Annotated in this window: 50 protein-coding genes, 1 tRNA gene, 2 rRNA genes and 2 pseudogenes (2 of these 55 running past the window's edge); 23 read left to right on the top strand and 32 right to left on the bottom strand. The window is 57.1% G+C overall.

The genetic code is table 11. The features are described from left to right. The 4 genes from K3728_18105 to K3728_18090 all read left to right on the top strand — a co-directional run. Window positions 1-2,001 (top strand): 23S ribosomal RNA (locus tag K3728_18105); it begins 830 nt to the left of the window's first position. Window positions 2,002-2,159: 158 nt separating this feature from the next. Further along, a 5S ribosomal RNA gene (gene rrf / locus K3728_18100) occupies window positions 2,160-2,274 on the top strand. 76 nt (window positions 2,275-2,350) lie between these two features. Then, window positions 2,351-2,427 (top strand) — tRNA-Met (locus K3728_18095). A 417-nt stretch (window positions 2,428-2,844) separates the two neighbouring features. After that, window positions 2,845-4,146 carry a hypothetical protein gene (locus K3728_18090; GenBank protein ID UWQ95548.1) on the top strand — a complete coding sequence of 434 codons (1,302 nt, stop codon included), beginning with the start codon at window positions 2,845-2,847 and terminating at the stop codon, window positions 4,144-4,146. Between the two features lie 91 nt (window positions 4,147-4,237). Here the strand turns inward: K3728_18090 and K3728_18085 are convergent, their stop codons facing one another. The 8 genes and pseudogenes from K3728_18085 to K3728_18050 form a co-directional block, all read right to left on the bottom strand. Continuing rightward, window positions 4,238-5,386 carry a hypothetical protein gene (locus tag K3728_18085; protein ID UWQ95547.1) on the bottom strand — a complete coding sequence of 383 codons (1,149 nt, stop codon included), beginning with the start codon at window positions 5,384-5,386 and terminating at the stop codon, window positions 4,238-4,240. A 53-nt stretch (window positions 5,387-5,439) separates the two neighbouring features. Next, window positions 5,440-5,760 (bottom strand): hypothetical protein, encoded by a 321-nt coding sequence (locus tag K3728_18080; GenBank protein ID UWQ95546.1) that lies wholly within the window; start codon window positions 5,758-5,760, stop codon window positions 5,440-5,442. A gap of 326 nt (window positions 5,761-6,086) precedes the next feature. Next, window positions 6,087-6,881, bottom strand: coding sequence for a hypothetical protein (locus K3728_18075; GenBank protein ID UWQ95545.1), 795 nt, complete (start codon window positions 6,879-6,881; stop codon window positions 6,087-6,089). Between the two features lie 18 nt (window positions 6,882-6,899). Then, entirely contained in the window at window positions 6,900-8,048 is a 1,149-nt protein-coding gene (locus tag K3728_18070) for a tyrosine-type recombinase/integrase (GenBank protein ID UWQ95544.1), read from the bottom strand. Window positions 8,049-8,236: 188 nt separating this feature from the next. Next, window positions 8,237-9,883: a recombinase family protein gene (locus tag K3728_18065; GenBank protein ID UWQ95543.1), complete on the bottom strand. Its 1,647-nt coding sequence runs from the start codon at window positions 9,881-9,883 to the stop codon at window positions 8,237-8,239. 1,327 nt (window positions 9,884-11,210) lie between these two features. Beyond that, a pseudogene (locus K3728_18060) lies at window positions 11,211-11,354 on the bottom strand (UDP-3-O-(3-hydroxymyristoyl)glucosamine N-acyltransferase). 30 nt (window positions 11,355-11,384) lie between these two features. Beyond that, window positions 11,385-12,980: a L,D-transpeptidase family protein gene (locus K3728_18055; protein UWQ95542.1), complete on the bottom strand. Its 1,596-nt coding sequence runs from the start codon at window positions 12,978-12,980 to the stop codon at window positions 11,385-11,387. A gap of 330 nt (window positions 12,981-13,310) precedes the next feature. Further along, window positions 13,311-13,595, bottom strand: a pseudogene (locus K3728_18050) (transposase). A gap of 608 nt (window positions 13,596-14,203) precedes the next feature. Here K3728_18050 and K3728_18045 point away from each other — a divergent pair. The 5 genes from K3728_18045 to K3728_18025 all read left to right on the top strand — a co-directional run bounded on the left by K3728_18045 (window position 14,204) and on the right by K3728_18025 (window position 19,897). Next, window positions 14,204-14,845, top strand: coding sequence for a L,D-transpeptidase (locus K3728_18045; GenBank protein UWQ95541.1), 642 nt, complete (start codon window positions 14,204-14,206; stop codon window positions 14,843-14,845). A gap of 244 nt (window positions 14,846-15,089) precedes the next feature. Continuing rightward, window positions 15,090-17,432 (top strand): cation-translocating P-type ATPase, encoded by a 2,343-nt coding sequence (locus tag K3728_18040; GenBank protein ID UWQ95540.1) that lies wholly within the window; start codon window positions 15,090-15,092, stop codon window positions 17,430-17,432. Between the two features lie 34 nt (window positions 17,433-17,466). Continuing rightward, entirely contained in the window at window positions 17,467-17,988 is a 522-nt protein-coding gene (locus tag K3728_18035; GenBank protein ID UWQ95539.1) for a TRAP transporter small permease subunit, read from the top strand. After that, the gene (locus K3728_18030; protein UWQ97624.1) at window positions 17,978-19,345 is read left to right on the top strand and encodes a TRAP transporter large permease subunit; all 1,368 of its coding nucleotides are present in this window, start codon (window positions 17,978-17,980) and stop codon (window positions 19,343-19,345) included. The genes K3728_18035 and K3728_18030 overlap by 11 nt, the downstream gene beginning before the upstream one ends. Before the next feature lie 54 nt (window positions 19,346-19,399). Continuing rightward, window positions 19,400-19,897, top strand: a complete 498-nt coding sequence (locus K3728_18025; GenBank protein ID UWQ95538.1) for a L,D-transpeptidase family protein — start codon at window positions 19,400-19,402, stop codon at window positions 19,895-19,897. Window positions 19,898-19,936: 39 nt separating this feature from the next. On the opposite strand, the gene K3728_18020 is transcribed toward K3728_18025, so the two are convergent. From K3728_18020 to K3728_17990, 7 genes are all read right to left on the bottom strand, one after another. Then, the gene (locus tag K3728_18020) at window positions 19,937-20,719 is read right to left on the bottom strand and encodes a ZIP family metal transporter (GenBank protein ID UWQ95537.1); all 783 of its coding nucleotides are present in this window, start codon (window positions 20,717-20,719) and stop codon (window positions 19,937-19,939) included. 280 nt (window positions 20,720-20,999) lie between these two features. Next, window positions 21,000-22,373 carry a M23 family metallopeptidase gene (locus tag K3728_18015; protein ID UWQ95536.1) on the bottom strand — a complete coding sequence of 458 codons (1,374 nt, stop codon included), beginning with the start codon at window positions 22,371-22,373 and terminating at the stop codon, window positions 21,000-21,002. Beyond that, window positions 22,370-22,996 (bottom strand): SCO family protein, encoded by a 627-nt coding sequence (locus K3728_18010; protein UWQ95535.1) that lies wholly within the window; start codon window positions 22,994-22,996, stop codon window positions 22,370-22,372. The genes K3728_18015 and K3728_18010 overlap by 4 nt, the downstream gene beginning before the upstream one ends. Next, window positions 22,996-23,463, bottom strand: coding sequence for a copper chaperone PCu(A)C (locus tag K3728_18005; protein UWQ95534.1), 468 nt, complete (start codon window positions 23,461-23,463; stop codon window positions 22,996-22,998). The genes K3728_18010 and K3728_18005 overlap by 1 nt, the downstream gene beginning before the upstream one ends. Window positions 23,464-23,487: 24 nt before the next feature. Then, window positions 23,488-24,147 (bottom strand): thioredoxin domain-containing protein, encoded by a 660-nt coding sequence (locus tag K3728_18000; protein UWQ95533.1) that lies wholly within the window; start codon window positions 24,145-24,147, stop codon window positions 23,488-23,490. After that, window positions 24,144-24,566 (bottom strand): disulfide bond formation protein B, encoded by a 423-nt coding sequence (locus K3728_17995; protein UWQ95532.1) that lies wholly within the window; start codon window positions 24,564-24,566, stop codon window positions 24,144-24,146. The genes K3728_18000 and K3728_17995 overlap by 4 nt, the downstream gene beginning before the upstream one ends. Continuing rightward, window positions 24,563-25,138: an SCO family protein gene (locus tag K3728_17990; protein ID UWQ97623.1), complete on the bottom strand. Its 576-nt coding sequence runs from the start codon at window positions 25,136-25,138 to the stop codon at window positions 24,563-24,565. The genes K3728_17995 and K3728_17990 overlap by 4 nt, the downstream gene beginning before the upstream one ends. A gap of 209 nt (window positions 25,139-25,347) precedes the next feature. On the opposite strand from K3728_17990, the gene K3728_17985 reads away from it, so the two are divergent. The 5 genes from K3728_17985 (at window position 25,348) to K3728_17965 (ending at window position 28,799) form a co-directional block, all read left to right on the top strand. Continuing rightward, window positions 25,348-25,776 carry a helix-turn-helix domain-containing protein gene (locus K3728_17985; protein ID UWQ95531.1) on the top strand — a complete coding sequence of 143 codons (429 nt, stop codon included), beginning with the start codon at window positions 25,348-25,350 and terminating at the stop codon, window positions 25,774-25,776. Window position 25,777: 1 nt separating this feature from the next. After that, entirely contained in the window at window positions 25,778-26,104 is a 327-nt protein-coding gene (locus K3728_17980; protein ID UWQ97622.1) for a YnfA family protein, read from the top strand. A 69-nt stretch (window positions 26,105-26,173) separates the two neighbouring features. After that, complete coding sequence (locus K3728_17975; protein UWQ95530.1) at window positions 26,174-26,944, top strand: transglutaminase family protein; 771 nt, start codon at window positions 26,174-26,176, stop codon at window positions 26,942-26,944. Further along, complete coding sequence (locus K3728_17970; GenBank protein UWQ95529.1) at window positions 26,934-27,863, top strand: cation diffusion facilitator family transporter; 930 nt, start codon at window positions 26,934-26,936, stop codon at window positions 27,861-27,863. Before K3728_17975 ends, K3728_17970 begins: the two co-directional genes overlap by 11 nt. Window positions 27,864-28,049: 186 nt before the next feature. After that, window positions 28,050-28,799, top strand: a complete 750-nt coding sequence (locus tag K3728_17965; protein ID UWQ95528.1) for a DUF1624 domain-containing protein — start codon at window positions 28,050-28,052, stop codon at window positions 28,797-28,799. Between the two features lie 209 nt (window positions 28,800-29,008). Here the strand turns inward: K3728_17965 and K3728_17960 are convergent, their stop codons facing one another. Further along, window positions 29,009-29,512 (bottom strand): disulfide bond formation protein B, encoded by a 504-nt coding sequence (locus K3728_17960; protein UWQ95527.1) that lies wholly within the window; start codon window positions 29,510-29,512, stop codon window positions 29,009-29,011. Window positions 29,513-29,931: 419 nt separating this feature from the next. On the opposite strand from K3728_17960, the gene K3728_17955 reads away from it, so the two are divergent. Continuing rightward, the gene (locus K3728_17955) at window positions 29,932-30,609 is read left to right on the top strand and encodes a hypothetical protein (protein UWQ95526.1); all 678 of its coding nucleotides are present in this window, start codon (window positions 29,932-29,934) and stop codon (window positions 30,607-30,609) included. Window positions 30,610-30,659: 50 nt separating this feature from the next. On the opposite strand, the gene K3728_17950 is transcribed toward K3728_17955, so the two are convergent. Then, a complete protein-coding gene (locus tag K3728_17950; protein ID UWQ97621.1) occupies window positions 30,660-31,112 on the bottom strand; it encodes a DUF305 domain-containing protein in 453 nt (150 codons plus the stop codon). A 265-nt stretch (window positions 31,113-31,377) separates the two neighbouring features. Between K3728_17950 and petA the strand changes: the two genes are divergently transcribed. Further along, a complete protein-coding gene (gene petA, locus K3728_17945; GenBank protein ID UWQ95525.1) occupies window positions 31,378-31,938 on the top strand; it encodes a ubiquinol-cytochrome c reductase iron-sulfur subunit in 561 nt (186 codons plus the stop codon). A 119-nt stretch (window positions 31,939-32,057) separates the two neighbouring features. On the opposite strand, the gene cueR is transcribed toward petA, so the two are convergent. Together cueR and K3728_17935 are read right to left on the bottom strand one after the other, a co-directional pair. Continuing rightward, on the bottom strand, window positions 32,058-32,462 hold the full coding sequence (gene cueR, locus K3728_17940) for a Cu(I)-responsive transcriptional regulator (protein ID UWQ95524.1): 405 nt from the start codon (window positions 32,460-32,462) through the stop codon (window positions 32,058-32,060). Window positions 32,463-32,493: 31 nt separating this feature from the next. Continuing rightward, window positions 32,494-35,016, bottom strand: coding sequence for a heavy metal translocating P-type ATPase (locus K3728_17935; GenBank protein ID UWQ95523.1), 2,523 nt, complete (start codon window positions 35,014-35,016; stop codon window positions 32,494-32,496). A 151-nt stretch (window positions 35,017-35,167) separates the two neighbouring features. On the opposite strand from K3728_17935, the gene K3728_17930 reads away from it, so the two are divergent. Beyond that, window positions 35,168-35,362: a heavy-metal-associated domain-containing protein gene (locus K3728_17930; protein ID UWQ95522.1), complete on the top strand. Its 195-nt coding sequence runs from the start codon at window positions 35,168-35,170 to the stop codon at window positions 35,360-35,362. A gap of 43 nt (window positions 35,363-35,405) precedes the next feature. Here K3728_17930 and K3728_17925 read toward each other — a convergent pair whose 3' ends face one another. The 7 genes from K3728_17925 to K3728_17895 all read right to left on the bottom strand — a co-directional run bounded on the left by K3728_17925 (window position 35,406) and on the right by K3728_17895 (window position 41,186). Beyond that, a complete protein-coding gene (locus K3728_17925; protein ID UWQ95521.1) occupies window positions 35,406-35,993 on the bottom strand; it encodes a L,D-transpeptidase in 588 nt (195 codons plus the stop codon). Window positions 35,994-36,135: 142 nt separating this feature from the next. Continuing rightward, the gene (locus K3728_17920) at window positions 36,136-36,882 is read right to left on the bottom strand and encodes a DsbA family protein (GenBank protein UWQ95520.1); all 747 of its coding nucleotides are present in this window, start codon (window positions 36,880-36,882) and stop codon (window positions 36,136-36,138) included. Continuing rightward, window positions 36,875-37,363: a cytochrome c gene (locus tag K3728_17915; GenBank protein ID UWQ95519.1), complete on the bottom strand. Its 489-nt coding sequence runs from the start codon at window positions 37,361-37,363 to the stop codon at window positions 36,875-36,877. The genes K3728_17920 and K3728_17915 overlap by 8 nt, the downstream gene beginning before the upstream one ends. After that, window positions 37,360-38,733 (bottom strand): multicopper oxidase family protein, encoded by a 1,374-nt coding sequence (locus K3728_17910; protein UWQ97620.1) that lies wholly within the window; start codon window positions 38,731-38,733, stop codon window positions 37,360-37,362. The genes K3728_17915 and K3728_17910 overlap by 4 nt, the downstream gene beginning before the upstream one ends. Before the next feature lie 83 nt (window positions 38,734-38,816). Further along, window positions 38,817-39,710 (bottom strand): cytochrome c, encoded by an 894-nt coding sequence (locus K3728_17905; protein UWQ95518.1) that lies wholly within the window; start codon window positions 39,708-39,710, stop codon window positions 38,817-38,819. Window positions 39,711-39,725: 15 nt separating this feature from the next. Beyond that, on the bottom strand, window positions 39,726-40,292 hold the full coding sequence (locus tag K3728_17900) for a cytochrome c (GenBank protein ID UWQ95517.1): 567 nt from the start codon (window positions 40,290-40,292) through the stop codon (window positions 39,726-39,728). A gap of 429 nt (window positions 40,293-40,721) precedes the next feature. Beyond that, the gene (locus K3728_17895; GenBank protein ID UWQ95516.1) at window positions 40,722-41,186 is read right to left on the bottom strand and encodes a cytochrome c; all 465 of its coding nucleotides are present in this window, start codon (window positions 41,184-41,186) and stop codon (window positions 40,722-40,724) included. Between the two features lie 674 nt (window positions 41,187-41,860). Between K3728_17895 and K3728_17890 the strand changes: the two genes are divergently transcribed. Together K3728_17890 and K3728_17885 are read left to right on the top strand one after the other, a co-directional pair. Next, window positions 41,861-42,634 carry a DsbA family protein gene (locus tag K3728_17890; protein UWQ97619.1) on the top strand — a complete coding sequence of 258 codons (774 nt, stop codon included), beginning with the start codon at window positions 41,861-41,863 and terminating at the stop codon, window positions 42,632-42,634. Window positions 42,635-42,672: 38 nt separating this feature from the next. Then, window positions 42,673-44,766 (top strand): thioredoxin family protein, encoded by a 2,094-nt coding sequence (locus K3728_17885; GenBank protein UWQ97618.1) that lies wholly within the window; start codon window positions 42,673-42,675, stop codon window positions 44,764-44,766. Window positions 44,767-44,783: 17 nt separating this feature from the next. On the opposite strand, the gene ccmI is transcribed toward K3728_17885, so the two are convergent. From ccmI to K3728_17855, 6 genes are read right to left on the bottom strand one after another with little or no spacing between them, the layout of a single operon-like run. Then, complete coding sequence (ccmI, locus tag K3728_17880; protein UWQ95515.1) at window positions 44,784-45,932, bottom strand: c-type cytochrome biogenesis protein CcmI; 1,149 nt, start codon at window positions 45,930-45,932, stop codon at window positions 44,784-44,786. After that, on the bottom strand, window positions 45,929-46,414 hold the full coding sequence (locus K3728_17875) for a cytochrome c-type biogenesis protein CcmH (GenBank protein UWQ95514.1): 486 nt from the start codon (window positions 46,412-46,414) through the stop codon (window positions 45,929-45,931). Before K3728_17875 ends, ccmI begins: the two co-directional genes overlap by 4 nt. After that, a complete protein-coding gene (locus K3728_17870) occupies window positions 46,411-46,968 on the bottom strand; it encodes a DsbE family thiol:disulfide interchange protein (protein UWQ95513.1) in 558 nt (185 codons plus the stop codon). The genes K3728_17875 and K3728_17870 overlap by 4 nt, the downstream gene beginning before the upstream one ends. A 4-nt stretch (window positions 46,969-46,972) precedes the next feature. Then, window positions 46,973-48,973 (bottom strand): heme lyase CcmF/NrfE family subunit, encoded by a 2,001-nt coding sequence (locus K3728_17865; protein UWQ95512.1) that lies wholly within the window; start codon window positions 48,971-48,973, stop codon window positions 46,973-46,975. 7 nt (window positions 48,974-48,980) lie between these two features. Beyond that, a complete protein-coding gene (locus tag K3728_17860; protein ID UWQ95511.1) occupies window positions 48,981-50,444 on the bottom strand; it encodes a HAMP domain-containing protein in 1,464 nt (487 codons plus the stop codon). Further along, window positions 50,441-51,166, bottom strand: coding sequence for a response regulator (locus K3728_17855; protein ID UWQ95510.1), 726 nt, complete (start codon window positions 51,164-51,166; stop codon window positions 50,441-50,443). Before K3728_17855 ends, K3728_17860 begins: the two co-directional genes overlap by 4 nt. A gap of 304 nt (window positions 51,167-51,470) precedes the next feature. Here K3728_17855 and K3728_17850 point away from each other — a divergent pair, with 304 nt between their 5' ends. The 4 genes from K3728_17850 to K3728_17835 all read left to right on the top strand — a co-directional run. Then, window positions 51,471-51,905: a calcium-binding protein gene (locus K3728_17850; GenBank protein UWQ97617.1), complete on the top strand. Its 435-nt coding sequence runs from the start codon at window positions 51,471-51,473 to the stop codon at window positions 51,903-51,905. Between the two features lie 259 nt (window positions 51,906-52,164). Further along, the gene (locus K3728_17845; GenBank protein UWQ95509.1) at window positions 52,165-52,554 is read left to right on the top strand and encodes a hypothetical protein; all 390 of its coding nucleotides are present in this window, start codon (window positions 52,165-52,167) and stop codon (window positions 52,552-52,554) included. Beyond that, window positions 52,551-53,255 carry a TVP38/TMEM64 family protein gene (locus K3728_17840; GenBank protein ID UWQ95508.1) on the top strand — a complete coding sequence of 235 codons (705 nt, stop codon included), beginning with the start codon at window positions 52,551-52,553 and terminating at the stop codon, window positions 53,253-53,255. The genes K3728_17845 and K3728_17840 overlap by 4 nt, the downstream gene beginning before the upstream one ends. Continuing rightward, on the top strand, window positions 53,252-55,311 hold the 5' portion of the coding sequence (locus tag K3728_17835; GenBank protein ID UWQ95507.1) for a heavy metal translocating P-type ATPase. Its footprint extends 280 nt past the window's final position; the window shows 2,060 of its 2,340 coding nt (coding positions 1-2,060); its start codon is at window positions 53,252-53,254; the stop codon falls past the right edge of the window. The genes K3728_17840 and K3728_17835 overlap by 4 nt, the downstream gene beginning before the upstream one ends.

The following is a 55,311-nucleotide window of genomic DNA, read 5'->3' as shown; positions in this document are numbered from 1 at the left end:
TCTCCGCGAAATCTATTTAGGTAGAGCGTCGACCGAATACCACGGGGGGTAGAGCACTGGATGGGTAATGGGGCCTCACCGGCTTACCTGATCCTAACCAAACTCCGATATACCCGTGAGTACTAGTCGGCAGACACACAGTGGATGCTAACGTCCATTGTGGAGAGGGAAACACACCCTGACCTCCAGCTAAGGCCCCTAATTCATGGCTAAGTGGGAAAGCAGGTGGGACGACCAAAACAACCAGGAGGTTGGCTTAGAAGCAGCCATCCTTTAAAGATAGCGTAACAGCTCACTGGTCTAAATAAGTTGTCCTGCGGCGAAGATGTATCGGGGCTCAAGCCATGAGCCGAAGCTGAGGATGCACATAGTGCATGGTAGCGGAGCGTAGTGTGACTAAACCAATCTCTCTTTATCGCCTTTCGGGGTGATCCGGAGAGAAGGGTTTTTCTGTGAAGCCGGGGCGTGAGCCATCCGGTGGAGAGATCACTAGTGAGAATGATGACATGAGTAGCGACAAACAGGGTGAGAGACCCTGTCGCCGAAAGTCCAAGGGTTCCTGCTTAAAGTTAATCTGAGCAGGGTAAGCCGACCCCTAAGGCGAGGCCGAAAGGCGTAGTCGATGGGAACCAGGTTAATATTCCTGGGCCAGCCAGTAGTGACGGATCGTGAAGGTTGTTCACCCTTATTGGATTGGGTGGGCCGCTAATCGGTTCCTGGAAATAGCTCTGGCATAAGATCGTACCCTAAACCGACACAGGTGGACTGGTAGAGAATACCAAGGCGCTTGAGAGAACTATGTTGAAGGAACTCGGCAAAATACCTCCGTAAGTTCGCGAGAAGGAGGCCCAGTTTCTACGCAAGTATTGACTGGGGGCACAAACCAGGGGGTGGCGACTGTTTACTAAAAACACAGGGCTCTGCGAAGTCGCAAGACGACGTATAGGGTCTGACGCCTGCCCGGTGCCTGAAGGTTAAAAGGAGGAGTGCAAGCTCTGAATTGAAGCCCAGGTAAACGGCGGCCGTAACTATAACGGTCCTAAGGTAGCGAAATTCCTTGTCGGGTAAGTTCCGACCTGCACGAATGGCGTAACGACTTCCCCGCTGTCTCCAACATAGACTCAGCGAAATTGAATTGCCTGTCAAGATGCAGGCTTCCCGCGGTTAGACGGAAAGACCCCGTGCACCTTTACTACAGCTTCAGACTGGCAACAGGACTGGGATGTGCAGAATAGGTGGTAGGCTTTGAAGCAGGAACGCTAGTTTCTGTGGAGCCACCTTTGAGATACCACCCTTCGCATTCTTGTTGTCTAACCGCGGTCCGTTATCCGGATCCGGGACCCTCTGTGGCGGGTAGTTTGACTGGGGCGGTCGCCTCCTAAAGAGTAACGGAGGCGCGCGAAGGTTGGCTCAGAGCGGTCGGAAATCGCTCGTTGAGTGCAATGGCAGAAGCCAGCCTGACTGCGAGACTGACAAGTCGAGCAGAGTCGAAAGACGGCCATAGTGATCCGGTGGTCCCGAGTGGAAGGGCCATCGCTCAACGGATAAAAGGTACGCCGGGGATAACAGGCTGATGGTGCCCAAGAGTCCATATCGACGGCACCGTTTGGCACCTCGATGTCGGCTCATCTCATCCTGGGGCTGGAGCAGGTCCCAAGGGTACGGCTGTTCGCCGTTTAAAGAGGTACGTGAGCTGGGTTTAGAACGTCGTGAGACAGTTCGGTCCCTATCTGCCGTGGGTGTAGGATATTTGAGAAGAGTTGCCCCTAGTACGAGAGGACCGGGGTGAACGATCCACTGGTGTACCAGTTGTTCCGCCAGGAGCAGTGCTGGGTAGCTATGATCGGAAAGGATAACCGCTGAAGGCATCTAAGCGGGAAGCCCCCTTCAAAACAAGATATCCCTGAGAACCGAGGTAGACCACCTCGTCGATAGGCCAGAGATGTAAGCGTGGTAACACGCTCAGTTGACTGGTACTAATTGTTCGATAGGCTTGATTTGATCCAGTGAAAGACAGGAATTACCGTGCGCCTCACAAGAGGAGCGGTTTTACTTGATCCTCATGGACAATGAAGCATCACCAACACCATACAGTGTTAAAATCTGGATAGTATTGTTACACATCGTGTAGCTTAGCTGATTGTTTGTTTCTTTCTTGGTTTGGTGGTCATAGCGCGAGCAAAACACCCGGCTCCATTCCGAACCCGGCCGTTAAGTGCCGTTGCGCCGATGGTACTGCATCTCAAGGTGTGGGAGAGTAGGTCACCGCCAAACCTAGTAAGAAACAAACATATCTCTCTAACGATACCCAAGCCTCATCATGACCACACTGGCCACGAGGCGATATTGTCGCGGGATGGAGCAGCCCGGTAGCTCGTCAGGCTCATAACCTGAAGGTCGTAGGTTCAAATCCTACTCCCGCAACCAATAATTCCAATAAATATCAAACGCTTAATCGCCGCCTTTTGGGGTGGTGTTTTTGTTTGTGCACACGGTGGAAGCACTATGGAAGCAAGCGACCCAAATCTGCGCCTGTGATTTTCATGCCACGGGCAGATCCGCCCATGACTTAACTGTCAATGCGCCCGCAGTCCGCACCTACCCTCATTTCACTCGGCGCGTCTCACGCGCGGGATGTCGGCCCGCTCAGATAGGCTGGCGTTAAGGATCGGCCCCGAGGGGACCATTCGCCATGGCCCCCTTCTTAAGCCCCCTAGGCACTGCACGATAGGTAGAAGAATAGTTAACGGCCACGGCGAACCTTGATGGCTGAACGCTGCAAAGGTTGGCAAAGAGTGCACCATGTCCAACGCTGTCTTGCCACCGAGCTGAATTCATGTCGTGATGAATGGCCATTTCAAGCGACACATTTGGAGTACCCTTTTGGCCATATATAGGATTTCGTACGAAGGGCTCCCCGATGAGGAGTTCAAATCACAGGAGGCCGTAACGGCCTACTTAAACGGCGAAGAAAAAGCCTGGTCGGCAGTGCTAGATGTCCAGCAGGGGAACGCCGTTGCCTTGAATGTTCGAAGCCCAAGAAATGATCAATTGACGCTTGGCCAAATTGTTAAAGCAATAAGTGAACTACGCAAATTCGTCGGAGATGTAGATGGCTTCAATCAAAGGGCCGATGGCAAACAAGGGGCCTTAGCTTTACCGCCGCCGAGCAAGTCTCCGGAAGGTGTAGTTGTTCTAGGCCTATTTGGCAGCCATAGATCAGAAGCGGCCACCAATATACTGGAGGCCTTTATGGTCGATAGTCGCTCCTTGCAGGTTTTGAACCGCCATCAAAATTACATGGCGAAACTTGAGCAGGCAAGAGTGGCGCTCCAAACAGTAAGGGCTGTTTTGTCCGTCGTCCCAAACGCGGGCAATCTCCAACAAATGAGGGACGGAGCCAATCAGGCCGAGAATGAGCTTGCCAGAGTTCACAAGTTGATCGATGACGGCGAGGCGGCAAACGACGACCACACGAAACAGTTTGGCAGGCTATTCAGGGTGTTTAGCTACCTTGAAGCGCGTCGGGATCGAAAATTCATGAACGCCGGGGTGTCGCGGGCCGAGCAATTCGATGGACGAATGGTCGAATTTGAAGAGATGATTCAGCGGTATCGCCAGCATATGGAGCTCGATGCACCGGTTGTCCTCTGGAACAGTAGGGCTGCCCATCACAGCGCACGGTCTAAAGCTGCATTAAAGTGGTTTCTCGGGCTGGGAGTTGCAACCGTTGCTGCCGCAATTGGCACAGCTGTCTGTTTCGGTGATGAAATCGCAGCATCATTCACACACGAGGTCTGCACTATTCGAGACGGACTTCAGACCTGCGAAATCATGTTTAGCTACGAGGGGCCTGTCCAAGTCGCCAGCCTGCTCATGACATTCTCTGTGCTGCTCTGGGCCACGAGGCTGCAATATCGTATGTTCCTGAGCGAGCGCCATCTTAGCCTTGATGCGGAAGAAAAGACTGCCTTTGCGAAGTCGTTTGCTGCTATTACTCAGGATAAGTCAATTGCCAAAGAGAACGAGAGCATTGTGCTCGCGGCATTGTTTCGGCCTACCCCAGATGGGATTATCAAAGACGAAGAAGGGGGACTTGACCCTTCAATCTCTGCTGCTCTGGCAAAGTTTCTAAGTCGGTCTTGAGGCAATCAAGCGCACCCCGAACGAACGGCAACTTCGTCCCGCATGACAGGCCTTGGTAAACGACGCAGCGAATGTTCGCCTCCCGCCCAAATCATCGGAACCTATAGCGCCCTTCCACTTTAGCAAAACGCTCCTCCAATGTGTGAATGTGCTGTTCTGATAGCTCTTTTAGATCGGCGATGTGATTTCGAGCGAAGCCCCAGAAGTTCTCCGCTTTGACGCCGCTCGCAACGGCTCTTGCGATGAGATTTCCCGTGATGTTTTGATCTGTCATGCGCATGTGCTCAGCGCGGTTGATTTCTTTGATCGTGTTGGGGAGCACACCGGAGCGGTACCCAGAAAGGCTTTTCCCGACTATCCCGCGTACTTGCGACCAGATCCTATGATCTGGCCACCTGCTCCGGTTCGGGTCCATCTGAGTTTCCGCGTATCTCATCTTTTCCAAGGACTCGTCGAAGACATCGCCAATCATCGCGTCAAGATCGTCCCAACTTCGGATTTCCCATCTCCGTCGCAGACACTTCGACCCTACCCTGTTCTCGAAGCGCCAGACCTTGCTCTGATCGCGGTCACTTAGATCAAATGGTGGAAGCCCCGCTTTCACCCGCGTGTCGTTCCAAATCTCAAGCCAGCCGAGTTTGCGTTTAGCTAGTACCTCCGCGCGTTTGTCGTAGATGACGAGTTGTCGGTTACTGACGTGACCACACGTGATGCCAGTCACTTCCGTGTTTGCGAAGAAGCGTTGGTTTGTGTCGGCCTCTCGAAATTCCCGTTTACTCGTCCTTGCCGGGAGTATGACTGCATCAACATCGGGAACGAAGGAAGGCGCCAGAACATCAACGGCAAAGTCCACGCGTGAAACCATCATGTGCTCTTGGTGGGTGCTGACCTGTAACGCCGCCATGGCTTGTTGAAAGTAGAGCCTCGCACCTTCGAGGCCGCTCGTGGCAAGAAAGAAGGCCCGGAAGTCCATTTTCACCCCCGGTCCGATGCAATCTTTGTACTCGGGATCATGTAAGAAGAACTCCGCACCATATTCTCCGGTGTGCACAGAGAAGGCCCGGTTTCCTGTGTGCCTTACTGCAAATTCCATCCCATTGATTGTGACCGGAACCGCGGACTTTAAGCCAAGGGCCACTTCTTTCGCGGCATTAAGTATTGAGCGGACTTCGGTTGAAATTAGAGCTTCAACGTTGACCCTAAGTCCGTCGAAGCCGGCATGGACGATTTCTACGTTCATGTTCGTTCCTTTACTCATCTGTATTTATGGAGGGGGGTGTTACAAGCCCCCCCTCAGTGGCGCACAATCTTACCGTTGCGCCCGCGGCGCGCCCGCCCACCGCACCCGCGCCCGGCCCGCCGTGCACGGCGGTCAGGCGCGCCGCTGGCATCTTGAGAGGGTGCGTCAGGTCCGGAGATGCGAAATTCGACGATATCTGTAATCACGATTTCTCCGGTGTCCCAATTAACGTCGATATCGCGAGCAAACTCGGCCCGTACACCTGATCCAGGGCAATGATTTAGTAACGCTGGCCCAAGATAGTTTGCGTAGTCCTCAAGGGCGTGAAAGCCGGGTCCGGCCAAGAACGCGTTCAGCTTGGTATCCTTAGTCATGGGGGTACACTCCACCGGCTAGTTCGCTTGTGTGCTGCGCGAGTTTGCTTTCTGTCCAAGCGACCAAATCGCGCTTGCGGTAACGGATCGACCGAGCTGAGACCTTTACAAAGGAAGGGCCACCACCGCGTAAACGCCAGTTTTGAAGCGCGCGCATTGTATAGCCGAGAAAGTTTGCCGCATCGCGTTCTGTGATGAGGCGGTCAAGGTAATCCGGGTCATGTGTCGGGAGTTTCATTGCATTCCTTTCGTCTTGTGAGTTGACGATGAAATGAATGCCAAGGGCAGTTCGATTTGCCCAACTTCGAAAAATCAAAAACCGGTTTTCAGCCTTTTCGACCCCTGAACTCGTTCCACAAGGGGCGAACGTGACCCATGATTGCTCCTATACTTAGACCATCGTCACTGGCGACGCCCAGATTCGATTTCACGCGGTCTCTAATGGCATTCGACAGCTGCTTTTGCTGCCAAGTCGGATCTTTCTCAATTTCCTCGAATGCTTGGATGACGGCCGATTTTAGTGTTGGTCGGCCCAAACTCTTTTGCGTGGTTTCAGGCTCGGTCGACGAGTACGCGGGACCATCGCTCGGGAGACCTAAACTGAGTCGCCGAGCCTCAGATGGTTCAAAGACGGCCAGAGGCGGCAACGGTTGAGGAATGTAAACGCCGTTCTTGAGCAGGACGGAGTGCTCCGGCATCAATATTTGTACATGTGCAAAATCAAACCCTGCGCCAGACAAATTGCGCGTGTCCCAATCCAGAGTGCATTTCTCCCAGACTTCTTGAGGGATTAAAACTGCCCGGTCACCTTCACTACGGGGGAGTAGAAAACCGATCGCTTCTGCTTGCCCAACTGACAAGAGCCTCACGAAATGAGCTCGCCTATACTCTTGCTCCGTCATCTGAGGCTTTGCTCTAAGTTTATCCAGCCAAAAACCGCGCTTTTCTTGAGGCGGTGCGTTCCAGCCATCACGCCAAGTTTGACGAACCTCCACGCCAGAAGTTGAGCCTTCAGGGGGCCATTTCAGCCCGCTGGTTTTATCATAGGCGTGGAAGCCATCTTCGAGCGACATGACCATCCACTCGCCTAGCTGAGAGATCGAACATTGTTCTTCAGACATAGTTTTCCCCTTTCCGGCTCAGCCTAATGCTTGAGCCAGCGATGCTGAATTTTGTTCCGCGGCCATCATGACCGGATCGTCTGCGAGGTGTGCATAGCGCATTGTCGTCTGGATTTGCGTATGCCCGAGCAGCTTACCGACCATTTGAATTGGCATTCCATTCGCCACAGCGTTCGAGGCGTAGGTGTGGCGGAGATCATGAATGCGCACGCCCTCTAGGTCAGCCGTTGCCCTTATGCGCCGCCACGGCTTCTGCAAGTCGGTGACAGGTTGGTTAGGGATGCTACCCGCGATCACGAAAGGATTGCCCGGATCGCGAGGTAAGGCCGACAATAGTTCTTGTGCAGCCGGGGGCAGGGGGATGCGACGCGCGCCCGTTTTACTGTCGGGTAACAGCAGATACCGGTTCGTCACAAACGACCATTCCAAATACTGGATTTCGCCCAACCGACAACCAGTGAGAATAAGCAGCTTGAAGGCAGAGGTGACAAAGACGGTTTCCAAGCCGTCTCGTTCCAATGCATTCAGTGTTTGCCCAAGCCGTCGAAGCTCCGCCGCACTTAAAAACCGTTCTCGCTTTTGCTCTCTGTACTTTGAAACATGGCGACACGGGTTAGAGCCGTCTGTCCGTAGCCCCCATACCTCGCAAAGAGTGAACATTTTGGACAACACGCCGAGCGTTCGGTTTGCTTGATAGGGAATGTGACGGTGGGCATGGTGTAATTTGCTGATATCAGCACGGACCACATCGACAATCTTATGGTTGCCCATCGCCGGATTGATAAAATTTGTAAACGCTCGTTTGTACTCTTTCGCGGTTGAGGGTTTGCAGCGTACGTCCACATGCTCTCTCAGAAATCTCTCACCGACGCTTGCAACGGTTGGTGCGCCTCGGTGTTGCGCGATAACTTCCGCGGGATTTTGGCCCGCTGCTACCGATCCCAGCAATTCCTTTGCGCGTTTGCGAGCTTCCTCAACCGTAACGGCACCATGCTGGCCAATTGCGATACGCCTTGTTCTTCCGCCGCTTCGATATTGAACAAGGTAGGAGCGCCGCCCGCTTGGAAGGATGCGAACGCCGAAGCCATTCACTTCGCTGTCAAAGGCGATATAGTCGGCGTCTCTAACAGCCAATTTCTCGACACTTCGTTTGGTCAGTTTTGGCATCACACATCCTTTCCCGTGCGGTTACAGACGAACTTCCATGGAAGCGTTATGGAAGCAGTCGGTAGCGAAAATGATGCATCTTGATGAGCCGTTGGCGTAGAGGTTGTCCAGATAAAAATAGCAAAAGCAATTACTTAGCGCGTTGTGGCGTGAACTGGAGTAGTGTGGCGAAAAGGCCAAGAACGCGCTCATAACCTGAAGGTCGTAGGTTCAAATCCTACTCCCGCAACCATCTTAACTTGCGATACCCCGGCCTCTTCGGCCGGGGTTCGTGTTTTAGAGGATACGTCAAGTATTCCAGCAAGATCGCCCCGCACATCAATTCGAAGATCTCCGCCCTCAGGCGTCAGGACAATCGCGTCGATCAGTGACCGGATGATGTCGACAGCCTCCATCCGCTTGGTCTCGGAGTCTTCCCGTAACGCCGCGCACAATTCTGCAACTTGAGTTCTGTAGAACGTCGCCATCTCTGGGTGCAGCAACGGCGGTGGAGCTTCGCTCTCGGTCAGGAAATCCTCGACCTCTTTCTTGCGAGCTTCCAGCCGTACCATTTTGTCATTTACCGCATCCGCCGCTCCGCCCTTAAGGACCAAATTCAAAAGGGTACTCAGCTCACGATCGATCTTCTCGACTTCCCGCTGACCAGCATCAATCGACGCCCGGCCTTCCATCCGTAACGCGTTCATCTCTCGGGTGAACTCATTGCAGAATTCCTTGAATAACTCGGGGTCCATCAGGTGATGCCGCAGGGCGTTAAGCACGCGTTCTTCCAGTCGATCTCTGCGGATATTCTGCCGATTGTCGCAGGTTCCCTTGTTCCGAGCTGTCGAGCACCCAACCAAGCTGGCGGAAACCATCGAGTATCCGCCTCCGCAACAACCGCATTTCGTCAGACCGGAAAGCAGATACTTCGGACGCCGTCGTTGGTGGAAATGGTTTTCCTCATTGGTGTGCTTCCGACAACGTTTGAGGCTAGTTTGGCGGTCCTTTACAGCCTTCCATAGGGCCTCGTCCACGATGCGCAGCTTTGGCACTTCCTGGACGACCCAGTCCACCTCCGGATTTGGACGGGCTTGTCGTCGTCCGGTCTCAGGATCCTTTACGAAACGCTGCCGGTTCCAAACCAACCGCCCAATGTAGAGTTCGTTGTTCAAAATGCCAGTGCCGCGTTTGACGTTGCCGTTGATCGTGCTGAACCCCCAGTCGCCGCCGCTCGGGGCAGGCACCCTGTCCTGGTTCAACTCTGAAGCGATCCGTTTTGGCGATTTCCCGGACGCGTAGTCCTTGAAGATCCGCTGGATGACCCTGGCCTCGACAATGTTGATTGAACGATCGCCCCGAAGGGGTTCACCGTTTCCATCGAGCTTTTTGACTACGTCATAGCCATAACACCGACCCCCGCCGGACTTGCCCATCTCCACGCGCCCCCGCTGGCCACGCCTCGTTTTGTCCGCCAAATCCTTTAGGAAAAGTGCGTTCATTGTTCCCTTTAGGCCCACATGGAGATGTGTGACTTCGCCTTCTGAGAGGGTGATGATCTTCACATCTGCGTACGCCATTCGCTTAAATAGACCCGCGATATCTTCTTGATCCCGAGACAGCCGATCCATCGCTTCTGCGCAGATAATGTTGAAACGCCCGCTTAGCGCATCCGCCATCAACGCTTGGATGCCGGAGCGGATCAGAGAGGCTCCCGAGGTCGCGTGATCCGTGTACTCTTCGACAACTTGCCAACCCTGCTGTTCCGCATGCATCCGGCAGATTCGAAGTTGGTCGGCGATAGACGCATCACGTTGATTGTCGGATGAATATCGGGCGTAGAGAGCAACTTTCACGGCAAACCCTTTCAGGACTTTAACGTCGCTTCGCGCCGCTTTCCCTTGTCTGCTCACTATACCAAGCTCGTGCGGCCCGACGAGCCAGAAGGCGCACCAAGCCTGCCAATCTGGGATCCAGATTTGACTCTACGGCTTTGGTTGGAAGCTTACGGTCGCCAGACCGGACCGCCCCTCTCGAAGACTTGCATGGCTTGCGGATCATGTTCATGCCGTTTCGAACGCGTTTCAAGGGTTGTGAAACGAGGGTCCCTTCATGAGCGATTTTTGGCAATGCTTCCGAGCGGCGTAGGAATGACGCCGTGGCCGGGGAATCGGATGATAGGGCGACCCGACGGATGGGAATGCGCAACTTGGCGCAGCGCAGAGACTTGTGATTGTCGATGCAAAACGCGGCGGAGATTGGAAATTTTTTGGAGATTGGGCTTCTGAAGGGCGCCGCGTCTATTCAGCGACGGCCTTGCCGTTCTTCGATTTCGGCAACTTGGCTTCATCCCGTGAGTGACAGCATGCTCGTCTAAGCGTCGCAGCCATATTCTTAAAAAGAGAGGCGCGGCTATCACCGTGACGGGTTTGGAGGTCGAGAGAGAAGCTCCCCACCGCCCGTCTCTGGAGAAGCCCAATGAGTATGGAAATTCTGGACGGCCACTGTCTGACTGTCTGACTGTCAGACGTCAGCGCTTATGGGTCCAAATATGGCGATTTTCTAAGAGAGTTTTTGTTGCGCGTCGTAACCACTGAGCAGTGGACGATGAGAAAGATATCAAACGGGCGACCCGCAGCCTTTATTCATCCGAAGAGAAGATCAGGATCGTTCTGGGTGGCTTGCGCGGTGAAAGCCCAATGTGTCGGGGTTTGATGGTGGCGGAGGAGCGTTCTGTTCAATACCCGACACTTCTCGTTGCTAATATATACGTTTAAAATCAATATTTTAACGCATTTTAATTGAATGCCTTCGCTTTACGGTGTCCCACATCGGGGGCTCTTTGCTGAGACTTGCCTAAACATACTGGCGCCTACTCACAGCATAAGGCGGACACACAGCTCACTCTGGTGATGCTGCGGTCGCAGTTTGCATTACGGACATTCGTTATCGCACGATCCCCGATCGGCCACGCAACGCGACGCCATAACCTTGCGCTCTTCAACGCCAAAGCCTCGACGATAGCACGGGCTTGACGACATTCAGCCAGACCTGGCCTTGTCACAAAGTAGATTGCCGCTGTGTTGCAATCTGGAACGATGGCCCGTTCTGAGAGATCTCCGTGTCGGGTTTGCTCGGCTGAGCCTCCCCCTTTGAAGCGGTCCGCCCCTATAGTTAGGAAAGCGCACACTCTGACCGCATCGCCAGCGCGAGATCATCGGGCCCCGCATCGGCGGGCTCAGCCACGCCATGCACCAAAAGGTCAGCGGCGCCCAAGGCTTCCTCCCCAAGCGCCGCTGCAATGTCTCTTACGCTGAACTCAGCCATGCCTGCCCCCGAAAGCTTTCGGAGAGAGGATCAACTGTTCACGCCTCTTATCTCCACCCCAAGGTTCTGGATCTCCTGGCGCAGGATCGCATTGCGACCGTAGATGTCGTTGCGGAAGTTCAAACGACCCTCGGTGTTAACCCAAGCTGTCCAATACACGATGTGTACCGGGATCGGCGTATCCAGATTCACCTGCGTCTCACGGCTGGAGTTTAGGATGGTTTGGAAGAACGTCACCGGGTCCGATTCTTGCGGCGCAAGCAAGTGGTAGGCGAAGTCGAACGGATCATCCAAGCGGACACAGCCAGCGGAATAGGCGCGAACTTCATGGGTCATGAGTTCCTGTTGAGGGCTGTCATGCAGATAGATGTTCCACTGGTTGGGGAACATGAACTTGACAAGACCCAGCGCGTTGCGCGGGCCGGGAGGTTGGCGCAGGTCGAACGGGAAGTTGCCCGCCGAAACCCGGCTCCAATCCACATTGGCGCGGCTCACCGGGCGGCCGTTGGACATCAGCTCAAAGTGGTTCGCACCGCCCGCAATGATCGACGGAATATAGCCGCGCGCAATGGACCGCGGCACGTACCAGCTTGGGTTGATGACCATATGCTCCATCACGTCCGAGAATTCCGGCGTGCGGCGGTCGCTGTCGCGAGAGCCGATGACCGAGCGGGTGACGAATGTTACTTCGCCGTCGTCGATCACCCGGGAATGGAAGTCTGGCAGATTCACGAAGACATGGCGCGGGCCACGGTCAAAGTTCAGCCAACGCTGACGCTCCATCGCAAGGATAACCTCGGACAGATGCTCGGTGGCGGAACGATTGACGGCGCGGATCGTATCACCGCCCGCGATGCCATCGGCGTTGATGCCGTTGTCGACCTGGAACTCCAGCACGGCCTGTTGCAGGCGGCTGTCGTAGGTGGCCGTGGCGGAACGCTCCAGGTAGCCCATCGCCAACAAACGGTTGCGCAGTTGCACAACAGAGTTGCCCGTCGCACCCGGCGCGAGGGATCCCGCCTGCACGGTCTGCCCATAGCCGCCCTCGTCGATCATCTGCTCTAGGTGCAGCTTGGCGCGCATCAGGCGGGTGTACTCAGGGTGCTGCGGCGGCAGGGTGGCGATATACTCATAGGGGTTGGAGGCGGTGAATTCGGTGAATAACTCTAGCGGATCACGGCGCGGCAGGGTGTGGACGATGTCGCCTACAATATCGCCGGGCTCAAGGAAGCCGGAGTGGACGTCCTGCGCGTACTGAAGGAACAAGAGCGACGCCTGCACGTCGGCGCGGCCCATCTCGTAGGGATTGGTGGCGCTGCTGAATGCGGCAACCAGATCGGTGGTGTCATAGCGCTGCGTCGGCAGTCCGTGATTATTGGCCTCGGCCAGCGCGCTGAACAGCGCGTTTCGACGGTCGGCGGCATCTGCCGTGGTCCAGATCGGCTGGAAATCACGCTCGCGGTAGAAGGCGGCCAGCTGTTCTTCCGTGGAAGAAGCCTCTGCAATCGCCTGACGCAGCGCTGAAAAGGCCTGCGCTTCCGCTTGGTTTGGCGTCAGCATAACAGACACCATCGGCGTGCCTGCCAATGCTAGAGACAGAAGCGAAAGCTTCGCGAATTTCAACATGTTACTCATCCCTGGGTAGGTCAAATGCGTGTGCAGCCGTCAATAACCCTCACATTCGCGTGACTGAGCTGACGAGTCCATTCACGTTTTTGTAAGTAATCGCCTTTATCTGACATTTCCCAAGTGAAATGCCATGTGACGGGAAGATCGCCTGATTTCGCTTACTGATTAGGCTTTTTGGGCCCTGCACGGCACTTGCAACGACCCAGACGCTCGAATTTGGGCGGGACGGTCCGGAGACTCGCATCATTCTGGCCCTGTGTCGCCGTTTTTCAGTGCGGTGGACAGATCTGTCCTGCCGCTATTGTTCAGTTTGGATCAGGATCGCGGTCACGCACATGAAAGTGGCGCTCGGAGTCGGTGGATCGCAGTCAGGATGGCCCTGACCATGGAGCCTTTGACCGCCACCTCGGCAAGTCGGAAAGTGATGGCGCGGGCGTGGCGCACGACGCGGGCACCCATCTTGATCAGTTTCAGTTGCAGGCTGGTCAGCGACCAGTCGGCCATTTCTTCGGACAGATCGATGCAGCGCAGGAACATGGCCATGTTGTAGGCCAGCGTGTGCAGTTGCAGCCGGACCTCGTTATCGCAGAACCGCTTGCATGACAGCCGTGTCCGTTGCGCTCACACCGGATTTTGGCCCGATGCTTCTGGAAAATGGTCCAGCATTGCGGCGCTTCCTAAGACAAATTCTTCCAAATGGCATCCCCGTGGTGTTCGCGGTCAACTACCTGAGTTTCTTTCTCTATGCTGTCTCTGCCAAGAGACAGGGAACTCTCTCGTCACCCATCCTGATAGTAGACCTGCCATCTAGGATCTGTGTGTTTGTCGTGTTGCACGGTGTCATCTATTTCGTGTCTGCCGACTGGTTCGGTTCATTTGGTGGTGACCGATGGGTAAGCCTTGCGTGTAGTCGCCCCGACCCTCGCACGATCAGCGGCGTTCGAGAACATTTCAGGAGTTTACCTCTACGCAACAATGATCAGCGCGGTACCGCTGTATCTAAGCGTGATCTTAGTGCTTCTTGCAGGGGATGGACGAATGTACCGTATCGCGGGAGACGATCGGACAATCCGGCGGATCACTTTCCCGTTGATTGGTTGAATGCCGTGCTGTGTGCGTATTAATTCCCTTGAACCTACAGTTGCTAGAGGTGCTATCCGCGTCTCGCGGCACCCTCCGTGTGATTGCCAAAAAAGCGAAACTGATTAGAGGACATTCAGATGTTGACAAGACGGCATTTCATCCAGACGACCACTACCTTGTTCTCCGCAGCATTGGCCGGTCCGTCGTTGGCGAGTAGTTGGCCATCTGAGTCTGAAATGGCCGCGTGGGACGCGCAGGTTACCCCTCCTGGGTTCGATCTGGCGACGACCAATCCATGGGGTCTGAGCCCACGATTGCTTCCTCAAAGAGTCGCCGCGAATGATGGCCTCGTCCCAGGTGACATTCACGTCGATGCGACGGCGCGCTTCCTGTACCATATTGAATCTGGCGGTACGGCCATGCGGTACGGCGTCGCCATCGGACGGGACGGATTATACGAGCCGGGGACCTATACGATCCGCCGCAAAGTCGAATGGCCACACTGGACCCCGACGCAGAACATGATCGCGCGTGAGCCGGAAGTTTACTCGCAGTATGCAAATGGGCAGGAGCCTGGTCCGACCAACGCACTCGGCTCCCGAGCGCTGTACCTTTATGTGGGCGGGCGCGACACGTTTCTTAGGATCCACGGAACGCCACAGCCTTGGTCGATCGGAAGTCGTGCGAGTTCCGGATGCGTGCGCATGGTTATGCCACATATCAACGCGCTCTTCCCCAATGTTGAAATCGGATCTACGGCGCGCCTTTATCCGGCTTAGAAAAGAAGAGTTGGAAGTCGCGTTTGGCAGATGGACCATATCGATCCTTACTCCTTCCAGACCGACATTGAATTTCCGTTGCTCGGCGCGCCATGTCGGGCGAGGGCTTTCCGCATCTGCGTGTCCCGGATATGCGGGAAATGTCTTTCGGGGACATCTGGGGTTGAACCAAAAATAGCCACTTGAAGCTATAGTGGCTGTAGGTGCTATCTAAAATGCATCATATCGATTCCCGAGGTTTCTGATGCCGTCCGACCCACATTCTCACGATCATACTCAGACTGGCCACACGCACGGCGAAAGCTGTTGCGGAAGTGACAAGCCCGTTAACACGTCGCCTGCACCAGCTCCGTCGTCGGGACGCAGCTTTCAGGTGTCTGGTCTCGACTGCGCTGAGGAAGTCTCAATCCTCAACAAGGTAGTTGGCCCCAAAGTGGGTGGGGCCGAGCATCTAGCCTTCGATGTCATCAATGGGCGAATGACCGTTTTGGACAGTGCCAAGACGATATCGGACACGTATCTCGCAGAGTTGGTCGCAAGTACCGGCATGACAGCCAAACCGTGGGATGCCGAAAGCGCATCGGTCGATCAGGCTGAACACCTTGCCCGCCAAAGATTGTTCACGTTCCTCAGCGGAGGCTTCTGGGCCGCAGGCTTTATCTGGCACGTGGTTGAAACCGGTTTGGGCGGAGCAGTCGGGCTCTTTTCCGGCCATGGCGAAGCGCCGATGCCGTTGATCGAGGTTGCGTTCTTTGCAATCGCGATCCTATGCGGCGTCTGGCTCGTGGCGCCGAAGGCGTGGTCCTCGGCGCGGCGGTTCTCGCCCGACATGAACCTGCTGATGGTCGTCGCAGTTGCAGGTGCCATTGGACTTGGTGAGTTCTTCGAGGCGGCGACAGTCGCGTTCTTCTTCTCGCTGTCTCTCTTCCTTGAGAGTTGGAGCGTAGGTCGCGCACGGAATGCGGTCTCCGCACTTCTCGATCTCGCGCCGCCAACCGCGCGGGTGATCCGCGATGACGGCACCGAAATGGACATGCCTGCCGCAGAAGTGGTCGTCGGCGACCGCTTCATAGTGCGCGGCGGCGACCGTATTCCGCTTGATGGAGAGGTCACATCCGGGATGGGAGCCGTCGATCAGGCTCCGATCACCGGTGAAAGCGCTCTGGTGCCGAAGGAAACCGGGGATGACGTTTATGCTGGCACGATCAACGGTGAAGGCACACTGACGGTGCGCGCCACCAAGTTGGCATCTGACACGGTGCTGGCCAAGATCACGCGCATGGTTGGCGATGCCCATGCGCGCCGCGCGCCGGTAGAACAATGGGTCACGAAATTCGCACGCATCTACACGCCCATCGTGATGGTGTTGGCGATCGCGATTGCAGTTCTGCCGCCGCTCATCGCAGGCGGGGCGTGGGACTACTGGCTCTACAACGCGCTTGTCCTTCTGGTCATTGCCTGCCCCTGCGCGTTGGTGATCTCGACGCCTGTGTCCATTGTCGCGGCACTTGCCGCATCGGCTCGGGCTGGGGTGCTCATCAAGGGCGGGGCTTATGTCGAAGCGCCCGGCCGAACGTCGGCGCTGGCGATGGACAAGACTGGAACGATCACCATGGGCGAGCCTGAGGTGGCGTCCGTGCATCCGTTGGGCATCGCGACCGCCAAGGATCTGATCGAGATGGCCGCAGGTCTTGAGGCGCGATCCTCGCACCCATTGGCGCGTGCCATTCTTGCGCGAGCCGAGGTCGACGGTGTCACGGTGTCCGCCGCTGAAGACACTCGCACTGTGCCGGGTCGTGGGCTTGAAGGGCGCGCAGCTGGCCGTTCGATCTGGCTAGGTTCTGACCGCTTCGCGGAGGAGAAGGGGTTCGGCAGCTCTATCCCAAAAGACATCCGCGACCGGATTGAAGGCGCTGGAAGCACGCTCGTCGCCGTGGGCGATGAAACGGGTGTGATTGGACTGCTGGAGCTGCGAGACCGTATCCGTCCCGACGCAAAAGGCATCGTGGCGCAGCTTCATGCGCAGGGGGTGAAGACCATCGTCATGCTGACGGGGGACAACGAGCGCACCGCGCGCGCCGTCGCCACCGAAGTGGGCATCGACGAGGTCCGCGCTGAGCTTTTGCCCGAAGACAAAGTGAAAGCCATCGAAGAGCTGGTCGAAACCCACGACATGGTGGCCATGATCGGTGACGGTGTGAACGACGCACCCGCCATGGCGCGGGCGCATTACGCGATTGCCATGGGTGCCGTCGGCTCGGACGCCGCGATCGAGACGGCGGATATCGCGCTTATGACCGACGATATCGGCAAGGTGCCTTGGCTTATCGGCCATTCGCGCCGGGCGATGTCGATCATCCGCCAGAACATAGCGATTTCGCTGGCAACCAAGGCGCTGTTTGTCGGGCTGACGGCCTTCGGGATGGCGTCCATGTGGGGGGCTATCGCCGCGGATGTCGGTGTGTCGCTGGTCGTCGTCGCCAATGCCCTGCGGCTTCTGAATGCCGGGGAACGCAAGCAGCCCCCTGCCGGTGGAAAGCGGGTCGGCGCGAAGATGGCCAAGGGGGCCTTGGCGCCCGGACAATAAGGTGGCCCGGAAGGGCGGCGAAGGTGGGGGCAGTATGCGCATATTCGACGTGCTGGAAAAGATCATCCATTCGATAGGTGTGGGGACCGCTTGGTTGACAGTGGTCCCCATCGCATTTTTTACCGGCCTGCAAATGCTTGATCGCAAGCTACACCTTGGGGTGTCGTCATACCTTCCGGATTTTTCGACCTCCCTTCTATTCATCCTGATCTTCATGACATTCGGGTTCACCTATCTGCGGGACGGCCATGTGCGCGTGGACGTATTTCGAAGGAATTGGCCGCCACGCCGCCTGGCCTGCATCGAGCTTGGTGGCTGCCTCCTCGTGCTCTTACCCCTCGCGGCCATCCTCACCTACTACGGCTGGGATGGGCTGATGCGGACAACGCAATTCGCGGACACCGACATTTGGGCAAGGCGCGTTGCCGCCGTGATCGGTCCCGTGGTTCTGGGCTTGGCCGGGCTTATCGTCATTGTCCGAAACGTCGCGTTCCTGCGGGGCAGGCGCGATGGCCTTTCCCCGCTGTCCCAAGAAGATCTTCCCCATGGAGACTGAATTTCTGGCCATCGCCATGCTGGGTATTCTGGCGCTAGGCGTGTTCAGCGGCTTCCCCGTGGCTTTGGTTCTGACGGCGACCGGGTTTCTTGCCTTTGTCGGCGCGGTCTGGATGGGTGTCACCGATTTCAATCACCTTGGTCTGATCTATCTTCGTGTGCGTGGCATCCTGACGAACGAAGGGGTGCAATTCACCACCGTGCCGCTCCTGATCTTTCTGGGGCTGGTTTTGAACGCCAGCGGCATTTCATCAACCCTGTTTCGAACACTGGGGCAAGCGCTAAGGTGGCTCCCCGGTCACTACGCCATTGCCACCTTGTTGATTGGCCTGATCCTGGCCCCTGCCGCGGGTGTCATCGGAGCTTCCGTCGTGACCGTGGCACTGGTGGCCTACGCCCCGATGTTGCGCGCAGGGTATTCCGCGTCAGTGGCGGGATCGGCCGTGGCGGCGTCCGGCGCGTTGGGCGTCGTCTTCCCTCCGGCGGTCCTGCTGTTCTTCGTGGCTAATGTCTTTCAGCTTCGCATCTCGTTGATGTACTCGGCGTTGGTCATCCCAGTCCTTATCTTGGTATTCTTCTTTTCCGTCTATTTTGCCGTCACGCTGAGAGGGCGCATCGACATCTCACTTTCGGACGACGCAAAGCCGACCCTGCGGGATGTGGTGTCCTCGATCATGGCGATTGCGGTGATCGCCGCCATTCCCCTCAGTATCATGGGCGGGATTGCGACCCTGTCCGAGGCTGCCGGTGTTGGGGTTTTTGGTGCGCTGTTGGTCATGGTGGTTCGCGGTCGCATGACGTTTAATCGTCTGAACAAGACGATTGTGCAGGCGGCGTCCATGACCGCGATGGTGTTCTTCATCGTCGTGGGCGCATCGATTTTTTCACTCAGCTTCAACCTGCTGGAAGGTGGCCAGCTTCTGCTTGCGTGGATCAATGGATTTGACCTTGGACGTTGGGCGACCCTTGGCATGTTGTTGGGCGTCATTCTTGTGCTGGGGTTTGTGTTCGACTGGATCGAGATTCTGCTCGTGTTCCTACCGATCTTCCTTCCTTTGTTCGCACAGCTGGATTTCTCCGATCATGTTGGGTCAGAGTATTTCTCGCAGGTCTGGTTGGCTGGTCTGATCGCATTGGCGCTTCAGACTTCGTTTCTCACGCCGCCGTTCGGATACGCCCTCTTCTTCGCCAAAATGGCGGCACCACCAAGCGTAAATCTGGCCGATATCTATCGCGGTGCGGGACCACTCGTGGTCATCGAAGTCGCACTGATCGCCTTGCTGGCATGGCGACCTGAATTGATCACATGGCTGCCACAACTTGTTCTTTCGCGATCAAACTCGCCTTTGATCAACTAGATTTGGCATGCTAACTACCGTCACGAGGCATAATTATAAAATCGAGCTTTCTCCATGAAACGCCGCATCTTTCTTTTGGGTACGATCACCGCATTTCTATCCGGCTGCGCAAGCAGGTTCCGGGACTACAATGGACCGCAGGTCACGCGGCTTCGAATGTATAAGGATGAGCGGCTGCTAATCCTTGATGGCGTTGAAGGCGAGCTGCGGAGGTTTCCGATCGGGCTTGGTTTCGCGCCCGTGGGTCATAAACAGTTCGAAGGCGATGGCCGAACGCCCGAGGGGGCGTACATTATCGACCGCCGTAATCCGAACAGCGAATTCCATCTATCCATCGGGATATCCTACCCGAACGAGGCGGACATTGCGTTTGCGGAGTCGCATGGCCGTTCGCCCGGAGGAGATATCTTCATCCATGGCGGCCCGCGTCGCGGAATTGACCCGATGAATGTCCGCGATTGGACGGCAGGCTGCCCTTCTGTCACGGATCGCCAGATCGAGCATATCTACGCCATGGTTCAGGACGGTACACCTATCGACATCTATCCCTGATGTGCGCGGCTGCGTGGGCCAGGCTGCGTCTCTTTTCGGTTACCCGAGGTAGACATCCAAGAACAGCATGAGCACGAGGCCTACCGCAAGGCCGAGCGTCGCCTTGTTCTGATGGCCGCTGCGATGGGTTTCAGGGATGATCTCGTGGCTTATCACATAAAGCATCGCGCCCGCGGCAAAGGCCAATCCCCACGGTAACAGCGGCTCTGACAGCGTAATGATGCCTGCCCCAAGCAATCCGCCAATGGGTTCGACCATGCCAGTGAGCGCCGCGATGCCCCACGCGCGCCACTTGGGATAGCCCTCTCCAAGCAAGGCCACGGCGACGGCCAGACCTTCGGGTGCGTTCTGTAGACCAATACCAATGGCAAGGGGCATGCCGCCTTCGATACCGCCGGATCCGAACCCGACGCCAACTGCAAGCCCCTCGGGGAAGTTGTGGATCGTGATCGCGATGATGAAGAGCCAAACCCGCCGGAGGGACGCCCCTTCGGGCCCTTCGCGCCCGGTGCTGAAATGCTCGTGCGGGAGCTTTTCGTTCATTAGGGCGACCGCGCCCATCCCAAGCAGGATCGCGAGGCAAACGATGGCCGCAGGCGCTGCCTCACTCTCGAACCGGATATCAGCTGCGTCCAAGGCGGGAATAATTAGTGAGAAGAACGAAGCCGCAAGCATCACGCCTGCCGCGAATCCGAGCGAAAGATCACGGGTGGCACGCGATGGAACACGACCGAACAACACGGGCAGGGCGCCAACAGCGGTGAGTGATCCCGCAGCGAGGCTTCCCAGAAAGCCGAGCATTATTGGGGATAGTGTTTCCATGACGGGCCAATCTACTTGTCAGCGCAAATGCGACTCATTCTCAATAGGCCTGCCGTGTCCGTATGGGAAGGCTTCTTTGGTTTCGGATCTGTAGTCAGCACCGATGTTCCTTGAACCGAGTGCGATTTCCTGAACCGCAATAAGGAGCACTTTTGGGCGCGTGCGAATTCTGGTGTCCGCAAGAAGGACACTGTTGATACCGCCGCCAACCGCGGGTCTCTATAGAATGCCATGTGTGACGCAATTTTTTTACGGGCAATGGCTATGTTCTCAAAGGGCATCAGAGATTGTCTGCTGTCGCAGGTGCAGTCTGGGGACCCAAGCTCTCTAGCATGCGCTCGCGGGCCTCAGTGAGGCGTGCAAGCGCCTCGGCGTTATCCGCTTCGGGATCAGCCGCGTCCGCGAGCCGATCGTCGACAAGTGGATCCGTTGGAAGGCCGTTTACGAGCACTTCGTAATGAAGGTTCGGTGCCGTGGTAGTGCCGGTCTCGCCGACGCGCCCAATCATTTCTCCGGCGACGACGCGCTGACCCTCTGCGATACTTTCAGGCACAGTGCTGAGATGCGCGTAGCGCGTCATGATGTCCGGACCGTGGGCTAGCTCGACCACACGGCCATAACCGTTTCGCCATCCGATGAAGCTTACGCGTCCCGGCGCGGTCGATTGCACAGGCGTTCCGTGCGCCGCAGCAAAGTCTATACCCGTGTGCATCCTTACGTTGCCAAAGACCGGATGCGTGCGACGCCCGAAGACAGAGCTCAACCGTGCGCCCACGACTGGCTGCGCGAAAACGCGAAGCACATCGCCATCGACATAGATTGTCGCCTGTCCGCTGGCATCATCTGGCCAGACAACCTCATAGAGGCTCCCGGCGATTTCCAACGCAGCGAAGGTAAGGTCCGGCTGGCCGATCCGATCTTCGCCAACTCGCGCCTCGCGCCACAGCAGGCGGAGCCTTTCTCCGCCAGCCATCTCTCGGCGGAAATCCACGGTGCCGCCCAACATCTGAGCGAGGTCAACGGCAAAACGGGCGGGAATGCCAGCTTCGTCGAGCGCGGCGAACATTGAGGTCGAAATGATCGCTTCACCGGCTACCGTAACAACTTCCGTCTCCGGGGCCATGACTTCTGTGATCATCTCAGTTCCAAAAACTGCTTCGATCCTCACACCGTCCTCAACGGCCAGGGTCACCGTCTGCGGGCCGCCGTCCATGGTTGAGACGACCGTGAGCGAATGGCCGGGCCGAAGCCGTCGCAGATCGTATTCAGCGCCGATTGCCAAGGCGACTAATGCCCGGTCGGACGCAACCATCCCGGAGTCGGCCAGTACGACATCAAGCGTTTCGCCGGGTGCGATATCACGAGACCAAGTCGACAGAGGAGGTTGGATAACTGGCGGCTGCGCGTCGATGGTTGGGGTCTGCAAAAGGGGCAGGGGGAGTTGATCGCGCGCACTCTCGGATTGTACCGTTGCGAAACGAACTGCTCCACCACCTAAAGTGTCGGGCAGCGTGGGAGGCTCGGGTAGCCACAAGGAGGCTTCGTCCAGACCAGTTGGAACTGGTTCCCTTGATAAGGCACCAGTAGCGAAAATCGCGCCCCCTGAGACAGCAACCGTAATTACCAAGCCCGCCGCTACAACTCTCAGCTTCATGTCGTTTCTTCCATTTCTTGTTGCAGTACGCGGCGGATCTTTGGCAGCGCGAAGTCTCTTGCCTCGTGGTAGTCGATCGTGGTGACGAATTGCCCTTCGGCGTTGAATAGAAACACGCTGGCGGTATGGTTCATCGTGTAGTCTCCGTTATCGGTTGTCACTCTCTCAAAGACTGCACGGAAACCCTCTGCCGCCCGTGCGATCTGCTCTTCCGGACCTGTCCAGCCGCGGATTGCCGGGTGGAAATAGCTGACGTACTCCGCCATCGCGGAGACGGTATCCCGCTCGGGGTCCACCGTGATGAAGATTACGTTCAGCGGCGATGCCTCTTCGCCCAACGCGTCAAGCCAACCCGAGATGTCGGAAAGCGTGGTCGGGCAGACATCTGGGCAATAGGTGAAGCCGAAAAAGGCCATGGTGGGATTGCCGAGAAGGGTCTCCGGCCCAACCGCGTTGCCTTCGTGGTCGGTCAGGCTGAACGCCATCTCGGTCAATGGCACAGGGCGTTGCCCTATCGGCTCCGGTGCGCCGGGGCCGTCGACTTGCCACCAACCTGCGAAAAGCATCAAGCCAATTGCCGCGACAGCTGCCGTGCCATAGCCCAAAAAACGCGCGCGCTGCATCAACCTTCGGGTCCGCGCGCGGCGAAGGCAAGGATCGAAACATCGACCGTCGCTTCACCGCCATCTTCGAAGATCAGAGTTAATGGAAACGTCTCCCCTTCGACCATGGGCTCTTGCAATTGCAGTAACATGACGTGCAGGCCACCGGGTTCCAGTGCCACGCTTTCACCCGGTGCTATGGTGATCTCGTCGGTGGGTGTCATGCTACTGACGCCCTCGGCGCTCGTTCTCGTTTCATGAATGGCTGGCATCATGGCCAGTGGGGTCGAAAGTCCTGTCAGTGTCACGGCTTCCGCGCCGGTGTTGTAGATCGTCATGTAGGCGGCACCGGGGCGGTTCATTCCGATGGACGCCCGAGCCCAAGCGCCTTCGATGACGATCTCGTCTGCGTCGGCTAGCGCAGGCATCGTTGCGCCCGCGAATGACAAAAGCACCGTCAACGCGCCCGTGGATACGATCTTTTTCATGCGTCTATTTTCCAATCAACAAATTCAGCTCTGCGCTGCAGCGACTTGCGCCGCAACCAACCGTCGCAATTCCGCCTCACCGAACGGATCAGGCGAAATGCCGTTCACGAAAAAGGTCGGCGTCTGACGAACCCCGATGGTTTCCACGTCGGCGCGATCTTGGTTCAGGATGGCCACGACACCGGGCGACAGCATTTGCGTGCGCGCGGCCTCGGCATCGAGCCCGGCCGTCGCGGCGATCTGTAGAAGGCGGCCGGGTGCAGGTGTTCCGTGGGAGGCCCAGTTTGGTTGTTCGCGCAAGACAGCTTCGAGAACCGGTTCAAAAAACCCCTGCATACGGGCCGCTTCCAGCACCCGTATTGCTTCCTCGGACGCCTCTCCATGGAACGGTGTGTATCGAATTACGACACGGACGGCGTCACCATGCTCGGCCATGATGTCTTTCACGATTGGATGAAAGGCGCGGCATGCCTCGCAGGCGGGATCGAAGAATTCAACGATCGTGACAGGAGCCTCTTCGGGCCCAAGGATGGGTGAGTAGGGGCGGATCATGGCCTCTGCTAGTTCCGGTGCCAAAGGCTCCGCCTCGACAATGGGACCAGGCCTTGTTGCAAACCAGGCCGCACCGCCGAAACCGGCAACGCCTACGGCGAGAACGGACAGGATTAGGCTGCGTCGGTTCATGTTCGTGTTTCCTTCAGTGAAAGGGTCGACAGCAGTCCGATCAGGGCGAAGGCCGCGACGGCCATCAGCGGGATGGGAATGCCGAAAACCAATTGGTTGTCGTCAGTGCAAGAGGGGCCGGTGGCCGTGCAAGGTTGGATGCGCTCGGGGATCAGCCCGGCGTAGAGCCCCATATGCCAAAGTGCGATTGCACCGCCTCCAATCGCCAGTGCGATGCCGTATCGGCCGACCTGCGTGTCCCGCCACCAGAGGCCGAGGCCAAGGATGATGGCCAGCGGGAACATGAAGGCGCGCTGGAACCAGCACAGCACGCACGGTGTCTGCCCCAACACTTCACCGATGAAAAGCACGGCAAGCGAGGCTACGACGGCAATGATCCAAGCCAGCCCGAGGGCGGTTTCTCCGGTCAGAAGTTTCATCTGGCCTCCATTCTGTCTTGCAGATCAGCGAGGATTTCTTCGGCGGGCGTGCCATAGGGCCAAGAGGTCGCGAAACCAGCCTCGGGGTCGAACAGGAACAAATGCGATGTGTGTCCCATAGTGTAGCCGTCAGGTGCGGCCGCTTCTTCGATGCGCTCAAAGAAGATCGGGAAGGTCTCCGATGTCGCAGCGATTTGATCCGGCGTGCCGGTAAGACCGATGATGTTAGCGTCGAACAGCGGGACAAATTCGGAGAGCGCGGTCGTCGTATCCCGCGCAGGGTCGATCGAAATGAATATCGGCTGCACGTCTGCGGCGTCGTCACCTAGGCCTTCCATCACATATGCGACTTCGGACAGCGTCGTCGGGCAGATGTCTGGACAGTTGATGAAGCCGAAAAAGACCAACATCCAGCGTCCCTCAAAGTACTCATCTTGCTGCACCATCCCGCGGTGATCTGTCAGCTCAAAATCGGCGTAGAACGCAGGCCCAGACGCAGTCTGTGCGCGATCGTCTCGAAGATCTGGCCAGAGCATCAGCCATGCCGCTGCGATCGTCGACACGGCCACCAATCCCCATAGGGTTCTTCTGACGGAAAGGAGAGACAACTAGGTTTACCTGCGGTTGGTTGATATTAGTCCCGGCGGATACATCCTCTAGCAACTGGAGGTTCAAGCACGAAATTCTTAGCGCGCCACGAGATCACGCGGACGTGATTCCAACCCTTGTCACTGGACATGTCAAAACCTACACAAACTATACGTATTGTAGGGAGTTGAGCATGCTCACGATTGGAACTCTGGCGAAGAAAACCGGCACGAAGGTGCAGACCATCCGCTATTACGAGCAGATCGGGCTGATGCCGGAGCCGGGCCGGACAGAAGGTGGGCAGCGGCGCTACAGCGAGGCAGAGCTTGACCGTCTGTCGTTCATCCGCCATTCGCGGCAACTCGGGTTTTCGCTCGACGCGATCCGTGAGTTGCTCGATCTCAGCGACGACCCCAACAGGTCTTGCGAGGACGCTGATGCCATCGCACGCCGCCAGCTTAAGCAGGTGGAGCAGCGCATGGCACGCCTGAAGGCGTTGCGTGCCGAACTCAAACGCATGGTGCACGAATGCAGCGGTGGGCGAAGTGCCGATTGCCGAGTGCTAGAGGTGCTGCGCGATCACTCCGAGTGCCTGACCGAACATAATGAAATTGGTGCCTAGAATGCCCGCCGCGTTGGTCTATCCGCTGGCCGCCTTGGCCGAAATCGCGGGGTGTTTCGCCATCTGGAGCTGGTGGCGGTTGGGCGCGTCTCCGGCATGGCTTTTGCCTGGTATTGGAGCGCTGGTGATCTTCGGTTGGCTTCTGGCGCAAGTCGAAACGGTCGCCGCGGGCCGCGCCTACGCAGCGTATGGCGGGGTCTACATCGCAGCGTCGGTGTTGTGGATGTGGTTGGCAGAGGGTCAGAGGCCCGACAGATGGGACGTTTTTGGCACTGTTGTTTGCCTGATGGGTGCCGCGATCATTCTTGGTGCCCTGCGGAGCGGTTGAAATTGGGCCTTGAAGCTATAGTAACTGTAGCAACTAGGTAGGGTCCAGTTAGATTCTGGGAGACCAACCTTGGCCGACGAACATACCCACCTTGCCGCAACCCGACTTCTTGATTTCGACGGGCCCGCAATTGCCGGACTGATCCGTGCTCGCGGCTGGAAGGATCTTTCCCGGCATAACCAGATCGGCGCCGCCTACAACTTTGTACGCGACGTGATCTCCTTCGGATACAATCGGGCTGATGATATCCCGGCGTCTGAGGTCCTTGCCGACGGCTACGGCCAATGCAACACGAAGGGAACGCTTCTTATGGCGCTGCTGCGTGGTCTCGGCGTTCCGTGCAGGCTGCACGGCTTCACCATTCACAAAGCGCTGCAACGTGGGGTGGTTCCTGAGTTGGTCTATCCGCTGGCGCCAGCGGAAATCGTGCACTCCTGGGTCGAAGTAGAGACCGAGAATGGATGGATCAATCTTGAGGGCTTCATCCTGGACGCAACCTTCCTTGCATCTTTACAGCAGGAATTCAGCGCAACCGATGACTTATGCGGCTACGGGGTCGGAACAGAGTGTTTAAGCGCCCCGCCGGTTGAATGGGTGGGCGAGGATACGTTTATCCAGAAGACTGGTATCGCCAAAGATTTCGGAATCTTCGATACACCTGACGCATTCTTCCTAGGCCGCAGTCAAGACTTTGGAGCCGTCCGCGATTGGCTGTATCGCCACGTTATCCGCCATTGGATGAACGCGCGGGTGCGCGCGATCCGGCGCGGTGATGTGCCACGGGTCCCGGGCGTCGCCCTGCCAAACCACAGCCATGGGGATACGAACCATGCCGCATGACCACGGCCACGCACATATAGATCCGAATTCCGGCGACCGTCGCGTCTCAATCGCCATCTGGGCGAACGGTCTACTAACAGTCGCGCAGATGGTGGGCGGGGTGCTTTCGGGCAGCCTCGCACTAATTGCGGATGCATTGCACAACTTCTCGGACATGGCATCCCTGGTCATTGCATTTGCTGCACGCAAGATCGCCCGCCGTCCTGCCGACGAAAAAATGACCTTCGGCTACGGCAGGATCGAGATTGTGGCGGCCTTGATCAACTACACGACGTTGATCCTCGTCGGAGTCTACCTGATCTATGAGGGCGGAATGCGCATGATCGACCCACCGGAAGTGCAGGGCTGGACGGTCGTGATCATTGGGGGTGTTGCGCTGGTTGTCGATACGTTGACGGCGCTGCTGACTTATTCGATGCAGAAGGACAGCGTGAATATCCGCGCCCTGTTTCTACACAACTTATCTGATGCGCTTGCTTCGGTGGCGGTCATCGTGGGCGGATCGCTGATCATCCTCTACGACATGCGGTGGGTTGATCCGGCCATCACCATCGGCATCGCGCTCTACATTCTATACTTGGCGGTTACGGAAATTGGAGCTCCGATCCGAACCCTGATGCTCGGCAGTCCGCCCGACATGGATAACGACGCGGTCGTCGGCGCGATGCGCGGTGTAGACGGTGTCGCAGACGTTCATCACGTCCACCTCTGGCAGATGCAGGAACATGAGGTGGCGCTGGATTGCCATGTCGTTCTGACAGCCGATGCCTGGTCACAGAGCGAATCTGTCAAGGGCGTGATCAAGGACCGGTTGAAGGATGACTTCGGCATCACCCATTCCAGTTTGGAGTTCGAACACGAGGACCGAGCCCATGAACATGCCAATCTTTACGGTCACGGACAGCCTGACCATGCATAGCCATATCGAATTAGTAAGAAATCGTGCAGCCCTTCAAAAGTCGCGGAAGGCGACCCGACCGGTACAATCGGTCAGGTGTCGTTTGCTTAGTTAAGCCCACCCAAGCTATTGAGACAGAACGGCGCTAAACATCAGATTGATCGTCTCTTGGACATCAACGCGGAACTCATCCAAAGGCGAATGTCCATGACCACTACAACCACCGACGTTTCTGCATCTCGTCCCCGCATTTTCGTTCTCGACATCGCGCGGGTCGCGGCGCTTTTGGCGATGGCGGTGTTTCACTTCGTGTTCGATTTGGAAATTTTTGGCTATGTCGAACCCGGCACGACCGGCGCCGGCTTTTGGCGTGGTCTTGCCGTAGCTTCCGCAGGATCCTTCGTTTTTCTTGCGGGCGTTGGCCTTTGGCTTTCCCACGCGAACGGCATCCGATTGGGCGCCTTTGGCAAGCGTTTGGCGATCATCGTGTCGGCGGCCGCGTTGGTGTCCGTTGCGACCTACATCGCGTTTCCCGACGCCTTTGTCTTTTTCGGTATCCTGCACTCGATTGCGCTGTGCAGCCTATTGGGCCTTGCCGCCCTGCGCCTGCCGATCTTGATCATCGCGATCCTCGCCGTTGCAGTATTCTTCGCGCCGGACTTCGCGGCATCCCCGGTCTTCAATGCGCCGTGGCTATGGTGGACGGGCCTGCAGACGATCCAACTGAGCACCGTGGACTATGAGCCTATCTTCCCATGGTTTGCGGCCTTCTTGGCGGGCATGGCCGTGGCGAAATTGGCATCGCGTTCAGGATATTGGGAGCAGCTCTCCACAACCAAGTCGTCGCGCACGATGCGCGTGTTCGGGTTCTTCGGACGGCACACGCTCGTGGTCTATTTGATCCACCAACCCATATTGATATCCATCGTTTGGGCGGCCACACAGGTCCTGCGATAGAGCCTTTTCGAAATGCACTAGCACTAGCTCTAGCTCAACAATTGCATGTCCACCCTTTTCTCAGGATGCCAACAATCGCGTTCCTTGATGCATCTCGGTTCGTGTTGGATACACTAGGTTTCATGCAATCCATTTTGCGAATTCATATTTAAAGCAATGTTGGCCTAACCCACGAAAGATTTCTGTGAACGGGTCAACACAACGGTCCGTCAGTCGGAGTGAGCCGAGTAACGTCGCTTTTTGATCCTCATTCTTAGAGCAATGATCCAGAGCAGCATCAGTCCAAAGCTGCCGATGGCATTCCAACTTGCCATTGAAATAGAGAGAAACTCCCAAGCGACCTGATCGCACATAACCAACGTCGGCCCCGCGTCAGTCGAAAGAAGATCTACGACATCCATGCTCGACAAATTTTGCCCGGAGCCAGTGCAACTGGTGGGGCCTTCCCACCAATCTCGCTCAACTCCCGTGTGGTAAATTGCTATCGTTCCGGTCGTGGCGGCGGCGGCGGCACCGAGCAGATACATGACCGGATGGCGCAAGCCCAAAAGAACCAATATGCCTACCAATACTGCCGCGACATGCGGATATCGTTGCAGTATGCACATTGAACATGGGGCATAGCCAAAGGCCTGAAAGGTCCAAGCAGTAGCTAGCAGAAGGCCCGACCCGGCGGCGGCAACAACCCCAGTTTTCGTGTCGTCGAATGTCACCGTGTCTTGTCCTTTGTCTGGGCAAAGCGAATAAGTCCGCCACGTTTGCCGTGATATTGCAACCTACGTAGCCAACCGGATCTCAGATGACAAAATCAGATGTGTAACCATGTGTAACATGAGCATGGTGATTGGTCAGGTGGCTGGCTAAGCTGAGGCCTCTGGCTCGCGGCATCATGTCATTCGTACCAATTTTAAGCTCCTGGAACTGTCGAATTCAGTAGCGAGGAGGTGCCACAACTCGCTTCAGGCGGTTCCCCAAGTAGCCTTCAGGGCACTAGCGGACATTCAAGAATTTCGAAGTGCGGCATCCAGCAACACCATAACAATCAATAGCCAACCAGTGGGTCGATCTTCGGGCGTCAAAAGCGCGTTATTCCACTCGCCTTGAGGTCCCCAAACGGCGACACTGCGCCACCATGGATCGCTTTTTCTCACTCGACTTACCGTTCTCACGGTTTGCAGCGAATACGCTGATCCTGAGCTGTGTCAGTCTAGTTCCGCTCTTGCTGTTCTATGTTGCGCTCACACCGGGTTTTGGCTCCATGCTTCTGGAAAGTGGTCCAGCATTGCGGCGCTTCCTAAGACAAGTTCTTACAAATGGCATCCCTGTGGTGTTCGCGGTCAACTACCTGAGTTTCTTCCTTTATGCTGTCTCGGCCAAGAGACAGGGGACTCACTCATCGCCTATCCTCATCCTCATAGTAGACTTGCCATCTAGGATCTGCGTGTTTGTCGCGTTGCATGCCTTCATCTATTTTGTGTCTGCCGACTGGTTTGGTTCATTTGGTGGTGATCGATGGCAAGCGTTGCGTGTGGTCGGCCCGACACTCGCACGATCAGCGATGTTCGAGAACATTTCAGGAGTTTACCTTTACGCAACAATGATAAGCGCGGTACCGCTGTATCTAAACGTGATCTCAGTGCTTCTTGCGGGGGATGGACGAATGAGCCGAAGAATCCAAGGCAAGTTGGCTTGGCTGGGAAAGGGCGGTATAGCAACATTGAGTGTGCTGAGCGCATTTGTCTATTTTGGGATCTTCACGCTGCTATTGACGGCGTTGGCCAACCTGATCGTTGCATTGCAAACACCTTGATCGGCAAAGGCCAGTAGTTGAGCCCTCGCCATGTTTTTCGCACAAACCAATTACTGCCCGTCAAGCTCGGGTGTTGCAACCGGTCCGCCCTGTAAGTCAGTGATCAGCGCGCGCATTTCATCGATTTCAAGACGCTGCGCCTCGATGATTTCGTTCGCAAGCGACTGCACACGATGGTCTGAGAAAGTAGCACGTTCACTGGTCAGGATCGCGATGGAATGATGCGGGATCATGGCACGCATCCAGCTAACGTCTTCCACGGTCGACTGGCTTCGAACAAGCCAAAGCGACCCCGCAAACACGATGATCGAGCCGATGAATATCGCCAAGTTCGCCGCTTTATTACGGTACATTCCCAGCATGAACAGTAGCATCACGGTGGCCATCACAGCCCCCATGACAAACGTCATGTAGAACCGCGTCTCGCTAAAGAACACATGATCAAGCGCATAGGTGTTGAGGTACATCAGGCCGAACATGATGGCTGTTGCCGTGCCGACCATCGCAAAAAATCGACCGTATGAGCCGTGGCCTTGGTCACTTGCAGGCGTGTTTCCGGATTTATGGCGGGTTTGGTTGGTCGTATTGGAAACTGACATTCGATCCTCCAAGAGTAATTGTATGAATGGGAAACGACATTCCAGCGTGGGAGGGTTCCAACGGTTCCGGTTTTTCTTTGCTTGAGGGTCCGGCAGGGCTGATATCGCGGTCTGCTTCTTTCAAGAATGCTCTTGAGCTTCCAGCGCAGGAAGGGAGCATGATTGATCTATGTCAGCAACTTTGGACACTGCACCTCGAAGGGACTTCCTCTTTTACGCGACGGGTGCCGTCGGCGCGGTTGCCGCGGGTGCGGCGGTGTGGCCGTTGATCAACTCGATGAACCCAAGCGCGGATGTGGTCGCTCTTTCCAGTATTCGAGTGGACATCTCCGGTCTCACGGTCGGAAGCCAGTTGACGGTCGAATGGCGGGGAAAGCCGGTTTTCATTCGCTACCGGACCGAGGGCGAAATAGCCGAAGCCCAAGCGGAGGACGTCAGCGCCCTGCCTGACTCCATAGCGCGCAACCCAAACGTTCCCGATGCAAGTGTCGCCATCGATGCAAACCGAGCGGTATCAGACCGGCCAGAATTTCTAGTTATGATCGGCGTCTGCACTCATCTTGGATGTGTTCCAATTGGTGACGGAGCTGGCGATTTTGGTGGGTGGTTCTGCCCGTGCCATGGATCCCATTATGATACGGCCGGCCGCATTCGCAGGGGACCGGCACCTGAGAACCTTCATATACCCAGGTTGGATTTGTCCGATGACTTGATCTTAACGTTGGGTTGAGGCGCGTAACTTCGTACGCGCTAGCTTATGCGTTTGTTACAACCAGATCCGTGTTGTCGCCGCTTTTACGCGGATCATGTTGGCTGCGCTCCTGCAACATCTCGCACGCAGACTTCTCGTTAAGTGTTCCTGATGTTACCCGCGTCGCCTAGCGAAGACAGGATTGGACAATCTGGCCTGTGATCGCCTGCACACGCCGAGATAAGGGATGCTAAGGTTCCGCGCATGTCGTCCAAGTCGCGGATTTTCCGCTCAATTTCCTCCAAGTGTTCTTGTGCAATTTCCTTCACTTCAGCGCTGGTCCGGCTGTCATCCTCATAGAGCTGCAACAGGTTGCGGCAATCCGCGATGGAAAACCCAAGAGCCCGCGCGCGGCCTAGAAACGCGAGTTTGTGGGCGTCCGTTTCCCGGAACGATCGGTAGCCGTTTCCACTGCGCAACGGCTTTATTAGCCCGATGTCCTCGTAATAGCGGATGGTTTTTGTAGGAACGCCTGCCATCTTGGATACATCACCGATGTTCATGACTGTCTCTCCTGTGCATTTGCGGCGGGGATCATTCTGCTGCCACGGGTTGTAGATTAGGGGCGGTGGTGGCTTTTGGCCCATCGTCTCCGCCCTCCCGCATTGCGGGTTGGATGCGACGCAAACGAAGCGCATTGGCCAGGACCGAGACTGACGACAGGGCCATCGCGCCCGCGGCAAAGACCGGCGACAAGAGCACTCCGAAAACCGGGAACAGGACACCCGCCGCAACGGGGATAAGGGCGGTGTTGTAAGCAAAGGCCCAGATCAGGTTCTGCCTGATATTCCGCATGGTGCGCCGCGATACTTCAAATGCGTTCACGACGCCTGCCAAGTCGCCAGACATTAGAACGACATCAGCGGATTCGATCGCCACGTCGGTGCCAGTGCCAATTGCGATACCGACATCAGCGTGCGCAAGGGCAGGGGCATCGTTGATGCCATCGCCAACAAACGCAACTTTGCGCCCGCCTCCCCGCAATTCGTCCAATGCGCGGACTTTACCATCGGGGAGGACACCGGCGACGATCTCGTCAATGCCGATTTCAGCCGCAATAGCTTCTGCTGTTTCGCGTTTATCACCGGTGATCATGGCAACCCGTAGGCCGAGATCGTGTAACGCCCGAATGGCTGACGCGCTGGCTGGTTTGACTGGATCGGAGACGGCTATGACAGCCGCAACCTTCCCGTCTATGGCGGCAAAAAGCGCTGTTCGGCCTCTGGTTGCAAGCTCGGTTTCCGTTTCTTTCAGGCCACCCAATGCGATGCCTTCACGCTCCAGCAGTCGGTCAGCACCGACCAATACGTCATGCCCGGCCACTTGGGCACGCACTCCGTATCCGGGGATCGCTTCAAAGCTGGTAACGTCCGCACGGGCGACGTTTTCCTGACGGGCCATGCGCACGATGGCCTCGGCAATCGGATGCTCGGATTGTTCCTCGACGGCAGCGACAAGCGAGAGCAAATCCGCGCGCGTGAACCCGTCGGCAAGTACCAACTCGGTCAATTCTGGCCGGCCCGCCGTGATCGTCCCGGTCTTGTCGAGGGCAACTACGCTCACATCGACCAACTGCTGCAAGGCATCACCCTTGCGGAACAGCACGCCCATCTCGGCCGCACGGCCGGTGCCGACCATGATCGAGGTCGGCGTCGCCAGTCCCATGGCGCAAGGACACGCGATGATCAGGACCGAAACACCGGCCACCAACGCAAAGGTAATGGCCGGATCAGGACCGACGACCAGCCATACAGCGACGGTTAAGGCAGCTAGCGCCATCACGGCAGGTACGAACCACATGGTCACGCGGTCCACCAAAGCCTGGATCGGAAGTTTCGCACCTTGGGCGTCCTGCACCATGCGGATGATCTGCGACAGTGTCGTATCGGCACCCACCCGGGTTGCGCGAAAGCGGAAGCTGCCTGCGCCGTTGACCGTGCCACCTGTCACCGCATCGCCTACGGTCTTGCCTGCTGGAATGGGTTCACCAGTGATCATGCTTTCATCCACGTGGCTGCTGCCCTCGACGACCTCTCCATCGACGGCAATCCGCTCGCCCGGACGCACAATAAGCACGTCGGCTTCCACGATGTCCTCTAACGCCACATCAACAGGTTCACCGTCGCGCAGCATCCGGGCTGTTCGGACTTGCAGCCCCAGAAGTTTTTGAATGGCGGCCCCTGTTCGACCTTTGGCGCGGGCCTCAAGGAATCGACCAAGCAGGATCAACGTTACGATGACGGCTGCGGCCTCGAAATAGACTGCGCGCGCAACATCGGGCAGGAGCGATGGCGCAAATGTCGCCACAAGCGAATAGGTGTAAGCGGCGGAGGTTCCCACAGCGACAAGCGAATTCATATCCGGGGCACCCTTCAGCAGAGCCGGAAATCCCTTGAGATAGAAGCCTCGACCGGGCCCAATCAGCACGATTGTTGTCAAAACGAACTGAATCAGCCAACTGGTCTGGTGACCGATCGTGGCCCCAATGAACGCGTGGGCGCCCGGTATGACGTGGGCTCCCATCTCGAGGACGAAAACAGGCAGAGATAAAGCAGCGGCAAACAGCGTTCGGCGCAACGCGAGCTGAGCTTCCTCTTCCTTCTCAGCAGACCTATCTAAAGGCGCGTCCGCCTCTATCACGTTCGCTGGGTACCCCGCGTCTGTCGATGCAGCCGCGAGGTCGCTTGGCGCGATAACGCCCTCCAGAAAGGTAATCATCGCCGTTTCAGTCGCCAAATTGACCGAGACGTCCAAGACACCGGGCACCTTCGCAAGCGCCTTGTCCACGCGACCGACACACGACGCGCAGGTCATGCTTGCGATGTTGAGCGTCACGCGCGCAGTGCGCGCTGGATAGCCCAAATCGCTCAACGTGTCCGCTGCCTGCTTCAAGCCTTGGGCGTCTTCAACGACCAAGCTGGCGCTTTCTGTGGCGAGGTTCACATGCACATCACTGACGCCGCCAATTGCAGTCAATGCGCGGTCCACGCGGCCAACGCAAGAGGCGCAGCTCATGCCGTCAATACTCAAGGATTTTGACGTCGATGTCGGTAGCATTGCGGCTCTCCTGAAAAATCTTCAGTTAGACACATAGGGATTCCAGTAGCTGGAAGGTCAAGGGGTGGAGAATTTAATTTGAGGGATTGACCTTCCGGCGCAGCAAGCTTGCACATGGTTCCTGAAAAACTTCGAGAGTTAAGGAATAGACATGCGATTCAACGTACCGGAGATGAGCTGCGGCCACTGCAAGTCAGCAATTGAAACCGCCATAAAGGGTGCGGATCCAGCCGCCACGCTGGACTTCGATATGCCTAAGCGAGCTATCGAAATTGAGAGCAGCCTTGCTGGCTCGCAACTTCAGTCCGTGATGAAAGACGCAGGCTACGAGTCCGCAGTCGCCTAGCAGGGGGCATCGGCAGCCAAGCGCAAAGGTTGCTAAGGCAACCCTATGCGGTCGTCACCTTCGGATAGAGGTGCACCCGTGCGCCAACGTCGACGCGTGGGTACAAATCAATGACGTGTTCGTTAGTAAGTCGAGCACAGCCATTAGATACCGCAGAACCGATTGTGCTTGGTGCATTGGTCCCATGGATACGAAGATACGTGTCATGGCCATCGTCGTCATAGAGGTAGAGTGCTCTGGCCCCCAACGGATTGTTAGGTCCGCCTGGCATGCCGTCTGCAAACCTAGCGTATTGCTCCGGATTGCGCCGGATCATTGCATTCGTCGGTCGCCACCACGGCCATTCCGCTTTTCTGGCAACTGTGAATACACCAGACTCGTATAGCCCCGTGCGCCCTACGCCAACGCCATACCGAATGGCACGACCGTTCTCCAACATGAAGTAGAGGTGGAATTCGTCCGGTACGACGTGGACGTCGCCGGGCAACCAGTTCGGCTGTCTGGTGTTCACCAACTGCGGCAGAAAATGCTCAGGCAAGGTAAACGGGTGTGCAGACACAGCGGACGCCCCAAGCAGCCCCGCAGCACTAAGGCCGAAAGAGAATTTTCTGCGGCTTATTCCTGATGGCATCGACAATACTCCCGTAGATATTTTTCCGTCTAATCAACGATCATTAAAATTTGGCTTCCAATCGATTCACTCATTCGTGAACACGGTTTTCAGAAATCAACTGTTGCAAGCCTGTCCCAAGAACCTGTTGCGCGGATCCCATTTATTCTACCGCTGAGGCCCGGACCTCATCAACATAGGCTTGAAGTAACGACTGCTCCACGGCGCCCGGAACAAGGTTGTCGCCAATGATGAATGCCGGCGTTCCAGTGACACCTAAAAGCTCAGCAAGCCGCATGGAGGTGGCGATATGCTCTTCAACCTCTGGTGCTTCCATATCGGCCCGCAATTGCTCAATATCGAGGCCGATTTCACGGGCGATCATCAGAACGGATCGCTCCTCGGCGCGGCCATCCATTCCCATCAAAGCCCAGTGAAATTCTTCATAAAGCCCCTGTTCTCTCGACGCGAGAGCTGCGCGGGCAGCAAAGACGGATCCATCCCCAAGAATAGGCCATTCACGGTAAACAAACCGCACACCGGCATCGGCTTCAATCAAACCTTCAACTGCAGGCTTCACACGGCGACAGTAGGGGCAGTTGTAGTCGAAGAATTCCACGATAGTGACATCGCCTTCGGCGTTAGCAAGGACAGGAGCGTTCGGATCTTGCTCCAATAGAAGCCGCTGTTGGGCGATCACGTCTGCGCGCGACGCAGTCTCTGCTTCTGCGGCCCTTTGATCGAGGATAGCGAAGACCTCAATTAAGATATCGGGGTTCTCCAAAAGCGTTTCGCGCACCAGTTCGCGCACGCGGTCTTCCGTGACAGTGTCTTGCGCCATGGCTTCCAAAGGTAAAACCGCCAACGTCATGACAAAAAGAATTCTTCCAATAGTTCTCATCTTATCCATCTCCTTGTGCGGACAATTCCGCCTGTGTGCGCTCGGCTTGACCCTCACGCTGGCGGTCGGGCCAGGTCGATTGGATGAAAGCGAGAATATTCCAGATTTCTTGGTCAGATAACGTGTCAGCCATCCCGGGCATGCCGCTGTTAAACTCGACCCCAAGGCGTGCCATCATTTCGCGACCGCCTAAAGCTGTGTAGTTGAACAGAAGCCCATCTGTGTGGTGCCACGTATGGCCAGTGGCGTCGTGCGGCGGCGCGGGTAAAACTCCGTCATCATCTGGGATTTGCCAATCCGGCTGCCCCTCAAGATTGGCTCCATGGCAGGCCGCGCAATTGTCGGCGTAAAGAGCTGCGCCTTGCAGAATATCGACGGTGTTTGGCATCACTGGGATGGCCTCTGCGTCGCTTTGCGCTGTCGCGGACCAAATGCCAAATGACGCTGCGGCGAGCACTGAGAGCAGAAGGGCAGAGGCCAAAAACCTCATGCGACCCGTACCCAGGTCATCATTCCCGATGCAGCATGGGACAGCATGTGGCAGTGGAACAACCAATCGCCGGGGTTGTTCGCAACGAAGGCGATCTCTCGCTGCTGGTCGCTGCCAACCAAGAGTGTATCGCGCATCGGACCGAGTGTTTCATCTGCCAGAACTTCGCGAAAATGCATCCCGTGCAGGTGCATCGCGTGGGGAAACGATGTGTCATTTGAAATCCCAAGACGCACCGTTTGCCCGCGATCAAATGCAGCCAGGGGCTCCTCGGTCATCCCGACGGTTCCGTTGAAGGCCCAGAATTGGTTCGCGCGGGCCAGTTCGCGGAAACTCATCATCTCACCATTGTAGATGGCTTGCCGCATGCCGCCCATTGCGCCGCCTGACATCTCGAGGGCCACGCGGGTGACGTCGCCAGATAGGTTGATCATGTGACCGGGGTTCGGGGGCAACGCCTCTGGTGCCGGTCGACGGGCAAGGCTCGCCTGTCCGCGCACCTGAAACGTGACCTGCGGTGTGCCGCGCCCGTCCTCGGCGCGAACCAGATACGCAGAGGCTCCGTCTTCGGCCACGACGTCGACGATAAGGTCTGCGCGTTGGCCAGGGCCAAGCGCGAGGGTGTTCGTGAAGGGCTCAGGCGTAGGCAGCGGCATTCCGTCTATTGCGACGATCCAACCTTCCAACCCTTCCAGTCCCAGACCAAAAATCCGTGCGTTAGCGGCATTGATCAAACGCAGACGAAACCGCTCATGACGTTGTGCTGTCATCATGCGATCATAGATGCCGTTCGTAGTGGTCAGGTTCCCATTTCGGCCGCCATGGCTGCGTTCATGGGAGTTTTCAAACTCGGGAAAGATCTGTGCGGTCTCAGGATCGATCAGCCAATCGTCAAGTACCATGACCTCGTCGCGATCCACGTCGATCGCGTCAGGCTCGTCCACGATCAACGCGCCATGAAGGCCGCGTGCAACCTGCTCGAACGATCTGTTATGGGCATGATACCAATAAGTTCCGGCATCAGGCACTTCAAAGTCGTAGTCGAAGCTATCGCCAGGCGCGACAGCGTCTTGGGTTAAGCCTGGCACGCCATCCATGGCGTTTTCAATGCGGATGCCGTGCCAATGCACCGCGCTGGCTTGCGGCAAGCTGTTCACAAACTGACGTTGCAGCCGCGCCCCTTGAGCCACGCGCAGGACGGGGCCAGGAGCCGTGCCGCCATACCCCCAGATGTCGGTGCGCGGATACCCATTGGGAGCCAGCTGAACCGAGGCAGGCATCGCTTCCAAGCGCTCAAAAGGTATGTTGGCGCGCGCCACGCGCGGCAAACCAGCGCCGAACAGGCCGATAGCTGCGCCTGATGTCGCCATGAATTCTCGTCTGTTTTGCATGATCGCTCATATCCTTTGACATGCAGGTGACCCGGGCAGATCAATCCGCCCGGGCATTGTTTTCATTCAGGATCAGGCAGGTCGTCACCCGGATCCATTATATATGTCGCGATGGCCAATCGGTCCTCTGGCGTCAGGAAACTGGTGCCATACTGGACAACCTCTCCCATTCCGCCGCCGAATACGTCGCCCGAGGGGGTGACACCCGTCTCAAGTGCATAAACGAGCGAGTCGATCGTCCATCCCTGTTCAATCAGATGTTCAATCTGAATGGAGGGCGCGTGGTCACCGCCGGGCAAATCGTCATTGCCCGCATAGAATGCCGTCTCGAGGCGTGCGCCCGCGATGTTGCGGCCCGTGTGGCATGCGCCACAATGGGCCGCACCACGGGCCAACTCGCGCCCCCGGTTCCAGACATCGTCACGCCCCTCAACCGGTTCTGTGGCGGGATCGCTCAGGAAGGCGGCCCGCCACAGTTTGAGGCCCCACCGCATGTTGAAGGGGAAGCCGACCTCATGTTCCGGCGCTACCTCCGCCACCGGTGGCACGGTTTGGAATGCAGCCCAAAGGTCGGCGATATCTTGATCTGAGAAATCACCATAAAACGGGTAGGTGAAGCTCGGGTAGTAGGGTTCGCCTTCAGGGCTTACACCTTGGCGCACGGCCATCGCGAAGTCCTCGATGCTCCATTGTCCTATTCCGTTTTCAGGATCAGTGGTTAGGTTCGGGGAATAAAAGGTCCCAAACGGCGTCGCCAACTCGACGCCCCCTGCAAGGGGCGCGCCTCCTCCTTCAAAGTTTGTGTGACAGGCGATGCAACCACTTGCGCGCGCCAAATAGGCTCCGCGTCCTGCATCGCCTGAAAGTTCAATTGGCTCTGGTGCAACGCCAACAGGCCACAGGAAAACTGCTCCCGCAGTTCCTGCGACGGCTGCCGCCAATACGCTTCCGAGCATCCAAACCCGCACGGGTCAATCCTCCTGCTCGACGCGGTAGGGTGTATGACAAGACGAACAAGTCTGTGCCGCTAAGGCGAACACGCGGTCCACGGGCATCTGCGCCATCATTTCAGCGTCCGGTTCCGCTCTGCCGCCCATCATGGAACTTGCACCACCCATCATGGCACCGGCATCTGCTTGCATGCTGCCTTCCGGCATGACAGATCCTGGAGGGTTCGCCGCCGCCTCACCGAGTGCACCGGCGACCACTTCAAGGCGCATGGCAATGGCCGCGAAGGCCTCCCAATCTTCCCAGACGGCGGGCGTCGCCGATGACGGAGGCCCACCGGTCCCTTCCTCAAAAAGCGCTGTCATGGTCTCGCCAGCATGACTTTCAATAATGGCTGCTGCGTCGATAACGGTCTGGCTATTGTACTCGACTTGACCCTGCATCATCGGGGTCAGGGCACGCACGGCATCCCGCATGGCCATCATGCCGTCCATCCGTTCACGAACGACACCGGTGGCGCCTGGATGAGCTGTCGCGACGGCTGCAGCCACTACGCTAAATACGGTTGCGGAGATCAGTATCTTTTTCATTGGGTCTGTCCTTAGCTTTGAATGAATTGAGTCAGATCAAAGCGAACAGTCGTGGGGGAGGGGGGTCGTGGGAAGGCGACGTGGAAGGATACTGAGTTGCGATCCGGATCGCAGGAGATCTCGTTAAATGGCGATGGCGATCGATGTGCTGGTGTTCGGCCATGACGGCGATCAACGAACACTCCAGACCAGGATGGCAATGGCCGCTCACCGCAGGATGCCCCTCGTCGGAATGGGTGCCAGAAGCCTCCTGAACTAGCTCGGCTTGTTGTGAGGCAACGACCGTCGGAACCGATGTCGGCTCTTCGGATGTATGCGCAGCGGCCTCGCTACCAAGCAACGTTCCGCCGACACTGATCAGCAGCGCAAGTAGCAAGATAGATTTGCGAAGGAGTTCCAGACCCCAATTGCTCAACCAGCGCGGACTCATCAGAAAATCCCGTTCTCGCGCTGCAGCTCACGAATGTACTGCGTGATCGCCCGGACATCTCCATTGGTTAGACCATCAATCATCGGCATGTTTCCAAAGCTCCAGTGATGTGATTGCACACCGTTGCGAACCGCCGATAGGAATGAGCCGTCACCGTGATGGTTAGGCTCGTAAGTGATGTGTACGAGGGGCGGAGCAACACCATTTTGCCCGGCTGCATTGATACCGTGGCAGTCTGCGCACACAGCTTCAAAAGCAACCTGTCCCAATCGCGCTTCAGACGTCAGCTCTGCTGGCAACGCGACCTCAACGATAGGTCCATTGTCGGCAACATCGGATAGATCCGGGGGCTCCATTGAATGGCCAGCTGCAGGCGCGGCATCGTTGTCTGTCCAAAGATTTGCGAGCGCCAACCCTATGCCAACGATGACGAAAGCTGCAATTCCAATACCTACTTTTGACATTGTGGGTGACCTTCAGAAATTGAAGAAACGGCGGAGAAATGCATGACGTTCGGGTCACTTTTGCGCCTTCGCGAAACCCTCGGGATGTTCTGCCAAACTGCTGAGCAAACTCTTGGAAACACCATCCCTGTGAGGACCGTCACCGACCGGCGGCGCAGCAATAATGATGGGTGATTAGCATTGTTCATACTGGCGTCCATGCTCAACTAGAAACACCATCAGGTGTGCAATCTCCTATGGTCGAACGTCAATCCACCGGCCGGTTACGTATGCGTGTTTTTTGTATCTGTATGTAACGTTGACCTTCCAGCGCAGGAACCTGCTTCGTGGGATCGATACGGTTGGTCAAAACGAGGGTTCAGAAGTGAGTGACACATCTACAGGGCAAAAGCCCGGCAACCGATTTGCCAAGCTTGGTATGGCAGCGTGCTGCATCATCATGATGGTTCCGATAGCACTTGTCCTCTTGGGTGGCGCTAGCATCGGAGCGGTGTTTTCTAACGCGGGTTTGATACTGCCTTTGGTGCTTTGTCTCGGCATGCACTTCGTAATGCACCGTATGATGGGGCGCTCGTGTCATAGCGGAGTTGAAGAATCTGACGATCAGCCTGTGACAGAACAATTGTTAGAGGAAAGCACTGATCGGCCAGTGGGACTGCAACAGCGAGGCCAAAATTGAAGTGTTGACCCGCCGAACCCTCTTGGTCGCAGCGGGCCTCTCCGGCACAGCATACGCTGGTTTTAAAGTACTCCCTCTGGCTTTTCCTCCAAGTGTTGACTTTACAGCTCTCGATGATCCGCCCGGGTTTCGCGCCGTAGGTGGCGGTGATTTTTCATCCGGATCATTCAATGCATTTGTGGGACTGGATGGTAACGATACTGAGGTCGAGGAACAATTGGTGAGCGAGCAAGACGTTCGTGCGGACCTTTGCGGCGCGCTATACGGGACGTTCGACCCGGATAGTTCCCAAATTCCGATTGCCGCGTTCTCTGACTACTATTGTCCATTCTGCCGCGTTCAAACGCGCAACCTTGCTGCACTCGCTGAGCGAAACATAGATGAAATAGCCATTAAGTGGCATGAGCTTCCATTGCTTGGGGATGCGTCAGAGGCGGCGGCACGCGCCGCTCTGGCGGCAGGTCGGCAAGGGCGTTACGCCGAATTTCAAGAGAGCCTTATTCGAACACCGTTCGTGGCTAACGATGGATATATCGAGGCCTTGGCCGAAAGCATTGGTGTGGATCACGATCAGCTTCTTCGTGACATTGCCTCCGAAACCCTAACTCGAGAGCTTCAGACGACATCGATGTTGGCTCGCGTCTTTGGTTTCGTTGGAACGCCAGCTATGGTTATTGGCCGCACTGTCGTAGTGGGGCAAATTTCTGATCGCCAACTGTTCAGTATTGTTGAGGCCGAAAGGGCCGAAAATTGGACCGCCGTTTGCTAGAATTTTCCCGTATTTCCACGCCAAAGTTGTCTCTCGTTTTGGGTTTGTTGGCGGCACTATTTATCACCCCACAAGTTTCGGTCGTGAATGCCGCGTCGACGGAAGTGCAGAGAAGCCCAGCCGTTGATGTGCAGCTTTTGACTGCAGAGAATTCAATTGCCTCAGGTGCGAGCTCAATTTCGGCCGGTCTCGCAATATCACTGGCGGACGGCTGGAAAACCTACTGGCGGAGCCCCGGTGAAGTCGGCTTGCCACCGGAAGTGGACTTCACCGGGTCAGAAAACGTAGCTAACGCCAGCATTATATGGCCCGCTCCGGAGCGTTTTACTGCGTTTGGTATACAGAATTTCGGCTATTCGGGCGAAGTCGTTCTACCACTTAGCATTGCACTTGAGCACCCTGGGGAAGCGGTCAATCTGACTGCCCATGTCCAGCTTCTGGTGTGCTCGGATGTTTGTGTTCCGCTGGACTTCACATTCCTCCTAAACATTCCAGCCGGAATATCTGAGGAAGCGCCGCTTATCGACCGGGACGCCGCAGACCAGATCGCGACGTATGCAGCACGTGTCCCAAGCGAAGTCCCATCAAACTTTGTGTCGAACATTGAAGCGTACATCGATGAGAATGCCCAGACGCTGACGGTCTTCTCACGGGGAGGAGATGTGTTTCAGGCTCCGGACATCTTTCCTGAAATGGGCGGTTATACGGCGTTTGGTGCACCCGATATTCGCGTTGGTAGTCGTGGGACATCAGTCTGGGCGCAGTTTCCGATCTTGGCGCTGGACCCGGATTCCACTGATGTGGCCATCACGCTAACGGACGGTGATAGTGCCGCGACGCTGGCCGCAACATTGGTGGACGCGCCGATCCCGGCGCCCTTCAACCTACAGGTCGAGCAGACCTCCTTTGCAGCGTTGGCGTGGATCGGATTGTTCGCGATCCTTGGTGGTTTGATCCTGAATGTGATGCCCTGCGTCTTGCCGGTTCTCTCGATCAAACTGGCATCCGTTGTCTCTGGAAAGAGTAAGACCCAAGGTGAAATTCGTGGAAGTTTTCTCGCCTCAGCTTTTGGCGTCATGGCGTTCATGTGGTTTTTGGCGGCGGTGACCTTTGGGCTTCAGCAGATCGGCTTCACTGTTGGCTGGGGGCTTCAGTTCCAGAACCCGGGTTTCTTGGCCTTGATGGTCGTGATCCTCTCCGTTTTTGCCGCCAACATGTTGGGCCTTTTCGAGATTGCGCTTTCGTCACGCCTTCAAACGCGAATGGCGGCCAGCGGTTCGCGTGGCGGCTACGCGGGTGATTTCGCCACGGGCGCCTTTGCCGCCGTGTTGGCCACGCCGTGTTCCGCGCCCTTCCTCGGGACCGCGATTGCGTTTGCGCTGACGGGGCGCGCGATTGATATCGCCGTAGTATTTACCGGCTTGGGATTGGGGCTAGCGCTGCCGTACTTCATCGTGGCCGCCTATCCGCGTGTTGCGCAGATGATGCCGAAGCCCGGGCGCTGGATGGTTATTGTGAAAGTAGTTCTGGGTGCGCTCCTACTGGTTACGGCTGCATGGCTGATCTGGGTGTTGTCCGGTGTGGCCGGATCCACGGCGACCTTTGTGACCGTGGGTCTAACCCTCGCCTTGATCGCACTAATCTGCGTGAAGCGGATCCCGGATTTACCCAAGTGGGCCGGGATTGTGGTCTTGGCCACCGCGCCTATCGTGGCGGCGGGCCAGTTTGCGGATCGCAACGCGGTAGATCTCGCCGCCATCGAAACTGAATGGACGGTCTTCGACCGCGCGGCGATTGCACGTCATGTCTCCCAGGGCGACGTAGTCTTTATCGATGTCACGGCCGACTGGTGCTTGACCTGTCAGGCCAACAAACTTCTCGTGCTGGACCGCGACCCTGTGGTCAGCGCTTTGGCCTCCAACGGTGTGATTACCATGCGCGCCGACTGGACCCGTCCGAGCGAGGATATTTCACGCTATCTGGCGTCGTTTGGCCGATACGGCATTCCGTTCAATGCGGTTTACGGTCCCGGCGCACCGGACGGCATCGTCCTATCAGAACTGTTGAGCGCTGAGGCAGTCCTTCAGGCGTTGAGCGACGCAGCCGTGCGCGACGTGGCAATTGGCAACTGAGCGTCAACAACGCGAGCCTACTGGTTCAACTCTTGCGACAGATCCTGATAAGCCTGACGCTGGGGGCCTGTCTCTGGAACAAGGGGTTCAGCACGTGACAATGCGGTGCGCGCTGCATCCAAATCTCCAAGAACATTGTACGCATTGGCCAAACGCAGCCACCCCTCAAGATCATCCGGCTCGTCTTCCAAACGTGCGGCAAGGCGCGCGACCATTGATTGCACCATCTCCGCCCGATCTTCGGCACTCATCTGCGCTGCGGCCGCGATATCGTCGGCATTCGGTCCAGGGACGCCGTCCTGCGACAGAAGCATCATCGGCCCGACAGGCTGACGGCCCAAACGTTCACCGATCCGGTTCAACTGCCCGATAAATGCCTCCATCCAAGACGCAATCTCGGACTCCATCGCAATGCGCTGAGCTAAGACATCATAGGCAGTTACGCTGCGCCCAGTTTGATCAAGAGCCAATGCCTGATAGTAGACGGCGGCGGGATTGCTCGGGTCCAGGGCAACGGCCTGCTCGATGGCGGCCTCTATCGGTGGCGTGACAATTCCACTCTCGACGGCAAGCATGGCTTCAGCCAGTTGGGAGAACGTGGCCGACGTCGCCTCTGGGCGCTCTGTACCGACACCAAAAGCATCCACTGCACCGGAGTAGTCGTTCATGCGCATGTAAGTCTGGCCCAACAATATCCAGCCTTGAAATGGCCCGCCATTTTCATCGGCTTCCAAACGCGTCCGCAACTCTGTGGCCAGATCTGCGATTTCGTTCGCAGCAGTCCGTTCGTCACCGCGGTCGGCGAAGGATACGCTTGGCATCCCGGGGCTGCCCAACGATCCGTAAACACCGACGCCGCTTACGCCAACGACGACGACCGCAATGTACATGGCCCAACTTCCGCGCCCTGTCGCCAGTTCTGGAGCCTTCTGTTTTTTCGCAAGCGCAAGAAGCCGCCGTTTGATTTCAATCCCGGCGTCATTTGCTTCGACCTCGCTGATCAGGCCACGCGCCTGATCGCGCTCGATCTCTGACAGTTGATCCCTAAGGACCGCGATGGCACCTGAATCGCGGTCGCCGCTTTCGGTATCTTGCCGCAAGAGTGGCAGGAGCAGGAATGAGACCGCAAGGAGCGCCATGGCTCCGAAAATGATGGATAGGATCATGTGTTTTTCTCGGTGTCTGAAGATGTGTCGAGAAGCGCTTGAAGCGCGGCTTCCTCATCAGCGGTCAGATCGGCGGCCAAGATCGTTTTGCGGCGTGCTTGGCGCATCACGGTATAGCCAATGCCACCTGCGAACAGCGCGAGCACCAAAGGCGCGAACCACAGCGCATAGGTTTGTGCGTTGAACGGCGGGCGTAGCAGCACATAGTTGCCGTAGCGCGCGACCATGAAGTCGAGGATGTCCGCGTTGGTGTCGCCTGCCATCAAACGTTCACGGACCAGAATGCGCATATCCCGCGCGATACCCGCATTTGAACTATCGATGTCTTGGTTCTGGCAAACAACGCAGCGCAATTGCTGGGACACTTCGCGCGCTCGCGTCTCAAGCATGGGGTCCGAGAGTATTTCGTCAGGTTCAACAGCAAGCACTGCTGTTGCGGGCGCCAAGGCTAGCGTGATGATCAAAAGAACGCGCGCGATCATAAAGAGCCCTCCTGCCGGGCTTGGGCCAGGGCTGTCGTGAACGCGCGGATGGCGGCGTCGCCAAGGATTGGCCCGACATGTTTGTAGAGGACCGTTCCATCTGCGCCGACGATGAAGGTTTCCGGCACACCGGTCAGGCCCCAGTCGATTGCGACGCGTCCGTTCAGGTCGGATCCGATCCGCTCGTACGGATTGCCAAGCTCATTCAGCCAGCGCAGCGCATCTTCGGGCTGATCCTGATAATTGATGCCGAACAGGCGCACGCCATCTTGGTTCACCATGCGTGTCAGCACCGCATGTTCAGCGCGGCACGGCACACACCAGGAGGCGAAGATATTGACCACGACAGGCCCATCACCGCCCACAAGATCAGCGCGAGAGAAACCGGGTACGCTAGTCCCCTCCACCTCTTGCAAGATGAACTCAGGCGCAGGGCTTGAGATTAGTACTGAGGGAATGGAGTTGGGGTCCCGCTCCGGGTTAAGTCCCCAGAGGAAAAATCCGCCAAAGATCAGGGCAATCAGAACTGGACTGGCGTAAAGCAGACGTTTCATGGCCTCACTCCGCTGGTGTTGCAGCGAGAATAGGGCGGGATGCCCGTTTGGGCGCACCGACACGCAGACGTCGATCTGACAGCGAAAGCCCTCCGCCGAATACAAGCATCGCAGCTCCGATCCAGATGAAGTTCACGAAAGGCTCATAGAGAATGCGCAGCGTCCAAGCCCCTCGTGCCTCGGCCTGCGCATCCGCGGGCTCGGCCAGTGATGCATAGAGATCGCCCGCCATTGTTGATCTGATCGAGGATTCTGTTGTGCTGTATTGCGAGACTGGGTAACTGCGTCGCTCTGGATAGAGCGTGGTGACGTAGTCGCCGTCTTGCTCGACAATCAATGTGCCGCGATTGGCCACATAGTTCGGCCCCACGACACGCTCGACGCCCTCAAAACGCACATCGAACCCAGCGATCGCCACTTCGGTGCCGGGTGTCACGAACACGATCTGCTCCGACTTCCATGCGCTGGAGCCGACAAATCCAAAGATCGCAATGGCAAGGCCTGCATGGGCCAACGTCATGCCATGCGAGGCGCGCGGTAGGTTTCTGGCCCGACGAAACGACTCTTGCAAAGGGACGTCGCCAAGCTTTATGCGACCAGCCCATTCCTGCAAGGTGGCCAGCAACATCCAGATCGCGATCGCGATGCTGAGATAGGCAAGCGCCGGTCCGCCTTCGGTCAAATACCATATCGTCAGCGTGGCAAGACCCGATAGGATCGCGACGAACTTCAGCCGTTGCAGGACACCCGCCAGATCAGCGCGTTTCCATGACAAGAATGGCCCGAGCGCCATAGCGAAGACCAAAGGCAACATCATGGGGATGAAGGCTGCATTGAAGAAGGGTGGGCCGACTGAAAGCCTCTCACCTGAGATCGCCTCAACGAACAGCGGATAGAGAGTACCAAACAGCACCGTTCCAGTTGCTGTTGCCAGTAGCAGATTGTTCAAAAGCAACCCGGCCTCCCGGCTCACCGGGCGGAAAAGCCCCCCTGCGTCCAAGGCTGGCGCGCGCCATGCATAGAGCGTGAGGGATCCGCCAATGCTGACCCCCAGAAGCCAAAGAATGTAGACTCCCCGCTCAGGGTCTACGGCGAACGCATGGACCGAGGTCAGCAGGCCAGAGCGCACAATGAAAGTACCCAGAAGCGATAGCGAAAAGGTCAGGATCGCCAGAAGGATGGTCCAGCTTTTGAAGGCGCCACGCTTTTCGGTCACGATGGCAGAATGCAGCAGTGCCGTGCCCAAGAGCCAAGGCATGAAGCTGACGTTTTCGACAGGATCCCAGAACCACCAGCCGCCCCAGCCAAGCTCGTAGTAGGCCCACCACGACCCAAGCGCGATCCCGGCGGTTAGGCTCATCCAAGCGGCAAGCGTCCAGGGTCGGACCCACCGCGCCCATGCAGCATCCACACGCCCTTCGATCAACGCAGCAACCGCGAAAGAAAACACAATCGAGAAGCCAACATAGCCGATGTAGAGAAGCGGTGGATGGATCGCGAGCCCGACGTCTTGCAGAAGCGGGTTTAGATCCTGCCCGTCTGTGGGCGGGGGAAACACGCGCTCAAAGGGGTTTGAGGTGAACAGCATGAAGCTGAAGAAGCCGACACTGATCCAAGCTTGAACAGACAAAGTCCGCGCCCGCAGGCCTGCGGAAATGTTCGTGCCGAAGGCCGAGACACCAGCCCCGAAAACCGTGAGGATAAGGACCCAAAGCAAAAGCGAGCCTTCATGACTGCCCCAAGTTCCCGCGATCTTGAAAAGCAGTGGTTTGAGCGAATGGGAGTTTTCGACAACATTCAGAACCGTGAAGTCGCTGACCACAAATGACCGCATGAGTGCTGCAAATGCGATCATCGTGAAGACAACCTGCGCCAGTGACGTGGCATATGCCGACCGCATCCAGAGACTGTTGCCACGAGCGGCCCCGAGTATCGGCAAGATGCTTTGAACCAGCGCAAAGCCTAAAGCCAGCGTCAGGGCGAATTGTCCGATTTCTGGGATCATGTCGGCCTCATGGATTGGTGTTTTTTGTGATCTGATCGCTGCCCAACTGATCCTCGCCGTCGCGGGACACACTTGTCTCGTCTTCGCGGGTATCGTCGGTCGGCAGTGTAACGGTGGCTGTCAGCCCGCCTTGGGACGCGTTGGACAGCACGACATCACCGCCATGGGCGCGAAGAATGCTGCGCGCAATCGAGAGGCCCAAACCATGGCCCCCTGTGTCGAGCGACCGCGAATGTTCCAACCGCTGAAACGGGGCGAACACGTTTTCTAGTTGTTCCTCTGGAATGCCCTGACCATCATCATCAATTTTGATTGAGACGACCCCGTCGCTTTCCCCAAAACTGACACGCGCGTTGCCGCCGTATCGTTGTGCGTTCTCGATCAGGTTTCGAAGTGCGCGCCTGAATGCGAATGGACGAACGGACACAAATTTTTCGTGTCCTGGAAGGATCAAGAACTGAGACGGCATCGACTGATTGATATCCGACAGGACCCGCCCAACCTCCATGCGCTCTGAAGGCTCAGATGCGCTGACGCCGCGTGCGTAGGACAGCGTCGCATCCAGCATTCCCTGCATCTCTTCGATGCTAGCTGTCAGCCGTTCGCGCGTCTCTTCATCATCCACCATTTCCGTTCGGACCCGCAACGCGGTCAAAGGGGAGCGCAGATCGTGACCAATCGCGGCCAGCATGCGGGTTCGATCTTCTACGAACTTGGTGAGGCGTTGTTGCATAATCCCGAACGCCGCCGTTAGTTCGCGCACTTCTGTCGGGCCTGTGGGAGCGACGGGAGCCATATCTTCGCCTCGTCCGAGGCGTTCGCTGGCCACGGCCAAGCGCCGGAGGGGGCCTGTGATGCGCGCCATAAGGAACCAAAATCCTGCGGCTAGAAGGACTGCCGCCGTAACCACGAAGGTCAGCGTCGATCCCCACGCCCATTGCAATGGTGGGCGCTCAAACCGTGTCTCCACATTCAGCCATTCACCGCCGGATAGCGAAATTGATACACTCATCTCGATCGCAGACAGATCGCCACGCATCATCGCCACATGCATTTCTGCCATCTCGGGTGACAGGTGCGGCAGTGGCAGGATGTTGCCCTCGACGGCGTGGACATCCACGCGAATTTCACGTGTAAATTGGTCACCAAGTAGAGTACGGATCCTGGTCTCGACCGCACCGCCATCGGGGTGGCTGTGCCGCGCTACCTGCGGCTCACTGGTCATATCAAACCGAACGAGTGGAGAGTTTGCGGCGCGAAGAATGGCGTCATGCAAATCTGCCGGTGCCTCCTCTAACAAGCGCGCGACACTCGCGGCGCGGCCTGCGGCCTCAAAGCCAAGTGCCGCTCGGACTGCCAAACTGCGTTCGTCCACAAAGAAGAACAGGCTGACGATCTGGGCTGCCAGCAAAACACCTAAAAGGAGTAGGATTAGCTGTCCCCGAAGGCTGAAAAGAAATCGCCCGATCATGGCGCAATCTCCACGTCACATGCCAGACTGTAGCCACCATTGCGGACCGTCGTAATGATCTTCGGCCGCATCGGATCAACCTCGACCTTGCGGCGTAAGCGGCTGACCTGATTATCAATCGTGCGATCAAAAGGGCCAGCGGCTCTGCCTGCCGTAAGATCCAACAGTTGGTCGCGGTTCAGAACGAGACGCGGTCTTTCAAGAAGCGTGACAAGCAGCCGAAATTCGGAATTTGAAAGAGTATCTTGAGCCCCTGTTTCAGACACCAGCGAACGCCGATCAACATCAAGGCTCCAATGCGCAAACCTAACGGTTTTTCCTGCCAATGCGCCGGCTAAAGTTTCAGGCCGCTCTGTGCGTCTTAGGACCGCTTTTATGCGGGCCAAAAGTTCCCGAGGATTGAACGGCTTTGGTAGGTAATCGTCTGCGCCGACCTCTAGGCCGATGATGCGATCCGTATCATCGCCCAAAGCCGTCAACATTATGATTGGACATGATCCGGAGGCTGCAAGCCTACGACAGACCGATAACCCATCTTCGCCGGGCATCATCACATCCAGCACGATGAGATCGAAGCTGCCGAGGCTAAGCTTCTGATCCATATCGACGGCATCTGCGGCAGATGTTGCGCGCAGTCCATTCTTTTCGAGAAACCGCGTGACTGCATCACGGATGTCACGGTGGTCATCGACAACCAAGATATGTGGGCTTTCGGTTTTCATTGGATCTTCCCTACGCCACCATTCGCGGCAATTCCGCATTGTAATTGTCACGGATTGTAACAGTCGGCGGACGTGTGACGAACCGATACACATCCGCTCTGCGAGGTCTCTAGCATCTATGATCCGCCTACATCACGTACTTGAGGTAACTGAACATTGGAGGTTCCTCATGAAAACGCTTTTGCTTGCCACGCTTGTGGCCGCCGCACCCACGGCAATCCTCGCCGATAGCAACCACGGTCACGGTGGTTCTGATTTCACGGAAATGGGACAATCCGGGGCATGGGGGGCATCGCAACATCCTATGATGGCCCAAATGATGCAGATGATGATGCAGATGCATGGCGGTATGATGTCGGGCGGCGCAGGTCCGGACATGGGTATGATGGGCGGCTCAATGGGCCCCATGATGCAAATGCATGATGCGGATGGCGACGGTACGGTGACCCCAGACGAATTGCAGGAGGGTTTGCTGTCCCAATTGGCGGACTATGACGAGAACGGTGATGGCACGCTCGTGCTGTCAGAGTTTGAAGCGCTGTTTTTAGCGATGGTTGGTGAACGCATGGTTGATCGGTTCCAGCACCTCGACGCCGATGGCGACGGGGCAATCACGACCGAGGAAATGTCCGCGCCAGCCCGTATGATAAACCGTCCCTCCATGGGTATGATGGGCGGAATGCCAGAGTCAGGTGAGATGCCCGGTATGGGCGGATCAAGCATGCCCAGTGACAACTAGGGAGCCTTCGACCACCCGGTGCTTCCCAATTCGGGCCGCTGATTACATCCGCGATGAATGAAGCGGTTGGTGCCGGAAGGTGCGACGGCTGCATCCCAAGAATGTAGCCGTCGTGTCTGGTGGCCATTTTGCGTTTCTTCAGTCAGGCAGTTGACCTTCCAGTTACTGGAGGGATTAAGCGTAGTGCTGAGACGAAAAAGGATCGATCAGCATGACCTCAACTTTATCCCGTGAGAGCGACTTATTGAGGCGGCACCCTATGTGGTTGGCCGCAGTCCTTTTAGCGCTGTTTGTGCCCATCCATATCCTCCTGCCGGTGGATCAATCGATCATAGTGGCGGGCGTCACGCTCGCAACAATTGGTGGCGCTTACATCGGATTTGCCGCGCGGGCCGACTCTGCGACCGTCTTCTGGATGGAATTGGCTGTGGCGATGCTTTTTGGCCTGACGGCGGTTCTCGGCATCACCGTGCACTGGGCATTCCTTCCCGCAGGTTTGGCGTTGCATGCTGTGTGGGACCTCTTGCACCACAATCGTGGGTTCGGCGCCGCGGTCCCCAATTGGTACATACCGATGTGTGCGGTCTTTGATGGTTTGGCGGCGCTATTTTTGGTGCTGCTCTACGGCGCAGAGGTGTTTGGGGCATGATCCAAAAGGTTCAGATCAAGCGATTGCTCTTCGTCACCCTGGCACTGGGAGTGATCGTGGCCTTGGTCGTGTTCTGGGATCAGATCAATTCGGTTTTGAACGGGATTGATCCCGACCGCGTGCGGGCAATCGTTGCGTCCGCCGGTCCACTGGGGCCGCTGGCGATCATCGGGTTGATGACACTTGCCATTGTGGCAAGCCCGGTCCCAAGCGCACCCATCGCGATGGCTGCAGGGCTGGTCTACGGGCACCTATGGGGCACGGTTCTGGTCGTGATCGGAGCGGAGTTGGGAGCGATTATTGCCTTCACGATCGCACGCCATTTTGGCCGAGATTGGGTGCAACGCTGGCTCGGCGATAGCATGAAGAACCGGTTCTTTGGCTCTCAGAATGCGCTAATGGCGACGGTGTTCTTGAGCCGCCTTCTGCCTTTCATCTCATTTGACGCGATCAGCTATGCCGCTGGGTTGAGTCACATCAAGTTCTGGCGCTTCGGGCTGGCAACACTCGCAGGCATCGTGCCCGCAAGCTTCGTACTGACCCACTTGGGTGCCAGTGCGTTTGAGGGGCAAAGCAATGCAGGCTTCTGGATCTCGCTGGCGCTTGGCGCATTCGGTCTTTTGACGGTCGCCATTTGGCGGAACCCAATGAAATCAAATTCAGACGCGGCACCCGTAGTTCCTGAAAGGACGGCGAAATGAAAACCGACTCGAAACATCACGACGGGCATTCTCACCAAAGCGCAGAGGGTCCCACCGAGACCGACCCGGTGTGCGGTATGCAAGTTAGCGTTACCGACACTAAGCCGTCCGCTGAATTTGACGGGACGACCTATCATTTCTGCTCTGAGAATTGCCACGGTACTTTTGGCACGGATCCATGGTTTTATGCCTCGGGCCGGGGGGCTGGCCATAAGAAAGCCACCCCAAAGGACGCGCAATACACCTGCCCGATGCACCCTGAAATCGTGCGAGATGAGCCGGGTGCTTGTCCCATCTGCGGGATGGCGTTGGAACCGACCATGCCAAGCGACGAGCCAAGCGAAGAGTTGGTCGATTTCACGCGCCGGATGTGGATCAGCATCGCGGCTGCAGTGCCTCTGGTTGTGCTTACGATGGGCGAGTTGGTTGGTTTGCCGCTGCGTGACATGCTTGGCCACCAGCTGTCCGTGTACATCGAATTCATTCTTGCGACACCGATCATCCTTTGGGCCGCTGCGCCGTTTTTCAAGCGCGGTTGGGACTCGATCAAGACACGCTCACCGAACATGTGGACGCTGATTTCACTCGGCGTGGGCGCGGCGTACTCATACTCGCTTGCAGCTACTTTCACGCCCGGGATCTTTCCTGCCGAGTATCAAATGGGCGGCGGGGTCGGCACCTATTTCGAGGCCGCGGTGGTCATCATCGCATTGGTGTTTCTGGGACAGGTTCTGGAATTGCGTGCCCGCGAGCGCACGGGCGACGCGATCCGCGCCCTTCTCGATCTGGCGCCAAAGACCGCTCGCCGGATTCTGCCCGATGGCCGAGAGAACGATGTGCCGCTCGAAAATATCATGGAAGGGGATCTCCTTCGGATCCGTCCCGGTGACAGCATTCCGGTTGATGGAGAGGTGATGGAGGGTCGGTCTTCCATCGACGAAAGCATGCTCACCGGGGAACCTGTGCCGATCGAAAAGACCAAGGGCGACCGTGTGACTGGCGGCACGCTGAATAAGAACGGCACTTTGGCTATTCGCGCGACCCAAGTGGGCAGCGATACAGTGTTGGCGCAGATCGTGGATATGGTGGCGGGAGCGCGCCAATCGCGCGCCCCGATCCAAGGGCTGGCTGACCGCGTTTCGTCGGTCTTTGTGCCGACCGTGGTGCTGATCGCCGTGGCCGCCTTCTTTGCCTGGCTAACCTTCGGCCCAACACCATCGCTTGTCTTCGCTATCGCGTCGGCTGTGTCCGTGCTGATTATCGCATGCCCCTGTGCGCTTGGACTTGCGACACCGATCTCGATCACAACGGCTGCGGGACGCGGCGCCCAGGCTGGCGTCCTGATCAAAGATGCAGAGGCGCTGGAACGTATGGCACGCATCGACGTGGTGATCGTGGACAAGACCGGCACATTGACGCTTGGCCAGCCGACGTTGACGGACGTTGTCACCACTGAAGGTGTGGACGAAGCCGAATTTTTGACCCTTGCATCCGCATTGGAACGCGGGTCTGAGCACCCGCTCGCTGAGGCCATTGTCGAGGGAGCAGAGGCGCGCGGAGCGACGCGCGCAGACGTCGAAGATTTCGAGGCCGTCACTGGCAAAGGTGTGCAAGGCCGCATCAATGGTCGCACAGTCGCGCTTGGAAACCCGGCAATGATGCAAGCTTTGAGCATCGATACCTCTGCCATGGACGCGACAGCCGATGACCTGCGCGATGCGGGCAAGACGGCGATGTACGTTGCGCTAGACGGCACGCTGGCCGGTTTGTTGGCAGTCGCTGATCCGATCAAGGACACCGCCGCGCAAGCTATCGAAGATCTGCATAAGCTTGGACTGAAAGTGATCATGGCCACGGGCGACAATCAGCGCACCGCAGACGCGGTCGCCCGCAAGCTTGGTATCGATGAAGTGCGTGCTGGTGTCCTTCCTGAGGATAAGAAAAACCTTGTTGAAGAACTCCGTCGGGCCGGCAAAAGCATCGCCATGGCGGGTGATGGCGTGAATGACGCGCCCGCGTTGGCTGCCGCTGATGTGGGCATCGCTATGGGAACGGG

Source organism: Rhodobacteraceae bacterium M385, from assembly GCA_025141835.1.
Taxonomy (GTDB): Bacteria; Pseudomonadota; Alphaproteobacteria; order Rhodobacterales; family Rhodobacteraceae; genus Gymnodinialimonas.
The sequence above is the reverse complement of the archived record's forward strand: the minus strand, read 5'-3'. Positions and strand labels throughout refer to the sequence as shown.

Bases quoted from the DNA above. Each gene is read 5' to 3' on its own strand.
- K3728_17895 (UWQ95516.1), bottom strand. From the start codon at position 41,186: ATGTCAAAAGTAGGTATTGGAATTGCAGCTTTCGTCATCGTTGGCATA.
- cueR (UWQ95524.1), bottom strand. From the start codon at position 32,462: ATGAACATCGGTGATGTATCCAAGATGGCAGGCGTTCCTACAAAAACC.
- K3728_17875 (UWQ95514.1), bottom strand. From the start codon at position 46,414: ATGATCGCGCGCGTTCTTTTGATCATCACGCTAGCCTTGGCGCCCGCA.
- petA (UWQ95525.1), top strand. From the start codon at position 31,378: ATGTCAGCAACTTTGGACACTGCACCTCGAAGGGACTTCCTCTTTTAC.
- K3728_17930 (UWQ95522.1), top strand. From the start codon at position 35,168: ATGCGATTCAACGTACCGGAGATGAGCTGCGGCCACTGCAAGTCAGCA.
- K3728_17855 (UWQ95510.1), bottom strand. From the start codon at position 51,166: ATGAAAACCGAAAGCCCACATATCTTGGTTGTCGATGACCACCGTGAC.
- K3728_17900 (UWQ95517.1), bottom strand. From the start codon at position 40,292: ATGAAAAAGATACTGATCTCCGCAACCGTATTTAGCGTAGTGGCTGCA.
- K3728_17965 (UWQ95528.1), top strand. From the start codon at position 28,050: ATGACCACTACAACCACCGACGTTTCTGCATCTCGTCCCCGCATTTTC.
- K3728_18010 (UWQ95535.1), bottom strand. From the start codon at position 22,996: ATGCAGCGCGCGCGTTTTTTGGGCTATGGCACGGCAGCTGTCGCGGCA.
- K3728_18040 (UWQ95540.1), top strand. From the start codon at position 15,090: ATGCCGTCCGACCCACATTCTCACGATCATACTCAGACTGGCCACACG.
- K3728_18025 (UWQ95538.1), top strand. From the start codon at position 19,400: ATGAAACGCCGCATCTTTCTTTTGGGTACGATCACCGCATTTCTATCC.
- K3728_18015 (UWQ95536.1), bottom strand. From the start codon at position 22,373: ATGAAGCTGAGAGTTGTAGCGGCGGGCTTGGTAATTACGGTTGCTGTC.
- K3728_17925 (UWQ95521.1), bottom strand. From the start codon at position 35,993: ATGCCATCAGGAATAAGCCGCAGAAAATTCTCTTTCGGCCTTAGTGCT.
- K3728_18045 (UWQ95541.1), top strand. From the start codon at position 14,204: ATGTTGACAAGACGGCATTTCATCCAGACGACCACTACCTTGTTCTCC.
- K3728_17860 (UWQ95511.1), bottom strand. From the start codon at position 50,444: ATGATCGGGCGATTTCTTTTCAGCCTTCGGGGACAGCTAATCCTACTC.
- K3728_17910 (UWQ97620.1), bottom strand. From the start codon at position 38,733: ATGGCGACATCAGGCGCAGCTATCGGCCTGTTCGGCGCTGGTTTGCCG.
- K3728_18080 (UWQ95546.1), bottom strand. From the start codon at position 5,760: ATGACTAAGGATACCAAGCTGAACGCGTTCTTGGCCGGACCCGGCTTT.
- K3728_17850 (UWQ97617.1), top strand. From the start codon at position 51,471: ATGATGGCCCAAATGATGCAGATGATGATGCAGATGCATGGCGGTATG.
- K3728_17995 (UWQ95532.1), bottom strand. From the start codon at position 24,566: ATGAAACTTCTGACCGGAGAAACCGCCCTCGGGCTGGCTTGGATCATT.
- K3728_17935 (UWQ95523.1), bottom strand. From the start codon at position 35,016: ATGCTACCGACATCGACGTCAAAATCCTTGAGTATTGACGGCATGAGC.
- K3728_18000 (UWQ95533.1), bottom strand. From the start codon at position 24,147: ATGAACCGACGCAGCCTAATCCTGTCCGTTCTCGCCGTAGGCGTTGCC.
- K3728_17865 (UWQ95512.1), bottom strand. From the start codon at position 48,973: ATGATCCCAGAAATCGGACAATTCGCCCTGACGCTGGCTTTAGGCTTT.
- K3728_17845 (UWQ95509.1), top strand. From the start codon at position 52,165: ATGTGGTTGGCCGCAGTCCTTTTAGCGCTGTTTGTGCCCATCCATATC.
- K3728_18055 (UWQ95542.1), bottom strand. From the start codon at position 12,980: ATGTTGAAATTCGCGAAGCTTTCGCTTCTGTCTCTAGCATTGGCAGGC.
- K3728_18035 (UWQ95539.1), top strand. From the start codon at position 17,467: ATGCGCATATTCGACGTGCTGGAAAAGATCATCCATTCGATAGGTGTG.
- K3728_17980 (UWQ97622.1), top strand. From the start codon at position 25,778: ATGCCCGCCGCGTTGGTCTATCCGCTGGCCGCCTTGGCCGAAATCGCG.
- K3728_17840 (UWQ95508.1), top strand. From the start codon at position 52,551: ATGATCCAAAAGGTTCAGATCAAGCGATTGCTCTTCGTCACCCTGGCA.
- K3728_18085 (UWQ95547.1), bottom strand. From the start codon at position 5,386: ATGAACGTAGAAATCGTCCATGCCGGCTTCGACGGACTTAGGGTCAAC.
- K3728_18090 (UWQ95548.1), top strand. From the start codon at position 2,845: ATGAATGGCCATTTCAAGCGACACATTTGGAGTACCCTTTTGGCCATA.
- K3728_18070 (UWQ95544.1), bottom strand. From the start codon at position 8,048: ATGCCAAAACTGACCAAACGAAGTGTCGAGAAATTGGCTGTTAGAGAC.
- K3728_17905 (UWQ95518.1), bottom strand. From the start codon at position 39,710: ATGCTCGGAAGCGTATTGGCGGCAGCCGTCGCAGGAACTGCGGGAGCA.
- K3728_17970 (UWQ95529.1), top strand. From the start codon at position 26,934: ATGCCGCATGACCACGGCCACGCACATATAGATCCGAATTCCGGCGAC.
- K3728_17920 (UWQ95520.1), bottom strand. From the start codon at position 36,882: ATGGATAAGATGAGAACTATTGGAAGAATTCTTTTTGTCATGACGTTG.
- K3728_17870 (UWQ95513.1), bottom strand. From the start codon at position 46,968: ATGAAACGTCTGCTTTACGCCAGTCCAGTTCTGATTGCCCTGATCTTT.
- K3728_18005 (UWQ95534.1), bottom strand. From the start codon at position 23,463: ATGAAAAAGATCGTATCCACGGGCGCGTTGACGGTGCTTTTGTCATTC.
- K3728_18075 (UWQ95545.1), bottom strand. From the start codon at position 6,881: ATGTCTGAAGAACAATGTTCGATCTCTCAGCTAGGCGAGTGGATGGTC.
- K3728_18020 (UWQ95537.1), bottom strand. From the start codon at position 20,719: ATGGAAACACTATCCCCAATAATGCTCGGCTTTCTGGGAAGCCTCGCT.
- K3728_17950 (UWQ97621.1), bottom strand. From the start codon at position 31,112: ATGGTCGGCACGGCAACAGCCATCATGTTCGGCCTGATGTACCTCAAC.
- K3728_17955 (UWQ95526.1), top strand. From the start codon at position 29,932: ATGGATCGCTTTTTCTCACTCGACTTACCGTTCTCACGGTTTGCAGCG.
- K3728_17915 (UWQ95519.1), bottom strand. From the start codon at position 37,363: ATGAGGTTTTTGGCCTCTGCCCTTCTGCTCTCAGTGCTCGCCGCAGCG.
- K3728_18030 (UWQ97624.1), top strand. From the start codon at position 17,978: ATGGAGACTGAATTTCTGGCCATCGCCATGCTGGGTATTCTGGCGCTA.
- ccmI (UWQ95515.1), bottom strand. From the start codon at position 45,932: ATGATCCTATCCATCATTTTCGGAGCCATGGCGCTCCTTGCGGTCTCA.
- K3728_17985 (UWQ95531.1), top strand. From the start codon at position 25,348: ATGCTCACGATTGGAACTCTGGCGAAGAAAACCGGCACGAAGGTGCAG.